The 57,671-nt window shown below is 36.5% G+C and carries 55 protein-coding genes and 4 pseudogenes (2 of these 59 cut by a window edge); 20 read left to right on the top strand and 39 right to left on the bottom strand.

The features are described 5' to 3' along the window. On the top strand, nucleotides 1-835 hold the 3' portion of the coding sequence (gene yfkAB / locus ACB089_RS10310; protein WP_374966317.1) for a radical SAM/CxCxxxxC motif protein YfkAB. The gene continues 278 nt to the left of window position 1, outside the view; the window shows 835 of its 1,113 coding nt (coding positions 279-1,113); its start codon lies off the left edge, out of view; it ends in the stop codon at nucleotides 833-835. Nucleotides 836-963: 128 nt separating this feature from the next. Here the strand turns inward: yfkAB and ACB089_RS10305 are convergent, their stop codons facing one another. From ACB089_RS10305 to ACB089_RS10290, 4 genes are all read right to left on the bottom strand, one after another. After that, a complete protein-coding gene (locus ACB089_RS10305) occupies nucleotides 964-1,305 on the bottom strand; it encodes a hypothetical protein (protein ID WP_374966316.1) in 342 nt (113 codons plus the stop codon). A gap of 191 nt (nucleotides 1,306-1,496) precedes the next feature. After that, nucleotides 1,497-2,648, bottom strand: coding sequence for an RNA-guided endonuclease InsQ/TnpB family protein (locus ACB089_RS10300; RefSeq protein ID WP_374966315.1), 1,152 nt, complete (start codon nucleotides 2,646-2,648; stop codon nucleotides 1,497-1,499). Nucleotides 2,649-2,920: 272 nt separating this feature from the next. Continuing rightward, a complete protein-coding gene (locus ACB089_RS10295) occupies nucleotides 2,921-3,913 on the bottom strand; it encodes an LLM class flavin-dependent oxidoreductase (protein WP_374966314.1) in 993 nt (330 codons plus the stop codon). A 74-nt stretch (nucleotides 3,914-3,987) separates the two neighbouring features. After that, nucleotides 3,988-4,413, bottom strand: coding sequence for a hypothetical protein (locus tag ACB089_RS10290; RefSeq protein ID WP_374966313.1), 426 nt, complete (start codon nucleotides 4,411-4,413; stop codon nucleotides 3,988-3,990). Between the two features lie 227 nt (nucleotides 4,414-4,640). Between ACB089_RS10290 and ACB089_RS10285 the strand changes: the two genes are divergently transcribed. The 5 genes from ACB089_RS10285 (at nucleotide 4,641) to ACB089_RS10265 (ending at nucleotide 9,823) form a co-directional block, all read left to right on the top strand. Further along, complete coding sequence (locus ACB089_RS10285) at nucleotides 4,641-5,408, top strand: TSUP family transporter (protein WP_374966312.1); 768 nt, start codon at nucleotides 4,641-4,643, stop codon at nucleotides 5,406-5,408. Between the two features lie 261 nt (nucleotides 5,409-5,669). After that, nucleotides 5,670-6,188, top strand: coding sequence for a sigma-70 family RNA polymerase sigma factor (locus ACB089_RS10280; RefSeq protein ID WP_068984625.1), 519 nt, complete (start codon nucleotides 5,670-5,672; stop codon nucleotides 6,186-6,188). Then, nucleotides 6,181-7,068, top strand: a complete 888-nt coding sequence (locus ACB089_RS10275; protein ID WP_374966311.1) for a DUF3298 domain-containing protein — start codon at nucleotides 6,181-6,183, stop codon at nucleotides 7,066-7,068. Before ACB089_RS10280 ends, ACB089_RS10275 begins: the two co-directional genes overlap by 8 nt. A gap of 170 nt (nucleotides 7,069-7,238) precedes the next feature. After that, on the top strand, nucleotides 7,239-8,363 hold the full coding sequence (locus ACB089_RS10270; protein ID WP_374966310.1) for an endospore germination permease: 1,125 nt from the start codon (nucleotides 7,239-7,241) through the stop codon (nucleotides 8,361-8,363). Then, a complete protein-coding gene (locus tag ACB089_RS10265; RefSeq protein WP_374966309.1) occupies nucleotides 8,363-9,823 on the top strand; it encodes a spore germination protein in 1,461 nt (486 codons plus the stop codon). Before ACB089_RS10270 ends, ACB089_RS10265 begins: the two co-directional genes overlap by 1 nt. A gap of 80 nt (nucleotides 9,824-9,903) precedes the next feature. On the opposite strand, the gene ACB089_RS10260 is transcribed toward ACB089_RS10265, so the two are convergent. Then, complete coding sequence (locus ACB089_RS10260) at nucleotides 9,904-11,661, bottom strand: ABC transporter ATP-binding protein (protein WP_374966308.1); 1,758 nt, start codon at nucleotides 11,659-11,661, stop codon at nucleotides 9,904-9,906. 421 nt (nucleotides 11,662-12,082) lie between these two features. Between ACB089_RS10260 and ACB089_RS10255 the strand changes: the two genes are divergently transcribed. From ACB089_RS10255 to ACB089_RS10245, 3 genes are all read left to right on the top strand, one after another. Continuing rightward, nucleotides 12,083-12,844 carry a TerC family protein gene (locus ACB089_RS10255; protein WP_374966307.1) on the top strand — a complete coding sequence of 254 codons (762 nt, stop codon included), beginning with the start codon at nucleotides 12,083-12,085 and terminating at the stop codon, nucleotides 12,842-12,844. Nucleotides 12,845-13,132: 288 nt separating this feature from the next. Continuing rightward, on the top strand, nucleotides 13,133-13,768 hold the full coding sequence (locus ACB089_RS10250) for a Bax inhibitor-1 family protein (protein ID WP_374966306.1): 636 nt from the start codon (nucleotides 13,133-13,135) through the stop codon (nucleotides 13,766-13,768). A 293-nt stretch (nucleotides 13,769-14,061) separates the two neighbouring features. After that, on the top strand, nucleotides 14,062-14,571 hold the full coding sequence (locus ACB089_RS10245; protein WP_374966305.1) for a ferritin: 510 nt from the start codon (nucleotides 14,062-14,064) through the stop codon (nucleotides 14,569-14,571). Nucleotides 14,572-14,624: 53 nt separating this feature from the next. On the opposite strand, the gene ACB089_RS10240 is transcribed toward ACB089_RS10245, so the two are convergent. From ACB089_RS10240 to ACB089_RS10155, 18 genes and pseudogenes are all read right to left on the bottom strand, one after another. Then, complete coding sequence (locus ACB089_RS10240) at nucleotides 14,625-15,932, bottom strand: DUF4179 domain-containing protein (RefSeq protein WP_374966304.1); 1,308 nt, start codon at nucleotides 15,930-15,932, stop codon at nucleotides 14,625-14,627. Next, nucleotides 15,933-16,364, bottom strand: a pseudogene (locus ACB089_RS10235) (sigma-70 family RNA polymerase sigma factor); the annotation flags it as partial. It abuts the gene before it with no gap. A gap of 238 nt (nucleotides 16,365-16,602) precedes the next feature. Then, nucleotides 16,603-17,823: an RtcB family protein gene (locus ACB089_RS10230; RefSeq protein WP_374966303.1), complete on the bottom strand. Its 1,221-nt coding sequence runs from the start codon at nucleotides 17,821-17,823 to the stop codon at nucleotides 16,603-16,605. A gap of 111 nt (nucleotides 17,824-17,934) precedes the next feature. Beyond that, nucleotides 17,935-19,785: a GTP-binding protein gene (locus ACB089_RS10225; protein WP_374966302.1), complete on the bottom strand. Its 1,851-nt coding sequence runs from the start codon at nucleotides 19,783-19,785 to the stop codon at nucleotides 17,935-17,937. A gap of 301 nt (nucleotides 19,786-20,086) precedes the next feature. Next, on the bottom strand, nucleotides 20,087-20,965 hold the full coding sequence (gene rbsK, locus ACB089_RS10220; RefSeq protein WP_374966301.1) for a ribokinase: 879 nt from the start codon (nucleotides 20,963-20,965) through the stop codon (nucleotides 20,087-20,089). 211 nt (nucleotides 20,966-21,176) lie between these two features. Further along, nucleotides 21,177-21,347 carry a hypothetical protein gene (locus ACB089_RS10215; RefSeq protein WP_374966300.1) on the bottom strand — a complete coding sequence of 57 codons (171 nt, stop codon included), beginning with the start codon at nucleotides 21,345-21,347 and terminating at the stop codon, nucleotides 21,177-21,179. Next, nucleotides 21,344-22,555 (bottom strand): MFS transporter, encoded by a 1,212-nt coding sequence (locus ACB089_RS10210; protein ID WP_374966299.1) that lies wholly within the window; start codon nucleotides 22,553-22,555, stop codon nucleotides 21,344-21,346. The genes ACB089_RS10215 and ACB089_RS10210 overlap by 4 nt, the downstream gene beginning before the upstream one ends. 500 nt (nucleotides 22,556-23,055) lie before the next feature. Next, nucleotides 23,056-23,646, bottom strand: coding sequence for a 3-isopropylmalate dehydratase small subunit (leuD, locus tag ACB089_RS10205; RefSeq protein WP_374966298.1), 591 nt, complete (start codon nucleotides 23,644-23,646; stop codon nucleotides 23,056-23,058). Nucleotides 23,647-23,930: 284 nt separating this feature from the next. Continuing rightward, on the bottom strand, nucleotides 23,931-25,340 hold the full coding sequence (gene leuC, locus ACB089_RS10200; protein ID WP_374967536.1) for a 3-isopropylmalate dehydratase large subunit: 1,410 nt from the start codon (nucleotides 25,338-25,340) through the stop codon (nucleotides 23,931-23,933). A gap of 237 nt (nucleotides 25,341-25,577) precedes the next feature. Continuing rightward, a pseudogene (locus tag ACB089_RS10195) lies at nucleotides 25,578-25,803 on the bottom strand (zinc ribbon domain-containing protein); the annotation flags it as partial. Nucleotides 25,804-26,466: 663 nt separating this feature from the next. After that, complete coding sequence (gene leuB, locus ACB089_RS10190; protein WP_374966297.1) at nucleotides 26,467-27,567, bottom strand: 3-isopropylmalate dehydrogenase; 1,101 nt, start codon at nucleotides 27,565-27,567, stop codon at nucleotides 26,467-26,469. A 302-nt stretch (nucleotides 27,568-27,869) separates the two neighbouring features. Beyond that, nucleotides 27,870-27,968: pseudogene (locus ACB089_RS10185) on the bottom strand (hypothetical protein); the annotation flags it as partial. Continuing rightward, nucleotides 27,964-28,998 (bottom strand): ketol-acid reductoisomerase, encoded by a 1,035-nt coding sequence (ilvC, locus tag ACB089_RS10180; protein ID WP_368636778.1) that lies wholly within the window; start codon nucleotides 28,996-28,998, stop codon nucleotides 27,964-27,966. The pseudogene ACB089_RS10185 and the gene ilvC, both read right to left, overlap by 5 nt. A gap of 97 nt (nucleotides 28,999-29,095) precedes the next feature. Then, complete coding sequence (gene ilvN, locus ACB089_RS10175) at nucleotides 29,096-29,611, bottom strand: acetolactate synthase small subunit (protein ID WP_368636777.1); 516 nt, start codon at nucleotides 29,609-29,611, stop codon at nucleotides 29,096-29,098. Next, nucleotides 29,608-31,374 (bottom strand): biosynthetic-type acetolactate synthase large subunit, encoded by a 1,767-nt coding sequence (gene ilvB / locus ACB089_RS10170; protein WP_374966296.1) that lies wholly within the window; start codon nucleotides 31,372-31,374, stop codon nucleotides 29,608-29,610. Before ilvB ends, ilvN begins: the two co-directional genes overlap by 4 nt. Nucleotides 31,375-31,832: 458 nt before the next feature. Continuing rightward, entirely contained in the window at nucleotides 31,833-33,503 is a 1,671-nt protein-coding gene (ilvD, locus tag ACB089_RS10165) for a dihydroxy-acid dehydratase (RefSeq protein ID WP_374966295.1), read from the bottom strand. A 345-nt stretch (nucleotides 33,504-33,848) separates the two neighbouring features. Further along, nucleotides 33,849-35,171, bottom strand: a complete 1,323-nt coding sequence (locus tag ACB089_RS10160; RefSeq protein ID WP_374966294.1) for a D-arabinono-1,4-lactone oxidase — start codon at nucleotides 35,169-35,171, stop codon at nucleotides 33,849-33,851. After that, a complete protein-coding gene (locus tag ACB089_RS10155; protein ID WP_374966293.1) occupies nucleotides 35,159-36,334 on the bottom strand; it encodes an amino acid deaminase/aldolase in 1,176 nt (391 codons plus the stop codon). Before ACB089_RS10155 ends, ACB089_RS10160 begins: the two co-directional genes overlap by 13 nt. Before the next feature lie 584 nt (nucleotides 36,335-36,918). On the opposite strand from ACB089_RS10155, the gene ACB089_RS10150 reads away from it, so the two are divergent. The 3 genes and pseudogenes from ACB089_RS10150 (at nucleotide 36,919) to ACB089_RS10140 (ending at nucleotide 37,910) form a co-directional block, all read left to right on the top strand. Beyond that, complete coding sequence (locus ACB089_RS10150; protein ID WP_374966292.1) at nucleotides 36,919-37,059, top strand: hypothetical protein; 141 nt, start codon at nucleotides 36,919-36,921, stop codon at nucleotides 37,057-37,059. Nucleotides 37,060-37,285: 226 nt separating this feature from the next. After that, nucleotides 37,286-37,536: pseudogene (locus ACB089_RS10145) on the top strand (cysteine hydrolase family protein); the annotation flags it as partial. A gap of 116 nt (nucleotides 37,537-37,652) precedes the next feature. Further along, on the top strand, nucleotides 37,653-37,910 hold the full coding sequence (locus tag ACB089_RS10140) for a GlsB/YeaQ/YmgE family stress response membrane protein (protein WP_068984652.1): 258 nt from the start codon (nucleotides 37,653-37,655) through the stop codon (nucleotides 37,908-37,910). Nucleotides 37,911-38,041: 131 nt separating this feature from the next. On the opposite strand, the gene ACB089_RS10135 is transcribed toward ACB089_RS10140, so the two are convergent. After that, nucleotides 38,042-38,740 carry a lytic transglycosylase domain-containing protein gene (locus ACB089_RS10135; RefSeq protein ID WP_374966291.1) on the bottom strand — a complete coding sequence of 233 codons (699 nt, stop codon included), beginning with the start codon at nucleotides 38,738-38,740 and terminating at the stop codon, nucleotides 38,042-38,044. 416 nt (nucleotides 38,741-39,156) lie between these two features. Between ACB089_RS10135 and mscL the strand changes: the two genes are divergently transcribed. From mscL to ACB089_RS10120, 3 genes are all read left to right on the top strand, one after another. Then, on the top strand, nucleotides 39,157-39,546 hold the full coding sequence (gene mscL, locus ACB089_RS10130; RefSeq protein ID WP_068984654.1) for a large conductance mechanosensitive channel protein MscL: 390 nt from the start codon (nucleotides 39,157-39,159) through the stop codon (nucleotides 39,544-39,546). Between the two features lie 382 nt (nucleotides 39,547-39,928). Continuing rightward, nucleotides 39,929-41,044 (top strand): methionine biosynthesis PLP-dependent protein, encoded by a 1,116-nt coding sequence (locus ACB089_RS10125; protein WP_374966290.1) that lies wholly within the window; start codon nucleotides 39,929-39,931, stop codon nucleotides 41,042-41,044. 2 nt (nucleotides 41,045-41,046) lie between these two features. Then, nucleotides 41,047-42,207, top strand: coding sequence for an aminotransferase class I/II-fold pyridoxal phosphate-dependent enzyme (locus ACB089_RS10120; protein WP_374966289.1), 1,161 nt, complete (start codon nucleotides 41,047-41,049; stop codon nucleotides 42,205-42,207). 81 nt (nucleotides 42,208-42,288) lie between these two features. Here the strand turns inward: ACB089_RS10120 and ACB089_RS10115 are convergent, their stop codons facing one another. Then, a complete protein-coding gene (locus tag ACB089_RS10115; protein ID WP_374966288.1) occupies nucleotides 42,289-42,717 on the bottom strand; it encodes an NUDIX domain-containing protein in 429 nt (142 codons plus the stop codon). A gap of 69 nt (nucleotides 42,718-42,786) precedes the next feature. Here ACB089_RS10115 and ACB089_RS10110 point away from each other — a divergent pair, with 69 nt between their 5' ends. Next, nucleotides 42,787-43,272: a GNAT family N-acetyltransferase gene (locus ACB089_RS10110; RefSeq protein ID WP_374966287.1), complete on the top strand. Its 486-nt coding sequence runs from the start codon at nucleotides 42,787-42,789 to the stop codon at nucleotides 43,270-43,272. A gap of 45 nt (nucleotides 43,273-43,317) precedes the next feature. On the opposite strand, the gene ACB089_RS10105 is transcribed toward ACB089_RS10110, so the two are convergent. From ACB089_RS10105 to ACB089_RS10065, 9 genes are all read right to left on the bottom strand, one after another. Next, nucleotides 43,318-43,656: a cupin domain-containing protein gene (locus tag ACB089_RS10105; protein WP_374966286.1), complete on the bottom strand. Its 339-nt coding sequence runs from the start codon at nucleotides 43,654-43,656 to the stop codon at nucleotides 43,318-43,320. Between the two features lie 39 nt (nucleotides 43,657-43,695). Then, nucleotides 43,696-44,217 carry a GNAT family N-acetyltransferase gene (locus tag ACB089_RS10100; protein ID WP_374966285.1) on the bottom strand — a complete coding sequence of 174 codons (522 nt, stop codon included), beginning with the start codon at nucleotides 44,215-44,217 and terminating at the stop codon, nucleotides 43,696-43,698. A 15-nt stretch (nucleotides 44,218-44,232) separates the two neighbouring features. Further along, nucleotides 44,233-45,111: a YwqG family protein gene (locus ACB089_RS10095; protein ID WP_374966284.1), complete on the bottom strand. Its 879-nt coding sequence runs from the start codon at nucleotides 45,109-45,111 to the stop codon at nucleotides 44,233-44,235. 141 nt (nucleotides 45,112-45,252) lie between these two features. After that, complete coding sequence (locus tag ACB089_RS10090) at nucleotides 45,253-45,405, bottom strand: YpzG family protein (protein ID WP_068984661.1); 153 nt, start codon at nucleotides 45,403-45,405, stop codon at nucleotides 45,253-45,255. Nucleotides 45,406-45,474: 69 nt separating this feature from the next. Continuing rightward, the gene (locus ACB089_RS10085) at nucleotides 45,475-46,242 is read right to left on the bottom strand and encodes a nucleotidyltransferase domain-containing protein (protein ID WP_374966283.1); all 768 of its coding nucleotides are present in this window, start codon (nucleotides 46,240-46,242) and stop codon (nucleotides 45,475-45,477) included. Between the two features lie 790 nt (nucleotides 46,243-47,032). Beyond that, a complete protein-coding gene (locus tag ACB089_RS10080) occupies nucleotides 47,033-47,887 on the bottom strand; it encodes a malate synthase (RefSeq protein WP_374966282.1) in 855 nt (284 codons plus the stop codon). A 969-nt stretch (nucleotides 47,888-48,856) separates the two neighbouring features. Beyond that, nucleotides 48,857-49,051: a hypothetical protein gene (locus ACB089_RS10075; RefSeq protein WP_374966281.1), complete on the bottom strand. Its 195-nt coding sequence runs from the start codon at nucleotides 49,049-49,051 to the stop codon at nucleotides 48,857-48,859. A gap of 14 nt (nucleotides 49,052-49,065) precedes the next feature. Continuing rightward, on the bottom strand, nucleotides 49,066-49,389 hold the full coding sequence (locus tag ACB089_RS10070) for a hypothetical protein (RefSeq protein ID WP_374966280.1): 324 nt from the start codon (nucleotides 49,387-49,389) through the stop codon (nucleotides 49,066-49,068). Nucleotides 49,390-49,480: 91 nt separating this feature from the next. Then, entirely contained in the window at nucleotides 49,481-49,660 is a 180-nt protein-coding gene (locus tag ACB089_RS10065; RefSeq protein ID WP_374966279.1) for a hypothetical protein, read from the bottom strand. A 326-nt stretch (nucleotides 49,661-49,986) separates the two neighbouring features. Here ACB089_RS10065 and ACB089_RS10060 point away from each other — a divergent pair, with 326 nt between their 5' ends. The 3 genes from ACB089_RS10060 to ACB089_RS10050 all read left to right on the top strand — a co-directional run bounded on the left by ACB089_RS10060 (nucleotide 49,987) and on the right by ACB089_RS10050 (nucleotide 50,859). Further along, nucleotides 49,987-50,202, top strand: coding sequence for a helix-turn-helix transcriptional regulator (locus tag ACB089_RS10060; RefSeq protein ID WP_374966278.1), 216 nt, complete (start codon nucleotides 49,987-49,989; stop codon nucleotides 50,200-50,202). Nucleotides 50,203-50,509: 307 nt separating this feature from the next. Beyond that, nucleotides 50,510-50,779 (top strand): hypothetical protein, encoded by a 270-nt coding sequence (locus tag ACB089_RS10055; protein WP_374967667.1) that lies wholly within the window; start codon nucleotides 50,510-50,512, stop codon nucleotides 50,777-50,779. After that, nucleotides 50,722-50,859 (top strand): hypothetical protein, encoded by a 138-nt coding sequence (locus ACB089_RS10050; protein ID WP_374966277.1) that lies wholly within the window; start codon nucleotides 50,722-50,724, stop codon nucleotides 50,857-50,859. Before ACB089_RS10055 ends, ACB089_RS10050 begins: the two co-directional genes overlap by 58 nt. A gap of 517 nt (nucleotides 50,860-51,376) precedes the next feature. Here the strand turns inward: ACB089_RS10050 and ACB089_RS10045 are convergent. The 3 genes from ACB089_RS10045 to ACB089_RS10035 all read right to left on the bottom strand — a co-directional run bounded on the left by ACB089_RS10045 (nucleotide 51,377) and on the right by ACB089_RS10035 (nucleotide 54,254). Next, nucleotides 51,377-52,705: a histidine--tRNA ligase gene (locus ACB089_RS10045; protein WP_374966276.1), complete on the bottom strand. Its 1,329-nt coding sequence runs from the start codon at nucleotides 52,703-52,705 to the stop codon at nucleotides 51,377-51,379. A 37-nt stretch (nucleotides 52,706-52,742) separates the two neighbouring features. Then, nucleotides 52,743-53,615, bottom strand: coding sequence for a DMT family transporter (locus ACB089_RS10040; protein ID WP_374966275.1), 873 nt, complete (start codon nucleotides 53,613-53,615; stop codon nucleotides 52,743-52,745). A 375-nt stretch (nucleotides 53,616-53,990) separates the two neighbouring features. Beyond that, nucleotides 53,991-54,254 (bottom strand): FtsX-like permease family protein, encoded by a 264-nt coding sequence (locus tag ACB089_RS10035; RefSeq protein WP_374966274.1) that lies wholly within the window; start codon nucleotides 54,252-54,254, stop codon nucleotides 53,991-53,993. 473 nt (nucleotides 54,255-54,727) lie between these two features. On the opposite strand from ACB089_RS10035, the gene ACB089_RS10030 reads away from it, so the two are divergent. Then, nucleotides 54,728-56,434, top strand: a complete 1,707-nt coding sequence (locus ACB089_RS10030) for a methyl-accepting chemotaxis protein (RefSeq protein WP_374966273.1) — start codon at nucleotides 54,728-54,730, stop codon at nucleotides 56,432-56,434. Between the two features lie 134 nt (nucleotides 56,435-56,568). Here ACB089_RS10030 and ACB089_RS10025 read toward each other — a convergent pair whose 3' ends face one another. After that, nucleotides 56,569-57,468 (bottom strand): hypothetical protein, encoded by a 900-nt coding sequence (locus tag ACB089_RS10025; RefSeq protein ID WP_374966272.1) that lies wholly within the window; start codon nucleotides 57,466-57,468, stop codon nucleotides 56,569-56,571. Nucleotides 57,469-57,525: 57 nt separating this feature from the next. Continuing rightward, on the bottom strand, nucleotides 57,526-57,671 hold the final stretch of the coding sequence (locus ACB089_RS10020; protein ID WP_374966271.1) for a sigma factor-like helix-turn-helix DNA-binding protein. The gene runs 352 nt beyond the window's last position; the window shows 146 of its 498 coding nt (coding positions 353-498); its start codon lies off the right edge, out of view; it ends in the stop codon at nucleotides 57,526-57,528.

Raw genomic sequence — 57,671 nt, 5'->3', positions numbered from 1 at the left:
AAACTATGTTTTACCTTTATTGAAATACGCGCATGAACGAGGCGTGCGAACACAAATCAACTCCAATCTAACAATAGAGCCCGAACGTTATTTAATGATTGCACCGTATTTAGATGTGCTACATATTTCACATAACTGGGGCACGGTTGATGAATTTGTTGAAACAGGCTTTGCCATGATGGAGCGAAAACCAACTTATGAACAGCGTGCTGCTTTATTCCAACGCATGATCGATAACTCAAAAATGCTTGCAGAACATGGTGTAATGGTATCGGCGGAAACAATGTTAAACAAAAAAACCTTACCATACTTAGAGCATATCCATAACCAAATCATTAACGATATGAAATGTGCACGCCATGAAGTGCATCCAATGTACCCTTCAGATTTTGCAAGCGCCCTTACGTCTTTATCACTTGAGGAAACACGTGAAGCTATTCATCAGCTACTTGATGTTCGAGATGAAAACACGTGGATGCTGTTTGGCACACTACCGTTCTATCCATGCAGCATGAATGAAGAAGATCAAAAGCTCTTAAAACGACTAAGAGAAGAAAAAAACGTGACAATGCGAAATGATCCAGATGGTCGCTCACGCTTAAATATCAATATCTTTACAGGTGATGTTATCGTGACAGACTTTGGCGACACACCTGCACTTGGAAATATCGTGAACGATGAACTACCTGCCATTTTTGATAAATGGATGGCAACAGATTTAGCGAAATCACTAAACTGTCATTGTCCAGCAGTAAAATGCTTGGGTCCAAACGTTCTTGTTAAAAATATGTATTATAAAGATGCACAGTTTGTTAGCGGCTCTGCTACTGTGTAAAAATGAAAAATGTCCAATGCAAAAGTCTATATGCATTGGACATTTTTTATACTATAGTATTGTTTAATAAATATTTCAGTTGCATTGAAAATGAAAAAGTGAATATATCCATACTTTAAATGTATTTCTTACAGTAAATCTAAGCTTTTTATTCTTTCAATTTCTTCTCTCGATAAGCCTAATAAATCCATTATTTCTTCAACCGTTTCATGACGTTTCAGCAATTTTTTCACTAACTCTATTTGCGCTTGTTTACGCCCTTGCTCTATTCCCTTTTCTAATCCTTGTTCTAATCCTTGCTCTATTCCCTTTTCTAATCCTTGTTCTAATCCTTGCTCTAACCCTTGTTCTCTCCCCTTATTGATTCCATCAATGTAGCGAGCTTCTTCATCTAATATATACTTTAAGCGAGACTGATAAGCAAGAATTGTTTCAGGGGCCTGACTGATTTCTTCCGATACGAAAAACATATACATTTCTTAAAAAATGTATACATCTCTACTGTGACACAACTTATATCTTTTGACTTTCGTTTTGTGTCTTCCTTATTCACCGAGTCTGGTTTCGCGAAAAGCTACTGCCATTTTGTATGACTCTCCAAAGGCTTAAATTCCGCAGTATCGTTGCGTACACATCTAAGGCTTAGTTTCAGTTAAGCTCCTTAGATTGAATAATTTGCTAAATTAATGCTTGCGTTCAAATCTCTATCCATCTTTAATCCGCAAGAGCAGATAAATAATCTGTCTTTCAGTCTCAAATCGGATTTGATTTGTCCACAAGAAGAACAAGTTTTTGATGATGGAAACCATCGGTCGGCTTCAACAAATTCAATTCCATATTTTTCACATTTGTATTGAATTTGCCGTTTGAATTCATATAGCTTTTGCCCGGCTACCGCCTTCGCCAGATGTTTATTTTTCATCATACCTTTTACATTTAAATGTTCCATTACAATACGAGATGGCTTGGTTTTCACGATCTCATTAGAACACTGATGTAAATGATTTGTTCGGATGTCGTTAAGTCGCTTATATAAAATACGGATTTCAGCGTTTTGTTTTTGAATATTTTTCCTATTCTTTAAAGGTATTTTATAGATTGGCTTTCGGTTTTTAGTATACTCTTTCGTGTTGGCTTCAAGCTTACGAGCTAGTTGTCGTTGTTCTCGCTTCAACTTTCGCTCTAATCGTTTGACTTCTTTGGTTTTGTTGATGTTCTCTTTGAACTCTCCATCAGAACAAACTGCCAATTTTTCGATTCCTACATCAATCCCTAAACTCTCGCCCGTCAAATCATATGGCTCAAATTCTTGCTCATATCCAATGGATAAGAACCAATTTCGTCCGTCAAACGAAATGCGTGGATTCGAATATTTATGACCTTTTTTAAGCTTAGGAAGTGCATTGCAAGTTTTTACAATGCCAATCTTTTCACCTCTAAAACCTTCATTTGTTCGTTTTAAACTTTCGTAATTTACATAAAAACTAACTTTACTTCTTCGTCTGCTTTTGAACCTTGGCTTTTCAACAATGCCTTCGAACCAACGCTTTCTAGCAATATCAGCATCTTTCACCGCCTGTTTCATCACATTGCTTCCGACTTCCTTTAGCCATTTATGCGTTGTTGGTTTCAGTTCATTATTGATTTTCTTAAGAATTTCGCTCTCTTTGACTGTACGGTTCTCGTCGTTATAAATACGTGCGCTTTCAGCCAAGAAATAATTGTAAGCCCATCTCGCAGTCCCCGCAGACCTCCAAAACAAAACCTCTTGTTCTTTAGTTGGTTTTAGTCTGATCTTTGTCGCTAGGATCATTGTTTTTTACCTCGTCAATCAATTGTTTAGTTTTCTTCGACCGTTGACCGTATCGAAGAAGATGATAAAGTTTAGTATAAAAAAGGAGCCATGTTCATTTACTGAAAACATAGCTCTTTTTTCGTTATTTTCCATAACACTTCTTATTTTTCTGCTACTACCAAAGGAACGGATTTTTGTACCCTTATATATTACTTGCTACCATACTTATGATTCTATATTTTGAACTGTAAAGTTTAATATATATACTTACATCTGTAACTACATTATTTTTACAATAATGCCTTTGCAAGTAGCTTATAGGAATTCATGCGACTTTTTAGTGCATATTGATTGCAGTTAAGCATCACTTCGTCAAATCCATACTGCTCTTGCTCTGCAACTAAAAATTCAGCGATTTCTTTAGGAGTTCCGACAAGATTGGCTTTACGATTATCCGCAATTGTCATTTTATCCAACTCCGTAAGTGGGTAATCCTGTGCTTCCTCAGGTGACATTACCTGAATGATTTGTCCTTTCATAAGCTGAAGTCGAGTAATATCAACAGGCCTAGCCAAATATTCCGCTTCCTCTAATGTATCTGCAACTGTCGCCGCATAGGTAACGATTATTTGTGGTTTCTCCATGTAATAGGAAGGTGTAAAGTAAGTTTTATACGCATCAAAAATATCCTTTGATATATTTCCAGTGAAAAACTGCGCATATGAATAACCCACACCTAGTCGTCCTGCCTGCATAGCGCTTTGACCACTAGAACCAAGTAACCAAGCCTCTGGTAATTGAATATTTACTGGTGCCGCTATCACTTGGTCATAAACATTTTCGCCCGTTTTTTGATTGTTCATCAATTTTAAAATGATTTCAAGCTTATCATATTGCTCTGTAAATCGTTCTCTTCGGCCTTCTGCTAGTGCATAAATAGAGGCATGGTCGCCACCAGGGGCTCTGCCTACACCAAAGTCAATTCGATTCGGTGCCAAGCCACATAATGTTTTAAAGACCTCTGCCAGTTTATACGGTGAATAGTGCATCATCATCACGCCACCTGTACCGATGCGAAGACGCTTTGTTTTCGCAGCTAAAAAAGCAGCTGTCACCTCGGGCGCTGAACTTGCCAACGAATGACTATTATGGTGCTCCGCTAGCCACATACGATGATAGCCAAGCTCTTCACCTAAAAGCGCTATTTGTTCTGTGCGCTGAAAGGCTTCCTCCGCAGTATGGCCTTTTGGTACAGGCATTTGATCTAAAATACTTAATCTCATTGAACACACCTCTTTGTCTCTATGTCCTCCTCTTCACTCTAATATAGGAAGGTCTTTTTACAAAGCAAAAGACCTTACTCATAAGCAATCTGCTCCATATGCCATGTTTCATAAACCATGCCAATAAGCAATCGTTTTTGTTCCGCACTCAATACTTCATCATTAAACTTCGTTGCATAAACAGTAAATTGCTGGGTTTGTTCATCTACTACAAACTGTAAAATCGCATGCCCCTTTTCACCTTGAAATGTAATATCACCTGATAATTCGACAACATGCTCACCAGTTTTAGCCTGATAATATCGCCAATATGGTTCAAAAAATGCATAATTAAATGCATTACGAACAGCTACATCTGAAAAATTTTCCAAATATCCTTCTTTCACTATATCGATATACTCATGATCTGTAATATCTTTTTTAGCATTATAAACATATCCGACAAGTAGCCCCATAAGGACAACACAAATAAATACTCTTACATGATTTGCTAGACTCAAATGTCATCACGTCCCCTTTACGTAAAAAACACTATCACCTACATAATACATTAAAAAACGTACTTAAAATAGAATATTTTTGATTTTTGTAGAATTCCAAAGTATTAAATAAAAATCTAATACTACTCTATTTAAAAAAATAATAGAAAAATACTATTAAAGCTATTTACAGTCATTTTTCATTTCGCTAATATCAAATTATTATCATAGAAAAGAGATGACCTATTGTGCCTTTCGATTTAGATGTAAACATTTTACTCATTCTTATCTTTTTTGGCTTTCTTGCTGCATTTATCGATTCTGTTGTAGGAGGAGGCGGGCTTATTTCATTACCAGCGCTTATGTTTGTTGGTCTTCCACCATCTGCGGCCGTGGCAACCAATAAATTAGCAGGTACAATGGGGTCACTAACAAGCACTTTGACTTTTTATCGCTCTGGACAATTAGATATTAAATCCGTTTATAAATTGTTCCCATTTGCTTTTATAGGTTCAATGATTGGTGCATGGATTGTCCATCTGATGGATCCTAGCGTTCTCAAACCACTAATGCTTGTAATGCTAGCAGTCGTAGCTATTTACACTATTTTCAAAAAAGACTGGGGTAGCATTTCTACCCATAAAAAAATGACTCCTAAACGTTACGCATTTTTTGTGGTGATCATTACCTTAATCGGGTTCTATGACGGCTTTTTAGGGCCAGGAGCAGGCTCATTTCTACTATTTGCCTTTTTAATGGTTGGCTTTGACTTTTTAAAATCAGCAGGCAATGCCAAATTTTTGAATTTCGCAAGTAATATTGCCGCCCTTCTTATGTTTATATACTTAGGGCAAATAAATTATGCCTATGGTTTACCAATGGGACTTGCACAAATTGCTGGAGCCATTGTTGGTTCTAAATTTGCCATTAAACGTGGTAGTGGGTATGTGCGTAAATTATTTATCGTAGTGACAATTCTATTACTATTGAAAAATACATATGACTATTTTTCATAATTGGTTCGATGGGAGAATTCTGTACCTGTCGCTACGCTTTCGCTACAAAAATTATCTGCTGAAAGAAATACAATTTTTTTCAGCACAACACTTAAATGGTTGTGTATGATCGCTTTTGTTTTTGTATGGTACTACTTTAGAATGATAAAACTTATCTCATAGTAGGGGTAAGTTTTTTTATTGCTATCAACTTTTTCTCCCCTTTTGCACGTCTAGTAGTTGTATATACAATTTGAAAATTAAAAAGGAGCTTCTTTGGACATGAAAACAAGAAATGCATTTCAACATGAAGAAATATTTGTCCAGCTTATTCGTGAACAGAAAGAACGGTTTTATTTGCTCGCGTATAACTATACAAAAAATGAACAGGACGCACTTGATGTTGTACAAGACAGTATTCAAAAAGCAATGCTTTCACTTGATCGACTAGAAAATGTCGAGTATATGAAAAGCTGGTTTTATAAAATCGTCGTACGTACTGCTATTGATTTTTTACGTAAGCATAAACGCTTACAGGTGACAGACGATGATACATTGCAATATTTAACACCTGCACAAGAGGATGTCTACGAAAACGTTGACTTAGAGCATGCGTTAGAGGACTTACCTCAAATGTATCGTGAAGTTGTCATTTTACACTATTTTGAAGATTTAAAGCTCGCTGATGTAGCAGATATCCTTAATATTAAGTTGAGCACAGCCAAATCTCGCCTTTATAAAGCGTTAAAACTGTTAAAAATCCAAATGCAAGATGTGAAGGGAGAAACAGCACATGGATGAGAAATTAAAACAATTAGAAAAACAATATAGTGAAATACCTATTCCAAAGGAACTTGATTTTGTAGTTGAGAAAGCACTAAAGCAAGGCAAAAAGAAGAGAAAAAACCGAGCACCACAATGGTTACTTGGATCTGCAGCGGCTGCAGTACTTTTTACAGCTAGTTTAAATGTTAGTCCAGCAATGGCACGAACACTTTCAGAAATTCCTGTTGTTGGTAGTATCGTAAAAGTTTTAACATGGACTGAATATGAGGTAAAAGAAGAAACATTTGATGCTAACATTAAAGTACCTTCTATTGAAAACTTAGAAAATAAAGATCTTGCCAATACTTTAAATGAAAAATACCGTTCAGAAGGTAAGGCTCTTTATGATGACTTTGTTTCTGAAGTGGATTATATAAAGGAAATTGGAGGCGGTCATGCAGGGATAGATAGCGGTTATGAAATTAAAACAGATACTGACCAAATCTTATCGATTGGCCGTTATACCGTCAATACAGTTGGATCATCTTCTACAGTTATGCAGTACGATACAGTTGATAAACAAAATGAAATATTAATTACATTACCAATGCTATTTAAAGATGATAATTATATTAAAACGATCAGTGAAAACATTATTGAACAAATGCGTGAGCAAGCTGCATCCGACTCAGATAAAACGTTCTGGGTAAAAGGTGGAGGCATCCCTGACGAAGAGCTTTTTGACGAATTTAAAGCTATTAAAGCGGATCAACAATTCTATATTTCTGATAAAGGTAAGCTTGTTATCTCCTTCGATAAATACGAAGTAGCACCTGGCTATATGGGTATAATAGAATTTGAAATCCCAACAGATGTCCTGAAAAAGGATCTTGTAAGTTCTGAGTATATTCATTAATCATTTTGAAATAAATATCGTTCCAAAACACGAGGTATTTGACTTTAAATTGTCAAATACCTCGCTTTTTTATGTATCAAACACTCTTTTAAGAGGAGCCTGCCATGCTTATAATCCTCTCACTTTTTGTCAAAGCTAAAGTGTATCAATTAACGTTAGAGGGTTTTCATATGAAAGGTGTAGGATCAATTAGTATTTTACATGTTATTTTTTTATCCATGACTGTCATTGGCTTAAAAAATCACGTGACAATTATTCCCCCACTACTTGATGTTGCAGGAAGGGACGGATGGATCTCTGTACTAATGTCCTCAGCTATTATATTCTTTTGGCTATTTCTTTTAGTTTATATTCAAAAAAAGACAAATCAGGAGCCAATTAGGGACTGGTTAGATGGAAAAATTGGAAAAACAGGCTCAACAATTATTATTTATAGTATCGCTATATTTTTATTCATCCTCAGTGCTTTTACGATGGTTGAAACATTGCAATGGGTAAACACAACGTTTTTACCTCAAACTCCAGTCATTATGTTATTACTCATATATACAATTCTTTGTATTTTACTTGTTACAACAAGTTTACAAACCATTGCTATTTTAAATGTCTTTGTATTATTCGGTGTAGTAGTCTTTGGATTTTTTGTCGCATTTACAAATCTACAGGTAAAAGAATACGAGTTATTACGCCCATTTTTTGAGCACGGATTCACCCCTGTTATGAAAGGGATGATTTATCCAGCTTCAGGATTTATTGAACTATTAATGCTTTTATTTTTACAACATCAATTTAAAGAGCGTATTCGTTGGTATCATTTTGGCATCATGCTTTTCATATTAATGGGGCTTACTTTAGGTCCGCTGATCGGTGCAATTACAGAATTTGGTCCAACTGAAGCGGCAAAGCAAAGATATCCTGCTTACGAGGAATGGGGATTAGTATCGATTGGTCGTTATATTGAGCATCTTGACTTTTTCTCTATTTATCAATGGCTTACTGGAACATTTATACGAGTTGGCTTCTTTTTATATATAATAGCGGATTTACTGAAAATGACTGGGGATCCAAAACGAATATGGAAAATGCTAGCTCCCCCCTTCTTTCTATTTTGTTTGCCGTTAATTATTTTAAATGAAAACATATTTTTGAAAGTGAAAGGGAACTATATATTAACTGCTACTTTTGTTTTCTTTTTTCTTTTATCCATTTTTTTCGTACTAGTAGCTTTCTTTTCAAATAAATCTTCTAAAAAAGGGAAACCTGAAAAACAAGAAATGGAAAGTGGTGAGTTATAATGCCTCAGCAGGAGAAGGCTATAGACCTAAACACCTTAAAAAAACTATTTCAAAAATCAGCAGATATTCAATTTCAGGAATATACATTTAATCAACAAAAGGTTCAATTCATAACTTGTGATGCAATGATCGACCAACACCTGCTCAATGAAGTCATTATTAGGCGTATCCAATTTCTTTATGATCATTTAGCTGATACATCCTTTGAAGAAAATATTACAAATCAACTTCATATCCCGACTCTTCAAAAAGTCAAAGATAAAGAAGAAGCTATTACTTTTGTATATACAGGTTTCTTATTACTTTATTTTGAGGAAGAAGAACTTTTATATGCTAGTAATATCGCTAAAAAGCCTAATCGAAATCCGGAAGAGACGAGAATGGAAGTTCTTGTTAAGGGACCTAGAGATAATTTTATTGAAGATATTCGCGTCAACATTGCACTATTGCGCAAACGTTTACCAACGAATTCGTTTTGTGTAGAAAAAATGGAGGTAGGTAAACGTTCAAAAACAACCGTGGCCATTCTTTATTTCGATGATATTGTCGATATGGATATTTTACATGGAATAAAAAAACAACTGGCATCTGTAGATACAGATATTGTCTTTAGCGGGGATATATTAATGGAGCGGATTAACAAAAACTCCAAGCTTTTCCCAAAATTTGATTATACCGGTCGGCCTGATTATGCTATTCAGTCTCTAATTAGAGGACGCTTTCTCATTCTCGTTGATGGTGTAGCATATGCCGTCGTCACACCCGTAAATTTATTTTTATTGTTGAAATCTGCAGAGGATAATGAATATCCTGTCATTTTCAGTTCTATTGAACGACTTTTGAGGATTTTAGGGATTTTAATTGGTTTACTGTTACCCGCATTTTGGCTCTCGCTAACGACTTATCACCAAAATCAACTACCATTTCAGCTCTTAGCAACAGTTGTCCAAGCAAAAACAGGGCTACCTCTCCCCTCCTCCCTCGAAATGTTACTAATGCTATTAATGTTTGAATTGTTTCGTGAAGCTGGCTTACGTCTGCCTTCTGTTATTGGAGGTACGATAAGCGTTGTTGGCGGTTTAATTATTGGTGATGCAGCCATTCGCGCAGGTGTGACAAGTCCAGAAATGATTGTAGTTATTGCGATCTCTACCATTGCATCATTTACACTTGTTAACCAATCTCTTGTCACAACCATCAGTATATTACGTATTGCTTTCATTCTTGCCAGTGCATTTTTTGGTTTATTTGGATTTTTTATATCCCTCTACCTTACACTTCTTTACTTATGTAATATCCGAATCTATGGTTACTCTTACATGAATCTCGCCACAGATTTAAATTGGTCAACTATAAAAAAATCGATCTTCCGTTTATCCGCAAAAAGTTACACTGAGCGTAATAAAGCACTTGCACCTCAAGATTACACCCGTACCGCTGAAAACAAGGAGAAGCAATGAAGAAAATAAGACAATAAGAAATATCCCCTCAAATGAGCATAACTATTTGAGAGGATATTTCAATTTAAATGATGCCATTTTTAGTTTAGTTCAACATACTCCTGCATGGATAGTTCCCCTTGTCCTTTACGAAACTGAATATGATGAAGTTTAGCGAAAATGCCATTTTGTGCAACAAGCTCATCATAAGTTCCATCTTCTTCAATTCCATTTGGTGTCACTACTAGGACTCGATCAGCATTGCGGATGGTTGCCAGTCGATGGGCAATAACTAGGGTTGTTCGATTTTCAGCAAGCTCTGTTAATGACTGTTGGATAATCATCTCTGTTTCTGTATCCAAAGCAGAGGTTGCTTCGTCTAATATTAAAATCGGTGGGTTTTTTAGGAACATTCGAGCAATGGCAATTCGTTGCTTTTGTCCACCGGAAAGCTTTAAGCCACGCTCCCCGATTTGTGTCTCATAGCCATTTGGAAGCTCTGCGATAAATGCCTCTAAATGTGCCTTTTTAGCCGCCTCACGAATTTCTTCCTCACTAGCACCTAATTTTCCATAGGCAATATTTTCTCGAATAGTACCTGTAAATAAAAAGACATCCTGCTGTACGATACCAATTTGCGAACGTAATGAAGACTGTGTCATATTTCGCACATCAATCCCATCAATCGTAATGGCACCGCTACTTACTTCATAGAACCTTGGGATTAAAGAACAAATCGTTGTTTTACCCGCTCCGGATGGACCAACAAATGCAATCGTTTGTCCAGCAAGTACGTCAAAGGAAATATCCGTTAACACCGTTTTGGATGTGTCATAATTAAAATGAACATTGTTAAATGAAATATCTCCGTAAAGATGTTGAACTGCCTTTGCTCCTTCACGATCCTGGATTTCTGGTTCCTTTTCTATTAATTCACGGAAGCGTTTAAAGCCTGCCATCCCCTTTGGATAAAGCTCTAGCAATGCACTAATTTTATCGATGGGTTTAATTAGAACATTTGTATATAAAACAAAGCTAACTAGCTCACCGTAAGATAGTTTGCCACTAAAGCTTAGCCATGACCCAACAACAAGCACAACTAACGTTAACAAACGTGTCATCATATAAATACTGGAGTGTGTTCCTGCCATAATTTTATAAGCATACAATTTGGCAGAGCGGAAAAAGCCGTTTTGCTCCTTAAAGCGTTCAATTTCAAACGCTTCATTTGTAAAGGATTTGACGACGCGTACGCCAGATACACTATCCTCTACACGACCATTCACATCAGCGATTTTCCCATACATTGTTTTCCATGCACTGTTCATTTTAATATTGCTAAATGTAACAAGCCATGTTAAAAACGGCACCATTATTGCGGCAATTAACGCTAATGTTGGATTAACATTAAACATAATAGCAAAGGCCCCGATAAATGTCATAATCGCAATAAATAAATCCTCCGGTCCATGATGGGCAAACTCGCCAATATCAAATAAATCATTTGTAATACGGCTCATAATATGACCTGTTTTCGTATTATCAAAAAAACGGAATGATTGACGCTGAACATGTGTAAATAACTCTTGTCGCATATCTGTCTCGATGTTAATACCTAGTTTATGTCCTAAATAGTTGACAATAAAGTTAAGGACTGTGCTAATTACATAAACAAGTAATAATAACACACTTACTTTGACAATCATGCCCCAGTCACCTGTAGGTAATAACTCGTCAATAAACCACTGAACAGCTAGAGGAAATGCGAGTTCTAAAATTGCTACAATGATCGCACTCGAAAAATCGATCACAAATAATCGTTTATGAGGTTTGTAATATGAAAAAAACTTTCTATACATGTATGTCTCCTCTCTATGTTGCTAAATTTTTTTGCATCTCTCCAATAGTACCACTTGTTTAAACTGTTCGGTAAAGGATTTTTTCACTTTATTTTCAATTTTTATTTGCAATGGATTAGAAACATGTTATAATCCATGTATAAAGAATTGAATAGCTTTTGACAATTTTGTCAAAGGGGAGTAGCTAGCAGATGTAAATAAAACATCTGATTTCACATTCGTCATTACATGGTCATATGCCATCGGGTGTGAAGGCATTTTTTGTCGTACATGATATTTTTCTGTGCAACTAACAGTTAATTGCTTAGCAAGACCTTTGCCTATTTTTTAGGCAGAGGTCTTTTTATTTTGCCTAAAATGCAAAGAATACGTTAAAAGCAGTACATTCATTTCTGTTCGAAGTATAAAGGAGGAAACAAATTTGGAGGCAATTTTATTAGAATACGCATGGGTACTCATCGTATTAATTGTACTAGAAGGTTTATTAGCTGCTGATAATGCAGTTGTTATGGCCGTTATGGTAAAACATTTACCTAAGGAACAACAGCAAAAAGCACTATTATATGGTTTAATAGGAGCATTTATTTTCCGCTTTGCTGCACTATTCCTTATTACAACGCTTGTTAATTTCTGGCAAATTCAAGCTCTTGGTGCTGCATACTTATTATTCATGTCAGGTAAGCATATTTATGATTCACGGAAGGCTGCACAAACCCCCGAAGAAACTCAAGAGCCTAAAAAACAATCTGGCTTCTGGATGACTGTTATGAAAGTTGAGCTTGCCGACATCGCCTTTGCGGTAGATTCAATTTTAGCAGCGGTCGCTATTGCAGTAACGCTACCACATGTCGGAGATTTTGATATTGGCGGCATTAATGTTGGTCAATTCTCAGTGATGTTCTTAGGTGGTATTATCGGTGTTATCATGATGCGTTTTGCGGCTCGTTGGTTCGTGCAAGTTCTTGATAAATTCCCATCACTTGAAACAGCTGCCTTCCTAATCGTAGGCTGGGTTGGTGTAAAGCTGGCTGTTCTAGCATTAGCACACGAAAAACTAGCTATCATTCCACATGATTTTCCACACTCAACAACGTGGAAGCTTATTTTCTGGACTGTATTAATTGGTATTGCTCTTGGTGGATATTTAGTTGGCGTGAAAAACCAAAAGAAAAATGCAAAATAATTAATCAAAAATTCGCCTAGACATTCCATCATGGCGAATTTTTGATTTTATACAATTTCTCAGAGGATTCCCTATCCCCCTGCCAAAAAACTGGCTAGTCCAGATCCGTCATGATAGTTTCCACAAACCGAAGAAGCTTGGCAATCAATCGTCAGAACGGAGGAGCATTTTGTGGATGCTTCACTCCTTCATTTAATAAAGAACCATTTTTTTATAAATTTGAATCTTTTTAGAAAATGGTTCGTATAATTATAGATACTTATTTTACAAAAGAAAGGATTTTTCAACATGGCATATGCTAACCGCAATCATAACTTGAACAAAATTTTGAAACACTTTGCCTTTATGTGGGTGTTAACAGTAATCGGGATGTACATCGCAACATTTTTACCCCCTGCTATTATCATGCCGATATCCATTATTACAATTGTGCTTCTTATCATTGCCTGCTTTGTGCGAAGTCTGAAACTCGCTAATTCCATTATGTATACGATCCCCTTCTTAATGGGAATTACACTATTTTGGACAACACAATTTTTCATTGCAGAGCTAGGACAACAGCTTGTGTTACTTGTTTTCGTAGCGACCGTAGCCATCTTCATTGTGCTAGCACTTGTTGGTATGATGATGAATAAAGACATTTCCAATTGGGGAAGCTATTTATTCACCGTATTAATCGTCGTACTCGTATTTTCTCTAGTTTTTATGTTTATCCCTGTAAGCAATATAGTTGGACTGATTATAGCGGGAGTAACTGTACTACTATTTAGTCTCTATACAGTTTATGACTTTAACCGAATCAGACATAATCACGTTTCAGATGATGAAGTCGTTGGTATGGCCTTAAATCTTTACTTAGATTTTATTAATTTATTTACTAATCTATTAGAAGTAATTTGGCGATTAAAAGAGGAATTTGAATAAAATTAAAGCTTTCTTCAGTGGGGTTGGGGTTCGCTTCATCCCCCATTGGATAGAAGGACACAAGCTAAAACCTTCATTTCCTATGAAAATGCTTGTGTGACCGACATCCTGTTGCCCCTCACCAATCGGGCTTTTACAAGCAGTTAACTTCCCATCTTACTCCTTAATTTTGAGGTAGGAATCTTACTGCAGGATTTTTTAATTGAGAATAAATATCATTTGTATAACACCCTACCTTCGTTGTATACTATAAGACATCAACAGGTATTTACTACTAAGGGAGGAAAACTTTTATGTTATCTGAAAAACTACACACAGCACTAAACGAACAAATGAATTTTGAATTTTACTCAGCGCACGCCTATATGGCAATGGCGGCATACTGTACAGATCAAGATTATGATGGCTTTGCCAACTTCTTTTTAGTACAGGCCGAAGAAGAGCGCTTCCATGCTATGAAATTTTATAATTTTCTAAGTGATATGGGCTACCGCGCAACAATCCACGGCTATGATAGCCCTGAAAATAATTTTGATTCGATTCTACATGCTTTTAAATCTGCTCTTTCACACGAAAAAGAAGTGACTCGCCGCATTTACAATTTATCCGATATCGCTTTAGATGAACGTGAGCATGCGACAATGGCTTTCTTAAAATGGTTCATAGACGAGCAAGTAGAAGAAGAATCAACATTCGATACGTTAATTCGTAAAATTGAACGCATTCAAAGTGATTCCAACGCAATCTTTATGCTTGATGCTGAATTAGCAAGTCGTAAATTTACACCTGATGCTGAAGCATAAAATTTAAAATTAATTAATAAAGAATCTGCCGTATGAGCAGATTCTTTTTTTGACTATTTCAATGGAATATCAACCGTTTGAGTTCCATCTAAAAAGTTCTCATAATGGGTGAAATAAATGCGGACTGGATTGACAACTTCCTTTATGTCATATGTTTCTGTTTGTTCGATTACGTATTCACCAGGTCTATAGTAACTTCCTGAATTACTGTAAACAGTTTCGCCATTTGCATCAATTGCTGTACCAAGTAAACCGATATTTTTATCTTTATAAGAAGTTGGAACATTTATTGTTACCATTCGCTTATTAACTTGAACCTTTAAGCCTGGGAGTGGTGGTTTGGATAGTACTTTCTTTTGCATAAAATCTACTTCTATAAAATCCTGACCTTTTGGCAATGCTTTTACTTTACCAATGGATAAGGTCAACTTTTTGGGCTCTCTAAAATAATTACTTTGCATAAAAACTGTTTCTTCTTCATCTATTAGATTACCCGTAGCTGTTAAACCATTATTGATTGTCGACCACTCCTCCCCTATTTCATCCAATAGACGTATATCATCAAATCCTAAAATACGCATTTCATTATTTGGGTCAAGAGCGATTGTAATACCTGTACGAAGTGGTGAAATTGAAACGGACTTGACGATGATATGCTGTTCTTCAAAGCTCATTTTTTCATTCAATTCATAGATCTTCGTTTTCGCAATGGGCTTTTTAAGTAAAAATGGAATCGTAAATTCTGTTTGTTTTTCATCATCAAATTGTATATATAATTCAAATTCGGCATTGTCATAACTAATAGGATCCTTAAATGTAGCCTCAAGTTTTTCTTCAATCAAAAATGTTTCCTTTTCGTCATAAAAGCTGTAACTCATTCCTGCAGGTAATACCCTACCATTTTGGCGGAGCTCTATTTCCTTGATTTTTAAATGACGAACATCAAACGGTGCGGAAAATGTATAAGGTAAAATCATACCTGTTTCATCAGCAATAACCCCTCGTAGTGTAAAAGTTAAACCATTTTTCGTTTGTGACAATCCTAGTTCCTCATAATAGTTATTACGGAGTATATCTTCGACCCCTTTATCGTACGTGATCATCTGAACTAGTGGAGCAAAGCCTGGGATTTTTGCGATGGCACTAGCAACAGCTGGAGATATACGAATGGACGTTACAAATAGCAATAGTAATGCACAAGTAACAACGATGCCCTGCCATTTACGTTGTCGATTACGCTTCTCTTTTTGAAAGCGTATGATACTTTTTATGTACGACGCTTCTAATTGTTCATGCGGAATGTCAATTTGTTCCAACTCTTTGACGAAAGTATCATAATCATGCTTTTTTACCTGTTTCATCTACAGCTCTCCCTTCTCCATAAAATAGAGTTTTAACTTTTTCAATGCCCCATGCAACCTCGATTTCACTGTTCCTTCTGGAATATTTTGAAGTGCAGCAATATCTTGATTTTTATAGTCTTGAAAATATTTCAAAAAAATTAGCTCCTGTTGCTCTTTTGGTAGCTTTGTAATGATATCTGTCATTTCAAAACGCTCATGATTCGATGCAGTGTTACCGATATCTATGTTCTCCTGTAAATCTAGACGCTTACTTTTTTCCCGCATATCATGACAAATATTGAGTAAAATTCGGACAAGCCACGTACCAAAATAAGCTGGTTCTTTTACAGTATGTATCTTTTTTAAGCTACGGTATGTTGCTTCTTGCACTGCTTCAATGGCATCATGTTCATTTTTTAAATAGGCGAATGCCATACGGTACATTGTCCTTTCATATTGATTAAGTCATTGTAAAAATGCTAGTTCGTCTCCAGCCATCGCACGCTTTACCAATGCTTGTTCATCCATCACATTCACTCCCTTCTATTTATTAGACAAACGAGCTGACACTTTCGTTCATTTTATTTTCTTTTAATGCAAATAAAAATGCGAAGTTCTTCTCAAAAAGAAAACATATCCCAAAAAACACGGATATGCTTCATCAACAAGTTTTTTATTCATTCACAGTTTACTTTCGTCGCTCATATGGCTTTGCTGCTTCGCTAGCTTTAAAATTATAAAAGGGTGTAATCACTTTTAATATATCAGCCGTTTCCTCGAGAACAGATGTAATTTCTGACATCGGCTTATAAGCCATTGGCGCTTCATCCAACGTTTCTTCGTTTACAGATGTTGTCCAGATACCTCGCATCGTTTCTTTAAAATCTTCCATGTTTAGTGCTTCCTTTGCAGCACGTCGAGAATACATACGCCCCGCTCCATGTGGTGCCGAGTAATTCCATTCTGCATTCCCTTTCCCTATACAAATAAGTGAGCCATCTCGCATATTCATAGGAATAACAAGCTTCTCTCCTTTATTTGCTCGAACGGCTCCTTTTCTTAACGTCATTGTTTCCGTATCAATATAGTTATGGATCGTATCAAACGTTTCGTTAAAGTGCCAGTTCATATGCTTCGCAATTGTTTCGGCAATTGTCCAGCGATTCATCCGAGCATATTGCTGAGCAATTTTCATATCGTGAATATAATCATGGAAATACTCACCCTCTAAATAGGCCAAATCTTTTGGTACAATAGGATTTTGCTCTTTATAAGCTTGAATCATCGCTTGAATTTCTTTTTCCCGCCCCTGATTTTTCAGTTCGCCTATTTTTTCTTTTAAATCTTCTCGCTGCAATGTTTCATAGGCTCTTTTTTGATGCCAATTTGCTACCTTAGCTCCGACATAACGCGAGCCAGTATGGATAAGTAAATAATGTGTGCCTGCTTCGTCTTTTGCAAGCTCTATAAAATGATTGCCTCCCCCAAGTGTACCTAGTGATAAATTCGTATAGTCATCCTTTAAGCCACTCGTTACAAACTGTTTCCCTTCGAATTCTACAAAATGGCGGGCAGGCGATACTTCCTGATGGATATCCTGTCCGCTTGGTATATGTGCTCGAATTGTAGCATCAAGTTTAGAAAAATCTATATCCGTCTCATTTAACTCAGCTACAAATACACCGCAACCTACATCAACGCCTACAAGGTTAGGCACTACACGATTCTGAAGCTGAATCGTTGTGCCAATAACACAGCCCTTCCCTGCATGATAATCTGGCATAATCCGTACTTTTGTTCCTTCCATAAAAGCTTGATTTGCCAATTCTTTAATTTGATCGATAGCCGATTGTAATGCTGTATTAGAATAAATTTTCACTTCCGTAAAACGTCCGTTAATTTGAATCATTTCAATCCCTCCTGCTATTTATACGGTGAAATACCATATTTTGTTTCATCCCTCATCATAAAAAAATGCCCTAAAAGTTTAAATTACTTTTAGGACATTTCCTTTTACAGTCTATTCTTCATATTGAATATCTAATTTTTTCGGAATTTCTGGTATATCGTTTGATTTTACATCTGCTTCTACTAAAGCTAACGTATGTAACGGATATTTTTGCTGAGCTTCAAAAGGAATTGCAGTACTTTCCATTTTCTTGTTCATTTGACTACGTGCAAGTAAACCACTATTTGTTAAGTCAATGCTCACTATACTGTTTATTGTTTCTTTTAGCATTTCAATATCCTTTGCTCTAAGAGGCATTTGCTCGTCCATTAAAAAGGGTTGAATCTTTTCTTTCATATAGCCCTGTGCCTCAATCAAACAAGAAAATTCATTTAATTTGTTAGCGTATAATTGTAATTGGTGCTTTTCTCTTGAACGTTGTTGGTTAAGCTCTTGCACTTTTTGCTCAATACGTGCCAAACGTTTTCTCGATAAATCCATTAGATGACTTTGTATGGATTGAATGGACTGAAGAATCAATGTCTCCGTTTCGTGCACTTTTTCAAAATGTGCAATACATAGTTCTTGCTGCTCATTTAACTTGTCGACACGTTCCTTGAAAAAGTCATTTTGTGTATGCTGACCAAAAATAGCCTTGATCAGACCTTTTCCATGAATTTTTTTATGTTGTGCGTCCAATCGATCATATTCACGCATATATTCGCTCTGCATATTGCGATATTCCCGTACCTTTAGTTGATAATAAATAGCCTTTTCTGTAAAGCTTTCCACAAGTTCATCTTGTAAATAATCATTTTGTGAAATGGTTTGTAAAAGCTGGTATAATGTTTGAACATTTTTAAATACATTGGCAACCTGTTCGTATTCTTGCTCATATTCAGTCACAATCGTTAAATCACGTTGATAGCGTGAAAATTCATATTGTGTATCGCCTGCGTACTTTTCAATGTTCTCAACAGCAGATTGGAATGGATCTCTTTGTGGAATAACAGTTAATTCGAAGCGGAATCGTTCAAGCCATTGTAAGAAGCGAATTATAATGGCATACGTTTTCTTATCACTATTTTCTGCAACTCGTTGCATTTCTGTAATTAAATGCTCGTACTGGCTTTTTTGCCAAAGTTCATCACTGTTAGTCTGTTTAGCTTCAAGTGCTTCTGTTGCAGAGATAGCAACAAAATTACTTGTTAAATGGCCAAACCGCTCTCTCTCTGAATTGATAAACATCTCCGTATTTTCATTTGAATCAATACCATTGATGACACAAAGAGGCTCAACACCTTTGTTTTTTAAGGCCTCCATCAATAATATTTCTGGATAAATAGCCATTGAACCTGAGCGTAATACCCAAAAGATTTCGTCAACACGGTTCATCAACGATTCTGGGAAATAGGCCATTTCTCCTCCACCTGCCTCCAATGAAACAGAATCTATGATTGTAACTGATTTTAATAAATCATTTTTCAAATATACTTCTAGGTAATCTAAATGCTCGCGTAGTATTTCAGATGCAAAAGTATCGCCAGTAGTCAATAATTCTAGCTTACTCATATCGAATATGGCTACAACGCCATCTAAAAAATACGCCTTTATTTCTTCATTTTCACCGTAACGCAAGAATGTATTTACACCTGTAGAATGTTGATCATTAACAGACAAAACTTGACGTCCTAGCAGTCCATTCACTAGTGTTGTTTTTCCAACACGCTCTTTCCCAACAATAAGAATCATTGTTTCGTTGTTAGCATCTTGAATGATACGGTTTAAGTGTTTAGCTGTATCTTTCACATATGTATTTTGTACAATAATGCCATGTAATTGGCGTAAATGATCCACAAACTGTGGCAAAATATTATTCGCTGAGGTTGTATTTTCAATTGGCACATTGTCAATGTTCGTCATCCTCATAACCTCTTTTCGTATGTATATATATTCATTATAAATGAAACTATCCCTTCTCTAATACATAGTACTTAGAATTAATAATAAAAAAGGATAATTTACTTACTTTCAGTTGTCACAAATAGGAATTCATACTTATATTATAAAACCTATAATCTCAAATATTAATCCCCACTAAGACTAAAAGAAATATTATATATATAACTTTTATAAATTAAATAGGAGAGTTAGTCTTTCAGTACTTACTCTCCTGCTCTATATTATTAAAGTGACTTTTATACTATTAATCTGTCATTGTACTTTATTCTTCTCCAGCCATACGTGCGTAAACGGCTTCAAGTGTTGGCATCCCGCTTTGGGCACCGTATTTCTCTACAGATAAAGAAGCGGCAAGATTTGCGAAGTACACGGCCTGATCCAAAGATTGTCCTTCTACTAATGCATAAGCGAGTGCACCGTTAAACGTATCCCCTGCGCCAGTCGTATCTACTGCATTTGTCATAAAACCTGGAACATGTATTGGATATTCGCCATCAAAATAGCGTGCTCCATCACTACCTAACGTAATAATCATTTTATTAGGATATTTTTCTAATAGTTGATCAAAATGATCGCCAAACAATTGCTTACACTCCGTTTCATTTGGTGTGATATAAGTGATATCTTCCATCCACTGCGCATCAAAATTAGCCGCTGGTGCTGGGTTTAATAAAACAGGTACATTAGCTTCTTTACATAGTTTTATTGCATACGCCGTCGTTTCCATTGGGATTTCTAGCTGCATAATGACCATCTGACTTTTTTGAATGATTTCTTTCGCTGCCTCTATATGGTCAGGCTTTAATTCATAATTAGCGCCAGGTACGACAATGATGCGGTTATCATTATTGTAGATTAGAATATTAGCTATTCCAGTAGGTACTGACGTGCTTGCAATCGCTTCTGTTTGAATGTGCTCTTGCTGTAAAACAGTGCGCAAAGTTTCACCAAAACTATCAGAGCCCACACACCCTATCATTGCGATTTCACTTCCAAGACGTGCAACAGCAACTGCCTGATTAGCCCCTTTTCCGCCTGGCATTGTTTGAAAGTCTTTACCAAGAATTGTTTCACCCTGCTTTGGAAAAGCTTCCATTTGTACAACTAAATCCATATTTAAGCTACCTATAACTGTAATCATCTGTTGACCTACTTTCTTTTTATTTTTCCATTCTAACCGAGAAAAAAGTAGAAAGACAGGATCATTTACATTTGATTATTATGCATGAAGTATTTAGCTTCTCACCTGATATTCTCCAGCTTTATTAATTGGTTTTACCTATAAAATAGTAAGCTTTAAAAAAGTCTACAATAATAATGAAGTTAATTATTTCATTACACCTATTTTCAATTTATAGTTTTCCCAATAAACCTTTCCTTGCCTCTAATTCAATTCTTCGATCACAATCTTCACAGGAAAATTTCCCTTGCATATTTTGTTTATACAGTCTATATTTCTTTGATCCTTCTACCACTTCAAATGCTTTCTTACAAAAAATACAATGAAGCGAATAACTAATCATAATGTTTCCTCCTTTAAACCTATGTGGATTTTTTTGGAATATAGCACAAAGCATAATGAAACCGAAAATATAATACTTATACTACCTAAAATATTTGCAGTCATTTGAAGCGTAAATAATTCTGCAAACAGACCTAATAGAAACGTAAAGGTAATTTGTAAAATGTTTTGAAATATATTTGAAATACTCCCGAATCTCCCCATCATTTCTGGCGGTACATTTTGCTGATAAAATGTTTCATAACCTGTATTACTAAATGCCATAAAAAAGCCTAGAAAAATAAAACTTACACATGCCAATATACTTGATGTCGAAGCATAAAAGGCTGTATAAAACAGCATTGTCAAGAACAAGCCAAAAGCCATATATGAACGGGTGGACCATTTTTTCGCAAAACTTGCAGCAACCAATCCACCTAAAATTGCTCCTGCTCCTGCAATACTCACAAAAGCTCCATATATGCTATCGGATAAAGCTAAATCTTGTTTTATAAATGTCGCTTCTTGAGAATCAAGCGCAAATGCAATCATTAACGCACTTTGGAACAATAAATAAATCGTAATAAATAATGGATTTTGTCGGATGAAAGCCACTACAGTTACATAATCACTTTTTAATATTTGCCAAGTAATACGTTGCCTCGAAGTTTCCTTCACATCATCTACATCCGGTAATAAGTAAATAATTATTGCACATACAAAAAATGTAAAGCTATTGAACCAAATTGTTACTGTTGTATTAAAAAGCATGATGAGAAGCCCTGCTAGTGCTGGACCTACTAAAAACGAACCTGAATTGAACGTGCCAAGTATTGCGTTGAATCGTTGTCTATCTTCTGAGGGAATAAATTTTGTAATATAATATGTACTACTAGGTCCAAAGAAACTACTCGCCATATTTGCTAAAAACAACAGCGCATAGATGAGCCAAATAGATTCCATAAACGGCATACAAAAAACGATAACACCCCGTATCATATCAGTTGTAATCATCAACTTGCGTTTATTCATACGATCAATGAAAGAACCTGCGACCAAGTTGGTTAAAACTCTAGCGATAGGACCGACAATAAAAATCCCGGCCATCGCTGCAGGTGATTGTGTTAAATGCCATACAAATAAATTAAGCGCAACGAGGTAAATCCAGTTCCCTAAATTTGAAAAACCTAAGCCCCCAATTAACAGACTGTATTTTCGAATGATATTCATGATAGTTCCCCCTTTCAAAATAACTAGCCTCATCATCATCCGAATCGTTTCACTGCCCCCTAATAAACAATCCATTTATTTCCTTATAAATATATTATCAAAATATTACATTAATTTGTTGTGTATTTTTACAAAACATTAACTTATCAATTATACCTCGACATAATTGCGTCCAGAGGCATTGGGCCAACAGCTGTTTTTTGTGCGAAAGCGTAGTGCTAACGTAGCGACAGCAACATGTTTTTTCTGTGCGAAAGCGTAGCGGCAGCAACAACAACACGATGTTAGCAGGTATATTGATTGACCATGTTTATCCATCCTAATAATTAGAAGGCTCCGTATTAATGAGCTTTGATCATTCAGTGTTCGGGTGTGCTTTGAACGATATCCCCCTTCACATTCCTTGAAGTAGGAGTCTTCTGTCGGGAAATAAAAAAACGATAAAAAGACTGAAGACATCATCAAGTATGTCTTCAGTCTAAAGGAAATCGCATCAACGATTAATAGGCAATACGTTGTGCTTCGTAAGCAGCGATTTGTTCTTCGTATTTAAAGGTTAGGGCAATTTCATCCAAACCATTTAACAGTGTATCTTTATAGTAAGGATCGATGCTAAAATGATACACTACCCCATCTTCACACGTTACTGTTTGTGCCTCAAGATTGACTTCCACCATGTACGGTTTTTCTAAGCCCTTAGCTAATATTTCATCACACTCTGCTTCTGTTAACTTAATTGGTAAAATCCCATTTTTGAAACAGTTATTATGAAAAATATCTGCAAATGATGGTGCAATCACTACATTGTAGCCATAATCTAAGATTGCCCACGGTGCATGTTCACGAGATGAACCACAGCCGAAGTTATCTTGTGCTACTAAAATTTTGGAGTCTTTAAATTCAAGTTTGTTTAATACAAAGTCCGTTATTTCATTACCCTCTGCATCAAAGCGCCAATGGTAAAATAAATACTGACCAAAACCTGTACGCTCAATACGCTTTAAAAACTCTTTCGAAATAATTTGATCTGTATCGACATTTTTACGATCAAGTGGTGTTATCACACTATTTACGATATTAATTGGTTCCATTTTCAATCATCCTTTCCGTGCTAATCAATTACGCCTTGGCGTAATTGCGTCCTGGATTTTGAATTGTGCTTAGGCCTGCACGAGGCAGGTCAGTTAGCCGTTTTCGTAGGATGCGAAGGTTTAGGCTAACATCCTTATTTTGGCTCCTTTCAAAATCCGTGACATCTGCCAGAGGCTTTATCTTCATTCAGTCTTTATTTTGTATTTGGTAACCTACTGAATAGAAATTACAATCGAAATAATCTCACCACAAATATGGGGTGCCATCTGAATGAAGATAAAAATTACACAGTTTCCTTTACGAATTCACGAACATCCACAAAGTGACCAGCAATTGCTGCTGCTGCTGCCATTGGCGGTGATACTAAGTGTGTACGAGAACCAGCTCCCTGGCGTCCTTCAAAGTTACGATTTGATGTTGATGCACAGCGCTCGCCAGCAGGCACTATATCATCATTCATCGCTAGACACATGGAGCAGCCCGTCTCACGCCATTCAAAGCCAGCATCTGTAAAGATTTTATCTAATCCTTCTACTTCTGCTTGTTTTTTCGTCGAATGTGAACCTGGTACAACGATCGCTGTTACACTTTCATGCACCTTACGCCCTTTGATGATATTTGCTGCTGCACGTAAATCACTGATGCGTGAGTTAGTGCAAGAACCGATAAATACGTGTTGGATATCGATTGAAGTTAATGGTTGACCTTCTTCTAAGCCCATGTAGGCAAGTGCTTTACGAAGAGCAGCTTTATCTGACTCATCCACATAATCTGCCTGTGTGGGAACATTACTTGAAACACCCGAACCCATTGACGGATTCGTTCCCCAAGTGATGATTGGTTCAATTTCTTCTGCTTGAATGATTCGAACTGTATCATATGTTGCGTCTTCATCGGATGCTAAACTCAACCAATACTCCGCTGCTTCCTCAAACTTTTCTCCTTGTGGTGCATGTTTACGTCCACGGATATAGTCAACAGTCGTTTGGTCAGGGGAAATTAGCCCTGCCTTTGCACCTGCTTCAATCGACATGTTACAAATTGTCATCCGTTCTTCCATAGACAGCTTGTGGATAGCCTCTCCAGTGAATTCCACAATATGTCCTGTGCCGACACCAATACCGAATTTAGAAATAATCGCTAAAATAATATCTTTGGCAGCTACCCCTACAGAAAGCTCACCTTCTACACGAATTTCCATTGTTTTTGGCTTGTTCTGCCATAACGTTTGCGTTGACAATACATGTTCTACCTCGGAAGTACCAATACCGAAGGCAATCGCTCCAAAAGCACCGTGTGTAGAAGTATGGGAGTCACCACAGACAATCGTTTTACCAGGTTGAGTTAAACCTAGCTCTGGACCAATTACGTGAACGATTCCTTGGTCAGGATGCCCCATCCCTGCAAGCTCAACGCCAAACTCTTCAGCGTTTTTTGCCAACGTTTCGATTTGGTTTCGTGCAATTGGATCATGGATTGTTGGTAGATTTTTTGTAGGTACGTTATGATCCATTGTTGCAAAGCTTAAATCTGGGCGACGTACTTGACGTCCGTTTAACCTTAGACCTTCAAAAGCTTGCGGAGAAGTTACTTCATGAATTAAATGGAGATCAATATATAACAGGTCCGGTTTGCCCTCTTCCTGATAAACGACATGTTTATCCCAAATCTTTTCAATTATATTTTTACCGATACGAAAAACATATACATTTCTTAAAAAATGTAGACATCTCTACTGTGACACAACTTATATCTTTTGACATTCGTTTTGTGTCTTCCTTATTCACCGAGCCTGGTTTCGCCGAAGCTACTGCCATTTGGTATGACTCTCCAAAGGCTTAAATTCCGCAGTATCGTTGCGTACACATCTAAGGCTTAGTTTCAGTTAAGCACCTTAGATTGAATAATTTGCCAAATTAATACCTGAGCTCAAATCGGATTTGATTTGTCCACAACTAGAACAAGTTTTTGATGATGGAAACCATCTGTCGGTTTCAACAAATTCAATTCCGTATTTTTTACATTGCCTTCGCCAGATGTTTATTTTTCATCATACCTTTTACATTTAAATGTTCCATTACAATACGAGATGGCTTGGTTTTCACAATCTCATTAGAACACTGGTGTAAATGATTTGTTCGAATGTCGTTAAGCCGCTAATAAAAATTACGGATTTCAGCGTTTAGCAAATTTTCCAATGGACATTAATTCCATGTGCACCACCTCTCTTTCACTAAGATAAAATACTTTACCCTATTTAGAGAGGTTGTTAACATTTTTATAGTTGTATCTATTTTTCTTGTTCACACGAAGGCGCAACCCTTCATGCAGTCTTTCTCTCACGAGTAGACCTCTTATGCTTTCACATAAGCGCAGACTATATCTTCATCTTATCTTCTGATAAGAGCCACATTTTTCTTCCGCCATTCGCTTGCGGTTTTACTCTCCCTCAAGGAGATAGTCGTTGAACGTCTTCCTTGTCTCATTAGAGATTTAGGAGTTCGCTGCTAAACATCCATTGCCAAAGCACTTAGCGCTACCGTTTTCCGTTGTCACGATGATCCTTTACGGACACTGAGTAATTTTTTTCAGCTTATGCCATCCTTGTTGTTTTTTCTGCTTTCGCACCGTTACGTCTGCCGTTTCCAGCTCCGCGTTGGTCACAAGGCTTTAGGAGTTAAAAGCAATTAACGTGGAGTTCGCACCAATCGCTTGATACGAAGGGTATTCTGTTATAAATCTATGCTTCTATACAGATTTGTATAGCTTTGTCTAAATTTGTCGTAACAGTTTAGTTACCCATCATCTTCACCTATTTCCTAAATGTATGTTGTCATAATGCTTTCCGAAACAAAGCTAGTATCAATCTCATTCATTACTTTATCTGTCCATTCGTTAGTAGATAGTATACGATCACCATCACGCGCAAGATCTGCAGTGAAATAGCCATCATCAAATACTGCACTGACAGCACGTTCAATTTCTGCTGCCTCTTCTTTTAAGCCAAATGAATATTGTAGCATCATGGCAACTGAAAGAATGGTTGCTGCTGGATTCGCTACACCTTGGCCAGCAATTTCTGGTGCGGAGCCATGTACTGGTTCATATAGACCAAAACTATCACCACGAATAGATGCAGATGGTAATACACCTAAAGAACCTGTAATGACCGATGCTTCATCACTTAAAATATCCCCAAACATATTTTCAGTAACTACCACATCATAGTGGCTAGGGTTTGTAATTAATTTCATCGCAACAGAGTCTACTAAATTGTGCTCCACCTGTACATCTGGATAATCTCTTTTCTTCGCTTCTACAACTTCGCGCCATAAACGACTTGTTTCAAGTACATTTGCTTTATCAACAGAGCATAATTTGCCTCCACGTAAACGTGCTAATTCAAAGGCATTTTCAACGATACGCTCAACTTCTGCAGTTGAGTAAACCGTTGTATCAATCGCGCCATTCTCAGTACGCATACGTGGTTCCCCGAAGTACACGCCGCCTGTTAGTTCACGTACAATCATTAAATCGACGTTTTCGGCTACTTCACGTTTTAATGGTGAAGCATCTAGTAAACTCGGGAACGCCTTTACTGGACGTAGATTTGCGAATAAGTCAAAGTGCTTGCGAATACGTAATAATCCTTTTTCTGGACGTAATTCAGGTGGGTTATGATCCCATTTCGGCCCACCAACAGCTCCAAGTAAAATAGCGTCACTATTTTCACACATCTCGATTGTTTCATCTGGCAGTGGATTATTGTGTTGGTCGATGGCAGCGCCCCCGATTGTTGCATAACCTAAATGGAATGTATGGTTGAATCGCTTACCAATCACTTGTAATACACGAACAGCAGAAGCAACAACCTCTGGTCCTATTCCGTCACCAGGAAGTACTGTAATTTTTTTCTCCATCGTCAAAACACCTTTCTTTGTATAGCGTTGAATCCGCTATTTTAGTAAAGACTCTCACCTATATTTATAGATGAGAGTCATCAACTACGTCTTTGCGTAATTGGAATGCTTAAAATACACAACGGCCTAATTGCGTCTGGAATGTGAAGTAGGCTAATACCATTCACTTCCATCTAAATCTGTGACATTTACCAGTTGCCTACTAATCAATTAACTCTCAGGCTGTGCACGAAGGCTTGCTTGAATTAAATGACGGTTAATAGCATTTAAATACGCTTTTACTGATGCGTCTAATACATCTGGCGCCCCAGTTGCTTGGCGATCTCAATTTTCTCTGCTGTGTTTAGGTTCATACCAGCAGATTGTTCGCCGTCGCGAAGTGTTGTATCGAAAAGATCAATTTTTCACACTTGTAGCTACTTCTCTCACAACTTTTTCCTTACCTTCGTTGATGAATGGCATCATAGCACGTAATTTTGCACCAACTTCTTCGATTTGATGATTTGCACCAGCTTCTTTGAATTTTGTATATTCTGGACGACCGTTTTCGTTTTCTTGAATCCAACGGCGAGCGAATGTACCATCTTGGATATCTGTTAATACATCTTTCATTCGAGCTTTTACAGAGTCATCGATGATACGTGGTCCCGCAACATAGTCACCCCACTCAGCTGTATCTGATACTGAGTAACGCATTGTTGCCATACCACCTTCAAACATTAGATCAACGATTAATTTTAATTCGTGAAGTGTTTCAAAGTATGCTAACTCTGGTTGGTAACCTGCTTCTACTAATGTTTCGAAACCTGCTTTTACTAATTGTGTAGCACCACCACAAAGTACTGCTTGCTCACCGAATAGATCAGTTTCCGTTTCTTCTTTGAACGTTGTTTCAAGTAATCCACCACGCGCAGCACCGATTCCTTTACCGTATGCAAGAGCTATATCTTTTGCTTGACCAGTTGCATCTTGGTGAATTGCGAATAAGCCTGGTACACCAGCACCTTCTTGGAACTGACGACGCACTAAGTGTCCTGGACCTTTCGGTGCAACTAAGAATACGTCAACATCTGCAGGTGGTGTAATTTGACCGAAGTGAATGTTGAAGCCATGTGCAAACATAAGTGCTTTACCTGCTTCAAGATGAGGGGCGATTTCAGCCTCATATACAGCTTTTTGACGCTCATCAGGAAGTAAAATTTGGATCACATCTGCTTCTTGTGCTGCTTCAGCAACAGTTTTTACATCTAATCCATCCGCTTTTGCTGCATCGAAAGATCCGCCTGGACGAACTCCTACTACTACATCGAATCCTGATTCTTTAAGGTTTAATGCATGTGCATGACCTTGTGAGCCATAACCGATGATTGCGATTTTTTTTCCTTTTAATACTTCCTCGTTGATGTTTTGATCATAGTACATTGTAGCCATAGTTTGTTTCCTCCTAAATTTGGGTTAATTTTTTTAACTCTAGATGCACGGTACCAAAAAGTGCTATGCATCTAAAGCTATCCATTTTATATGCCAACTATTTTAAAATAGAGAGCTGCGTATTTGAGATTTTTTGTGTTTCACGTACTGATGCAGTAGCTCCTGTACGCGTTAATTCTTTAATACCATAAGGTCGAATTAGTTCAATAAAGGCATCAATTTTTTCGGGATGTCCTACTACTTGATATGTGACAACGTTTTTCGCTGTATCAATAATTTGTGGACGGAATGGTTCGACAATTGAATTCATTTCCAGTCGTAAGTTTGGTGGTGAAATTACTTTCACAAGTGCTAACTCGCGTAATACGATCGATTTATCTGTAATGTCATTGACCTTCAGCACATCAATTTGCTTTGATAATTGCTTCACTAGCTGTTCAATTTTACACTCATCCTCTACGTGTACAACAAAAGTCATTTTCGAAAAGTTTGGCTGTTCAGTATGACCAACTGTGATGGATTCAATATTGAATTGACGCTTCATAAGTAAACCTGTTACACGGTTTAACACACCGCTCTGGTTAATCACTGTTACTGTAATTACTCGTTTCACTTCTTTTTCACCCCAATCATTTCATGTAAGCCTTTGCCTGGTGCTACCATTGGGTAAACACATTCCAGCTGTTTCACACGACAATCAATTAACACTGGCTCATCAGAAAGTAGTGCTTCACGGAAAATACTTTCCGCCTCGTCGATTGTGTCAATTCGATAGCCTTTAATGCCATATGCATCAGCTAATTTAACAAAATCTGGTTGAATCGGCATTAGCGATGATGAATAACGCTCCTCATAGAACGTCTCTTGCCATTGGCGTACCATTCCAAGACAGCTATTATTTAAAATCACCACTTTTACTGGTAAGTTGAATTCTTGTAGCAGTGAAAGTTCTTGTGCAGTCATTTGGAATCCTGCATCCCCTACAATGGATACAACTTTTTTGTCTGGCTTCGCAAACTGGGCGCCAATTGCAGCTGGGAAACCGAAGCCCATCGTACCAAGTCCACCAGACGTTACCCATCCATGATCATTGTTTAAGCGATAATATTGTGCAGCCCACATTTGATGCTGCCCAACATCTGTAGTGACAATCGCGTCACCTTCTGTAATTTTATGCACAAGCTCTAATGCTTCCTGCGGTAAAACTTCTCTATCGCCCGGCTTCTTGCTATACCATAATGGATATTCGTTTGCATGATTATTTAAGAATGCTAGCCAATCTGTTGTATCCGGACCCTTGAAGTCTTTTTTCAATAATGCTTTTAATGCTTCTTTGGCATCTGCAACAATTGGAATATCGGTCGGAACATTTTTTCCAATTTCCGCTGGATCAATATCAATGTGTACGATCGTTGCATTCGGAGCAAATGTTGCTAAATCACCAGTTAAACGGTCATCAAAACGCGCACCGATATTCAACAATAAATCTGATTTTGTAATAGCTGTATTCGCTGTTACAGTTCCATGCATTCCAGCCATTCCGATGAATAATTCATGTTCTCCATGAATTGAACCAAGCCCTAATAAAGTGTTCGTTACTGGGATACGATATTTCTCAGCCAATGCTGTTAGTTCCTCACGTGCATCTGCAAAGAGTACACCAGCTCCAGCTAAAATTAGTGGATTTTTAGCCAATGAAATTGCTTGAATAGCCTTTTGAATTTGTAAATAGTTCGGTTTGTAAGTTGGCTGATAACCTGGTAAATATATTTCTTCAGGTGCTTGAGGTGGATTCTCCACATCAAATAACATTTGGGAAACGTTTTTCGGGAAATCCACAACAACAGGGCCCTTTCGACCAGTGCTTGCAATATGGAAAGCTTCTTTTACAATACGTGGGATATCATTGACATCCTGCACCTGATAGTTGTGCTTTGTGATTGGTGTTGTAATTCCCATAATGTCTGCTTCTTGGAAAGCATCTGTACCAATTACGGACGTTGCTACTTGGCCTGTGAAAATAACTAATGGGATGGAATCAATCATCGCATCAGCAATACCAGTTACTAGGTTTGTTGCCCCCGGACCACTCGTTGCAATTACAACACCAGGTTTATTGGAAACACGTGCATATCCTTCCGCTGCATGGATTGCACCTTGTTCATGTCTAGTTAAAATATGACGAACCGGATTTTTATACATTGCATCATAGATTGGTAGTACCGCTCCACCTGGGTAACCAAAAACAATTTCAACGCCTTGTTCATGCAATGCTTGCACTAATACGTCCGCACCATCTTTCGCTTGATAGGTTTGTTCAGCTTTTGCTGTTGTTGCTAATTCTTCTTTTTCATTGATAGAAACATTCGCACTCATCAAATCTGCCTCCTTCTTATCATTCAATTTCACATTAGCGATGCGCATCATTGAAGTGTCACTAGCTGGATGTCTCCTTGAAAAGGGACTCTTGCTAACATCGTCAAAAATAATAAAAAGCCTTTTTCTCCACACGCAAAGAACTACCTTACGTAGGGATGAAAAAGACTTTCCATGGTACCACCCTTTTTTATAGCAAATAATTGCTACCTCGTGAATAAATGTAAGCATTTATGCACCAATACGAGAAAATTCGCATTCAATACCGTGTCATAAATCATTTATTCATTAATAACGAGCACTTCGATTATGCCCGGAGCTATCTAATGGCGAAAACGCGTTTAATAGCTCGCTCCGAGGGGATGTCAGATCTAGTTGTATCGCCGGCTTCCAGCACGACCGGCTCTCTGGTAAATACAAGGCTCTAGAACCTTTAACCTCATCAACGCTTTAACTTATTAAATTTTCATAACGCCACCTGTAGAAGCGTTTGTTACTAATTTTGAATATCTTGCTAGCCAACCGCGTTTAATTTTCGGTTCAAATACCGGTAGTTTTGCACGACGTTCAGCTAATACTTCATCTGAAACTTCTAAATTGATTGTACGATTTGGTAGATCAATTGTGATCGTATCACCATTTTCTACTAAAGCGATTGGACCGCCTTCTGCTGCTTCTGGCGAAATATGACCGATTGATATACCGCGAGATGCACCTGAGAAACGACCGTCAGTAATTAATGCAACTTTTGTTCCGAGACCACGTCCTTGAATTGCAGAAGTTGGTGCAAGCATTTCAGGCATCCCTGGGCCACCTTTAGGTCCTTCGTAGCGAATGACGACTACATGGCCCTCTTTAACTGTCCCATTATCGATATTTTCCTGTGCTGCTTCCTGCGAATCAAAGACAATTGCTTCGCCTCTGAATACTTTAATAGAAGGGTCTACAGCTCCTACTTTAATAACAGATCCTTGCGGAGCGATATTGCCAAATAACACTGATAAACCACCAACTGGGCTATAAGGATTGTCTTTCGTACGAATAACTTGATCATTTGTAATATGATAATCCTTTACAAGCTCAGCCATTGTCACTCCTGCAACTGTTGGACGATCAGGATGAATAGCACCTGGAATAGATGTCAATTCATTAATGATGGCACTAACGCCACCTGCTTTATTAATATCATCCATTGAAACATCTGAAGCAGGCATAATTTTTGCTAGATATGGAACACGCTCTGCAACTTTATTAATATCTTCAATGTTATAATCGATTTCAGCTTCATTGGCGATTGCTAATGTATGGAGGACTGTGTTTGTCGAACCACCCATCGCCATATCGAGTGCAAATGCATCATCAATTGCTTCTTTTGTAATAATGTCACGTGGCTTGATGTCCTCTTTAATCATACGGACTAATTGTTTAGCAGCTTCTTTAATAAGCTGATGACGTTCTTCAGAAGTAGCAACGATTGTACCATTACCTGGTAATGCTACTCCTAGCATCTCCATTAAGCAGTTCATAGAGTTTGCTGTAAACATTCCTGAACATGAACCACATGTAGGGCATGCATTGTTTTCAATATCCAACAGCTCTTCAGCTGACATTTTTCCTGATTTAAGAGCCCCTACACCTTCAAAAACCGAAGTTAATGAAAGTTGCTTGCCTGTAGCAGAAGTACCAGCCTCCATTGGACCACCAGAAACGAAGATTGATGGTACGTTAGTACGAACTGCTGCCATTAACATTCCAGGTGTAATCTTGTCACAGTTTGGAATATAGAATACACCATCAAACCAGTGTGCATTAATAACTGTCTCTGCAGAGTCTGCGATAATTTCACGACTTGGTAATGAATAACGCATACCTATATGACCCATTGCTATACCATCATCTACACCGATTGTATTAAATTCGAATGGAATACCACCCGCTTCAATAATGGCTTCTTTGACAACATCAGCAAATGTCCGTAAATGAACGTGACCTGGAATAATGTCGATATAAGAATTACAAACCCCAATAAATGGCTTGCCTAAATCTTTTGCTTTTACTTTGCCTGTTGCATATAAAAGACTTCGATGTGGCGCACGATCTACGCCTACTTTAATCATGTCACTTCTCATTTTAAACGCCCCTCATTTATTGCTATGTTCGTTGCTTTATACAAAATGTTCTGTCTATTTTGTTTTTGTGTATATGTTAATTGCCTTAAAGACAACTAACTGCTGTAACGAACGTGTTAAATTGTTGTAATCATAGTACGAAAAAAAGGTCTCGTCAACACTATTTTTCGAATTATTTAAACAATTCAAACAATCCGATAAATTTTGAAATCGTTTTCATGCTGACTAAGCATCACTTTTATCTCGATTTGATAAATATTTTGACATTTCGTTCAAATTTAAATTTTTTCAATAATCTTTTAAATTATTCGAAAACACTTGGTTAGCTAGATAATAAGATTACACTTACATTGTGAATAATTTTCTTAAGTAGCCTGTAAAAAACACATGATCAGGATCATATTGACTGCGAATCGCTAAAAATTTTTCGATATCTGGATATAACTCATACACATAGTTAGCCGTTAAATGATTTTGTTTGCCCCAATGTGGTCTTCCCTTATATTTTTTCATCATCGTGTGAACCCATTCAAAATAGGGCTCTTCCGGCATTCCTTTATACATGTGAAAGGCAATAAATGCTGATTCTTCACCTTGGGTAGGACTTAAATAACCTGCTTCGCCTGCCGATGTCCGACATTCTAACGGAAAATGTACATTAAAAATCCCCTTTTTAAAGGTTGCGTGTATCTCTTCCATGCATGCCTCAAATTGCACTAATGGAATAGCATATTCACTTTCTTGGAACTTTACGCTACGTGGAGACGGGTAAATTTCATAACTGATCCCGGTTTTCTCACCTTCAACAACATTGGCTGCTGCTAATTTACTCATAGCGCCACTTAGCGAAGGTCTCCATTTACAAAGCTCTGAAATAGCATAAAAAGCACCGTTCTCTACTATTTGAAGTTTCAATGTTTCCATTCTCTTACTCCAATTACTCTGATAAACAGGTGCTACAGCATTCATGCGCTTCACTTGAATGGTTTCACTCCCAGGGAAATAAAACCACTCAACATGTCGATGCTGTCGAATATCTTCAGCAAATATCGCCAGCCCACTTTCTAAAGTATCTCTTGTGCCTACATAATGTAAGCTGTACAGCGGTATCACCTTGATTGTTACTTGCACAAGCACACCTAGCATGCCAAGTGAAACATGTAAAGCTTCCGATAAATCATCCATTCCTCTAGTATGCTCTCTATAAGTACCTGTACCATCTACAAAACCCCATTTTGTCACAGTTGACGATAACGAACCTAGTGTTACACCTGTTCCATGGGTGCCTGTTGATACCGCTCCTGCAATCGTTTGCTCCTGAATATCCCCCATATTTATAAGAGCAAAGCCATACTGTGCAAGTAATGGTCCTATTTCATATAAATACGTGCCAGCCCAAAGTGTCGCTTCTTGCTTCTCCTTATTCACAGCTATGAGCCCACGCATATTATGTAAAGAAAGTGCTATATGCTCAGGCATTGCAACAGCGCTAAAGGAATGAGCTGCACCTGTTACACGAATCGTTTTTCCTAATTCACGTGCATGCTTCACGATTTTTGTAACTTCTTCAATGGATTGAGGTAAGTACATCTCGGACGGATATGAGATGACATTATTAGCCCAGTTCGTCCACTTCTCTCCATTTTTCCACTTATCTATAGAAAACATTGTCCATCCCCCCTATAGGTTGTATAAGTTCCTATATACTTGTCCCCTCTAATTCCATGTAACACTTGAAATCTTTCACACAATTCACCAGCCTTCGCATGTCGAAAATACAGCGTGTCGCCCACATTAACTTTTTTACGATTAACTTTCACGGGTGTCTGAACTTCTCCTACTCCTTCTAAACTAAGATACGAAAAAAAGGTTGGTTCATAGAATACAGGTAATCGATCAGTACTGATTGCACCCGACGCTGTATAACCTCCACCATGACAAACCACAATATTTTTTTCTGGTTTCCTTGTTACCCTTAAAGCAAATCCAGCTGCTTTTTCAAGCTGTAAATGCGCAAATTGGTCAAATAAAGCTGGTGCATAAAACACGGAACCCACCGTAATTTCTGTTACCTCCTTCTGTTGTGCCGTGTAGGCCATACTTCCTGAGCCACCACCATTTACAAAACGTAAGTTTGGAAAATACGCTTTTACATGAGCAATTGCTAATCTACGAAACTGGGTAACTTGCTTTTTTGCTTGCAATTGCATGACTTCTATAATTCTTCCTTTAACTGTATTTGCTGGACGATTACCGACCCCTGCAATTTGAGCCTCGTAGCCCATCGCACCCACTACTTCAATAAATGGTTGATTTTTAATATATTCGAGAAATGGTGTTAGTAGCTCGAGTGAATGAAGTGAAGAGCGTTTTGTACCAAAATAAAGGACCTTAAAATCATTGGATACATTAATATCAATGCATACACGCGCACGAACGCCTAGCTCTTGCCCTAGCTCAGCCAAAAATTCGACATGCTCCTGCTTATCCACCATAAAAGTGACGGTTTTCCCTTCTTTTACAAAGTGCAATAACTGTCGAACAGCAGCTTCTTCCATCACTGGGTATCCTAGTAGTAAATCATCAAAATGCTGTTGAATTAGAAATATTGTTTCTGCCGCAGTAAACGTCATAAATCCTGTCACATTTGGGAGGTTTTTTTGTAAATAGCGTAATATTTCTACAGAACGAACTGACTTCGTAGCAAGGCGAATATTTTTCTCCCCACAAGCGTTGTGTACAGTTGCAATGTTGTTATCTAGTGCATCAAAGTCCAACCAAGCAAATGGACGCTCTAGTTCACGGAACACGCCATCAAATCTAGTTGTCATCCTATCACTCCTCTTTTTGTACTATATATCTGATATTCGTTAGAGACATTCCTTTTATTAGGTGCTATTTAGTGTCCTCTATGCAAATTCTGGTTCATCATCATAACATGTGGTTTATTTCCGTTCCGACTGGGGGCGTCCAACCTCCACTCCAATTAACTTATATACAAGGTATATGTCTTAACAAATGTCATCCATAATTTTGGGTGATGAGTACAAATTCTCTCAAGACAATAAAAAACAACCGTGGACATAATCTAATTTGTCTTCACGGTTGTTTTAGAATTGGACAAGCATTTAACTCACCTTTCTATTTTATTTAAGAGATTACGAGGCTAATAAAAAATCTGCTGCTATATTTAACATCACTAACAAATGTAAGCCTGCAATAAGAAATCCTTGTCGATTTAAACGTTTCATAGCTGTCATATTCATATAAAACACTCTCCTTTTTTCACATTATACTCTCAGAAAAATCAATTTTCAAACTATTCTTAATATTAAATTAGAATCATTTTTCTGACAAACAGGCCCAAATATGGCATGAAAAAAGTGAAATTATACCTATTAGGAGAGTGAAAAAGTTGAAAAAGGCTCTATTAGTTGTTGATTATACGTATGATTTTGTAGCTACTGATGGAAAACTAACATGTAGTGAGCCCGGTCAAGCATTAAATCAATTTCGCCTTGGCGTATTGCCGCTGTCGCGCCAAAAACATTTGTAGCTGACGCTTCGCTTTCGCTACAGAAAAACAATACGGCCGGATTTTGAATTGTGCCCAGGCCTGCACGAGGGCCGACACGATGTCGGTCATTTCGGTAATGCCACAGAACGTAGCGCTCTTAGACTGAGTTCCTCTATTTCAGTAAGTTTTTGGACACCACTGAAAAAAGGAACCACATTCGCATTCATCTCACACCTTTAGAGGCGGGAGTTTTATGCTGAATGAAGATAAAACGCGTTATAGCGCATTTGCCGGAATCAATTTATCGATTTTATTAAATGAAAGAGGTATCAAAGAAATTCATTTATTTGGCGTTTGTACTAATATTTGTATTTTACATACAGCAGTTGATGCTTATAATTTGGGCATTTCAACGGTTGTTTATGCAGATGATGTTGCAAGTTTTGATGCTGCAGGCATGAATGGGCATTTCGTCATTTTGAGCATACGTTAGGCGCAACAGTTGTTAAGTCATAAAAACCATTTCGCGAAATTGTAATGATTACCAAAGAAGCTGGACGCGTTTAATCTGTTCCTTTCAGGGCATAACTAAGCAATCGCCATTATATCTTAATTTTAAGGAGATGAAAAAAATGATTAGCTTCATTTGGTATTTAATCATTGGCGGGCTTTTAGGTTGGTTAGCAGGCGTCATTATAGGTAAAGATGTACCTGGCGGCATCGTTGGAAATATTGTTGCAGGGATTGTCGGTTCTTGGATTGGTAGTATGGTTCTTGGGAACTGGGGTTGGCAAGTTAGTGATTTTTACGTATTCCCAGCATTAATTGGTGCTATCGTGCTGATCTTCATTGTAAGCATTATTTTAAAAAGTATGCACAAAGCAACCTAAATATGAATAAAGAGCCATCTTTTTTGATGGCTCTTTATTTGTTTTTGAAAAACCCGATTTAAGGAAATGATGAGAATAATTAACTCACTTTCTTATGGGTGTCGAGTCCTGAAATGGAACGTTATGCATCTTTACTTTTCTTTATTTAAAGCGACTGCTTCCTTTAGCTCATCATGATAATCATTATATAAATTGAAATAATATAACACATTTTCAACATATTCATCACTGTGATTGTACTGAAAAACGGCTTGTTTCACATCCCCATCTGCCGCACCATTTTTCGATAAATAATTCGCTGCACTAAATATAGCGTCCTCAATATCATAAGGATCCGCAATGCCATCCCCGTTAGCATCTACACCAAATCCACCATATTTTTTTATCGTTCCTGGATTCATTAATTCAGCCTTCGATATGTCCCCTTTACCTAATCCTGAGCAGGAAGGATGTTGCCAACCTACAAATGTACAAGGCATAAATTGCATATGTCCTTCTGCCCCGGCTGGTGATACAAGTGATTTCATTGAGGAGAACCGTGTTTCAACACGATGATGTGCGGCTAGTAATGTCCAAGGTACACCGTATTTCTCTTCTGCCGCTACATAAACGGGAATATATTGCTCAGGAATTTCCATATCGAAATTTTGTTGAATTTCTTCTATTGCCTTTTCTTGCTCTAGTTTTTCAAATATCGGTAATGTTTGTAGCTCCTTCCATGCAAAAAAAGCGAATACATAAACAGTTATCGCTATTGGTATTAATAATGCTATCATTCCCAATTGGGCGGAAGGCGATAGCATCGGTTTTTTCTTCTTTTTTTTCGTCATATGTCACACCTAATCTTGTATTCTATCAGGCGTGTTGATTAGGAAAAAACAAGTTTATTATTGAGCAATATAAAAGATTTTTTTGTTGCTATTTTGCTAATATATGCGCATTTTAACTGATTGTAGCGTAGGGCTACTCGAGTGCTCCTGCCGCTTCGCTTTCGTCGCAGAGCGAAGCGGCAGCAACAAAGCGAGTAGCCCGTAGCGGAAATCAGCCTCTTCTAATTAATTCAAATGTATAAAAATGGTTAATCAACACAACTGATAATCTATTTCTATATTACCAAAATTTCCGTTTTATGTAGTAGATTTTTTAGTATATAATTACCACTTTAATAATAGTTGAAAAGAAAGGGAAAAATATAGTAAAATATAATTCAATTATTTTATAAGGATAAAAATAGGAGGAATTTGTTTTGTGGAAAGACTTTAAAGAATTTGCTATGAAAGGCAATATTGTCGATCTAGCAGTGGCAGTTGTAATTGGTGGTGCTTTCGGTAAAATTGTTACCTCCTTAGTTGAAAATATCATTATGCCGTTAGTCGGTGTTTTAACTGGTGGTATTGATTTAACAAAGAGCTTTGTTTATGGTTCAGGCGAAGCGAAAATTCAATTAGGTGTATTTTTACAGTCAATCATTGACTTTTTAATAATTGCCTTTGCTATCTTCATGGCATTACGAATTATGACAAAGTTAACTCGTAAAAAAGAAGAGGTTGTTGTAGAGGAACCAGCACCAGAATTGGATGCTAAAGAAGAGCTTCTAAAAGAAATTCGAGATTTATTAAAAAAAGAGCAAGCTTAAATTATATTAAAAAGAATCTGTCTAGATGCCTCGGATAAGTTGAGGAATTAGACAGATTCTTTTTATTTAAGATATATATCCCTCTAAGGACGCAAATTCCATGGTTCAAAAACGCTGATGTTAAAGCCATAAAGAAACATCCTTTAGCATTCCTGTTCCCCCAATTACAAGCCAATTCTTTATTTAACTCTCCTCCTTTTTACATTTCCTACTATTCCTAGGTGATTTCCTAAGAATAATATCACCAATTTTCTGAAATTATCTTGTTCTTCTTTAGTATACATGTTAAATTGATAACAATTATTTAGAATATGGGAAATGAGTTCTAGTCTATCAGTATATTTTGACTTCCCGTTATTATGATGAAGAAAAGAGTGACGACATGACAAACAACAGAAGCATTGAAACAAAACTTGTACAACTTGGTAATTTAAGTGATCCGCGAACAGGCGCTGTCAGCCCACCGATTCATTTATCGACAGCATATAAACATACAGGAATCGGTGAATCCACTGGTTTTGATTATGCACGTACCAAAAATCCAACTCGTGCCCTATTAGAAACTGGTATTGCTGATTTAGAGGGCGGAGACATGGGCTTTGCCTGTAGCTCTGGTATGGCAGCCATTCAACTAGTTCTATCATTATTTAAGCCTGGTGATGAATTAGTGGTACCTGATGATTTATATGGAGGTACATATCGACTTTTTAATTTCTTCGAAGAGACATATAATATCAAGCCTGTTTACTCAAAATTTGAATCAGTTGAGCAGGTAGAAGCTTTAATCACTGACAATACACGTGCCCTTTTCATCGAAACGCCAACAAACCCACTTATGCAGGAATTTGATTTAGAAGTGTATGCTGAATTAGCTCATAAGCATGACGCATGGTTAATTGTAGATAACACGTTCTATACACCTTATTTCCAACGCCCTATCGAGTTAGGTGCAGATATTGTCCTTCATTCAGCTACTAAATATATCGGCGGACATAATGATGTATTAGCTGGTTTAGTTGTTGCAAAAGGAGCAGAATTAGCTGAACGTATTGGCTTTATTCACAACGGTAGCGGTATGGTATTAGGTGCGATGGATTCCTGGTTGCTGATTCGTGGCTTAAAAACGATGCATCTTCGATTAAAGCAGCACGATGCAAACGCGAAAGCAATTGCTGCCTATTTAGAGGAAGAAGAACTTGTGACAGACGTGCTGTATACAGGAAAAGGTGGCATGCTATCATTCCGCTTGAAACAAGCTGAGTGGATTGACCCATTCCTTCGTAACTTGAAGCTAATTACTTTTGCCGAAAGCCTTGGTGGTGTTGAAAGCTTTATTACATATCCTGCTACTCAAACACATGCAGATATGCCTTACGAGGAGCGGATTGAACGTGGTGTATGTGACAGATTACTGCGCTTCTCAGTTGGAATAGAAGAGGTTGAAGATTTAATTGCTGACTTAAAACAAGTATTCGATATCCTTAGAAAAGAGGCATAAAGATGAAGCAACATATTGAAACAAGCCTCATTCACGCTGGGGTTCGTGACGGCTATGAAAATAAAAAGGGTGCAGTTAATGTGCCTATGTATTTATCATCTACTTTTCATCAAGAGAGTATCGATGAATTTGGTGAATATGATTATGCGCGATCTGGAAACCCTACACGTGATGCACTAGAAAAAGCAATCGCAGAGCTTGAAGGTGGTGTACGTGCACATGCATTCTCTTCTGGGATTGCTGCAGTTTCAGCGTCATTAATGCTACTTTCTCAAGGTGATCATATTGTGATTACTGAGGATGTTTATGGTGGAACGTACCGCTTTGTTTCCAAAGTTTTACCACGTTTCGGTATTTCCCATACTTTCGTTGATTTCACAGATTTAGCAGCGGTTGAAGCAGCCATTACTCCAGCAACAAAGCTACTCTATATGGAAACACCGTCGAATCCAACACTTGGCATCACAGATATTCGCGGAATTGTTGCTCTAGCCAAACAGCATCATTGTTTAACGTTTTTAGATAATACTTTTATGACACCTTTACACCAACGTCCACTTGAGTTAGGCGTCGATGTTGTTATTCATAGTGCTACAAAGTTTTTATCTGGGCACTCCGATATTATCGCAGGATTGACAGTAACCGCTGACGAAAAGCTTGGTCAGGAGCTGTACTTTATCCAAAATTCATTCGGCAATATATTAGGTGTACAGGACTGCTTTACTCTATTGCAAAATATTAAAACAACAGATGTGCGTTTTAGTCGTTCTGCTGAATCAGCACAAAAGATTGCGGAGTTTTTAGCTGAAAATTCCCTTGTCGAGCAAGTATACTATCCAGGACTTGCATCTCATCCTGGTTATGAGATTCATCATCGTCAAGCCACGAGTGCAGGTGCAGTACTATCCTTCCGTCTACCAAGCTATGAAGCTGCAAAAGTACTTGTAGAAGCGATGACAATTCCCGTTTTCGCTGTCTCTCTTGGTGGTGTTGAATCAATTTTATCCTACCCTGCTAAAATGAGCCATGCAGCCATGGAACCCGAAGAACGAGCAAAACGCGGTATTACGGATGGACTATTACGTTTCTCAGTAGGACTAGAGCATGTTGATGATCTGATTGCAGATTTCGCTCAAGCATTAGATGTTGCCGCAAAAGCTTAGAAAATGACAAAACAACCGCGTCTCTTTTATTTAGAGACGCGGTTTTGTTCAATTAAATGTAGCTTTTATATAGATGACAAATCAATTTTTCACACGAGCCAATACTCGATGCAAATAATCTCCATGTCCTTGTGCTAGTGTCACTTCCTGCTCGCTTGAGATCCAGTAAAATGAAAACACAAAACCTGACTCGTTTACACCTGTAGGACAATGTTGCCATGTATCTCGTTTTTCATTCGTAGTTAAATGATAAAAATAACGTTTTTGCAGAACCCCTGAATGATGATTAAAATAATCTTGAGCAATTAACCCCTTAACGGTTAAATGGGATAAACCTGTCTCCTCAAACATCTCTCGGGTTACAGCCTCTAACGGTGTTTCCCCTTTCTCTACCGTGCCTTTAGGAATTTGAATTCCTGCTCCTTCTGTATTTTGCTCAAATACTAGCACCTGTAACCGACTCTCATGCTCTCTCGTAATATAGCCAAACGCTTTTTCAACAACTTGCATGAAGTCATCCCCCTTCGAGTAATTTAATGTTACAATAAATAGAAAATTTAGAATTGCGGGTGAAAAGTGTTGACATTAATTATACGACAGATGGTAGAGAATGACATCATTTTTGTGCAAGAAATTGCCAAGAAAAGCTGGCATACAACATACGAAGGCATTATTCCACGTGACATCCAAGATCGATTTTTACAAGCTGCTTATAATAACGATCGATTGAAAGTACGTCTAGAAAATAGTCCATTTTTAGTTGCAATATATGAAGAATCGATCGTTGGCTTTGCAAATTTTTCAAATGTTACTAATGGTGTGGCTGAACTATTAGCGATCTATTTACTTCCTGATATACAGGGCAAAGGTATTGGTACGGCGCTACTTCAGGAAGGCATTAAAATACTTCACGATTTAAAGTCACTTATAGTTTGTGTAGAAAAAGAAAATACAATTGGCCTGGACTTTTATCAAGCAAAGGGCTTTATAAAAATGGAGGAGTTTGATGACGTTTTCGATGGGCATATATTTAAAACAGTTAAACTCTGCTTATCAATAGTGTAACGGAGCTATAATCTACTCCGTTACTTTTTATGGTAAATATGTAATTTATGCAAGATTAATATGCTCGGATTGGATGACTAATGCTGTTAACCCTGTACTACTCCCAGATTCATGTGCCTCTCCAGTTTGCCAAAGAACACCGTCTCCAGTCTTTATACTTACTTTCTCTCTATCTTCACCACAAATCCATCCTTCACCCTGAATAACAATAAATAATTGTGGGACGGGCGCCTCATGCATTCCAACAATACCACCTGTCTCTATATAAATGAAGCCAATATTGGCAGGCTCCACCGTTTTCATGATTTTCGTATAAAAAGCATCTATCGATTGATAATTGTTAATTTGATTGGCCAACTCTTGTGTGAAATTATATATTTTCATGTGATTTGCATGCTCCTTTCTATGTAAAAGCCAAAATTATTATTTATGAACCATTTTATACATTAAAACATCATCTATATATTCATTGTCATGTAGCTTAATTTCATTGATTTTTCTTCCTTCTTCAACAAATCCCATCTTTTTATAGAGAGCAATGGCCCTTTCATTTGTTGAAAATACGCCAAGACTAATCTTTTGGATATAGGGGTTATGCTCTGCCCACGTTATTATCTTCTCCAGCAAAAGTTTTCCAATTCCTAGACCACGATATTCTTTTAGCACCATCATGCCAAAGGTACCTGTATGTGCTAATCGCTTTCGATGTGGTGATTGAAACATAAGCCAGCCAACCATTTTTTCTTCATATTGTGCAATAAAGATTGTTTCCCGTTCATTTGCTAATTTTGCTTGTATCCATTCTTTTTGCCCATCAATCGTTTGCTGAAATTCTTCGACTGTAGTTATTAAAAAATCTTCTTCTGCTAACACTTCTTTCTGTATTTCTAGCATAGTTGCTGCATCTTCTTCGACAGCGACGCGAACTTTAATTTGTTGTTCCATTTCTCCCCACCTCCTTTAAAAACACTGTAAAACAACCCATGCTTTATCAAATTGCTTATTTTTACAATCTTCCTCACGTATCCAGAAGTACAATCTGCCACTATCGCCCCACATTAACCCTAGATCATCCTCGGAATCAAATTGCAGCAGTAATCGCCAATCAGTTGCTCCAGCTTCTAATTCTTTTCGCAAAGGGTCGCTATACCCTGTTGAGTCGCCGCAATATAAGCCATTTGTCACCAGTTGACATTCCAAATACATGTCGCCTTGAATCGCATCTGGATAACCGTCAATGCGATGAGTAGACCTAGACAAATCATCTACTTCCATCCACTCGTATTCAAACTCTCTATAGCTATCCGTCTCCTCTTCATTTAAAATTTCTTGTAATTCCATCGAGTATGGCGAGTCCCATGATGGAAGTGTCAATTCATTTCGAAATTGTAGTGCCGCGCTGTCAAGGTTGCCATGCTCGTGTAATGAAGCAGGAATTTCTATTCTATTCAGGCTACTAGTCTCTTGAGGGAAATAGAAAACTTTAAAGCCATCATGGTCTTTCGGATCGTATCCCCAAGGTTGCTCGATAGCATCATAGAAAAAAGACAGTATACCTTCTGCAGGTAATAATCTATTTGTATCGTAAGACTTGATTTCTTTTAGATTTAGTTGGCAAAGAAAATACAACGGTCTATTGTCGGTTGTATAGGGCCATGAAAAATCTGATGGTACATCCGGGCAGCCACCAATTTTTGAGCTACCAATTTGAATTTTTTCTTCAGGTATTTGGTTTACCATCATTCGAATGGATTCCTTTGCGAGAGGTAATAATTCCTCCGCTTTATGGTCTAAGCCAAATTCCTTTAATCCCTTTTTCAGTTTTTCAGCGTTGCTCATTTACTTTCCCCTCCTAAAATTCTATTTATTTCTTCATATATTCATTTTATCAGAGCAAGAATAATAATCCCATAAATTAACAATAAATAAAAAAACCCAGAATAAATTCTGGGCATGATGACACTTACTTTTCTAGCATGATTAAAACTGACGGGCTTTTGCTTCACTTCTCAAGATACGGTTATGAAGGGTAATCTCCGTTTCCCCGTTAACTTGAGATTTTGAGTGCTTAATCCTTGACCAGTTGCGGTGGATTTTTTGAGATTTTGGGTCTAAATGTTCAAACCTACTCATTTGCCATCCTCCTCATCATTATAGATTTCATAAGTGAAATCTGTATTAGTATGAGCTTGCAAGTAAAAATTATTCAGTTTTTCCCCACACTTCTTGCAATGTACTTCTAAATAACGCATCTAATTTTTGTGTTGGATCATCAACTTTGATATTTAAATTTTTACAGTACGTCTCAATATGCTTTATTTCTTTATCTAAATACTCATTAATACTGTCAATTTTCGGCTCCATATTCAGTTCTTCCCCGGCTATTTTTCTCTTTAAAAGTTGCTGAATCTCCGTTTTTAAAGAGCCTTCAGGAATGATTTCATTTAATAATTCTTGAAAATCAATTGGTGGCACCGTTTGGTTATTTTCAATCCATTTACATGCCAAAACCGGTCTTAGTACATAAAAATATTTTTTTATTTTAACTTCTGAACTTTGCAAATATTCCCGATAGTTGTTTTTAGCCATGTTTAAATAGTGATATAAGCTTGCGTTTGGATAAAATACTTCTTTTTCCAATAATCGTACATTGTCAATGAATGAATATTGCTGATCATAAACAATATTGCTTCGTAACCATTCTAAAAGCGGTGGATTACTTTTACGAAATAGCCTTAATGCTTTTGTTATTTCCCAGCCACTAATATCCAACAAATCATTAATAGGCACTTCAATAACATCTCTCTTAGCACCAATTCCTTGTGGATCTATTGAAAGGTACCACTGTGGTTGATGAATATATATGAAACGAACATCATAATCACTGTCCTTGGAAGGAAATCCCCAAGCGCGACTACCCGATTCTACTGCATATAATGTGGAATGAATGCATGTAATATCTAAAAACATCTATAAACATTGATATATCAATACATCTATGATTTTTGTGTAATTTAACAATACGCAAAATAAAGCATAAAAACGATTTGTTTTGGGGCTAAGTGGGGCAAGATTGAGGCTAATAAAAAATCGGCGAGCGTGTGTACAGGAATGGGTGAGTATGAAAGATTGGAGCAAACATTGGCTTCAATCTTTTTTTGTTATGTAAATAGACCATTTAAGGCTCTTCAGGAGTTATTTGCTTTTTCCTATAAAGAATCGGGCCAATAATTGAACGAATTACTTACAACAACAACATGAATTTAATATTCTTCCATACAAGTTAAAAATAAAAGCCATATCTCAATTGAGAAATGGCTAAAATAATGTTAGTGTCTTTCCTATTATAAATCCTAATTTACTACATCTGCAAGATGAATATTTTGATCAATCTTTATCTGTTATTAAGGTTTTATATAACGCTTCCATAAAAGTGTAAATTTACAACATCTAAAAAGGATGACTGTTCCCGTATTACCTTCTGGTTAATCTAGGTACTTTAATCTTTGGTAATGTCCTACCTCAAGTGGACAACCCATTTTACACCCTCAGAATAATTTGTATTATATGGCCACCCCATAAACATGGCTACAATTGAATCTAAGTTTGATAAAATTGGTGCCTTTGAAACAACAGCATACCTTATATTTTAATTCCAAATCAGGTTAGCTATGACACGAACAATCCCAGCAGTTACAATCAAACATACTGCTAAAAAGAAAGTAGGTGTTAGTCATTCTTATAATCTTTGGGCTAACGTCTAAATACGCATTAATGCACCATTAGGCTTCGGTAACTCTTGAGCTGTTATCAGATTCATTTTACAAAAATGTTTAAAAAATTGTTGTGCCAGCTCTCGTTCATTTGGGTCACTTTTCAACGAAACTATATCAAGCAAAATTTGAGCCATCCATAAATTTTCAAAATAACGATATTTACCTGTCTTCCATGTCATTTTTTCAGGGAATTTTTCATTTATATAATATTGCCAGAAAAGCAGCTGATCCGACTCCTGTTCTGTAAGTTGAATTCTGTATTTTGAATGAGCAGGAATATATCCATCTTCACAAAGCTTACCGAAAAAATCTTCATTCACCATATAGACACCTAAGATACGTCTGTCTTTTTCAGGCATGCCGGAATCTATTGCTGTTAATAGGACAGCGCTATTTTGGTGCAAGCGGCTCGGCTTGTTTGGCTTTCCTTTGTTATTACCACTTTTTAATACGCCTGAAAAAACTTTCCGCTCTGAAAAAGAACTATTCTGTTCTTCTGTGTCACACCAAAAAACCATTTGTGATTCGGGATGAAGTTTATGGTTTTTCATAAGTTTTTCGTGTTCCAAGCGAAGTACCAGTTTTTTTCGTTGTAGTTTTTTTTCCTCTTCCTTCTTCCATTCTTCCTCTTTTCGTTCGATTTCCTTTTTTTGCAAAATTTCTTCAAGTGACTTAGCATCACTTTTATCATGTAGTTTTAGGTGCTTACCAAATACATCAGGGAAAACAAACTTTTTATTTTCCGATGCGAAATGTATTTCAATACTAGAATCATTATGTTTAACTATACTACCCATGCCAAAACGCTTGTGTGTAACTTTCTTATTGATTAGATTCATTATTCTAGTCCTCCTTATGAAATAAAAAACCGGTTACTATTAGATAGTAAATTAATAATTTTATTCAACTAACTTCCTTTAAAGCTCACATAATTGTTTTAATTTTTTCTTCAGCTTAAAAAGGATATTAAAAAAAACGTATCCAAATTCTATCTGCAAAAAGGACAGCAGAATTCAAAATACGATTTTTAAAAAAATAATTGTAAGACTATTATAACATTTTTTTATAAATTTACAAATTTATTATTGACAACATAATTTATCATGAAGTAAAATGAATATTTATTCTCTAAATCCCCTTGAAATAGCTATGAAATAAAGCCCTCCAAAAAGTCGCGAAACTTCTGGAAAGCGCCCCTATAAATTAACCACTTGATTACCGGTGATAAGCATAGGAGGGCTTCATGATATAAAACCAATACAAGTAATTCCTTTCCTAGAAAAGAAATGAATGGATTAATCCGTGTACTAATCATAAATGCTGAATACGCGATATTTTCCAATTATGTTCCATATAAAAAGACCCCAATTTCGCAAAGGTTATTTGCAAGAAAATCAGGGTCGGGATTGAATTTTCAGTTAGAGAAGGTCCCATTTTGTGTAAACGAGCTCTATCATCTGCACCAAAATCATTTTCCGTTAAAGGTAAATTATTCGAATCTATTTCTTTTTAAATTGCATATCTTAATTTTTCCTTATTCATATTATCGCCTCCTGATTCTATAATAAGTAATAGGATGGAAATTATGTAATATATAAATGATACAAAAAAGACTTACATTGTACTTTAAGGCTCTTTTAATTGGCATATACTAAATCTATATGATAAACTATTTCTGCACTTCAAAGGGCATGAATCAATGAGCTGTAGCGTCTGCAAACGCTGCAGCTTTTTCTTTTGCCACAAAACTGAAACCAATAACTTTCCCTATGATTCTTACCTGGTGTTCTCGCACCACCTGGATACGTTCACCCAGCAACATAATTCGATTCCCGAAGCGGCCGGGGAGCACTAATAAAATGCTCCCCGGCCGCTTCAAATACTGCTAAACCCTTTCCGTTGCTTCGAGGCTGTTCAATTGTAGAAACTAGCACCTCGTCACCTTCTAATAGCCCCAACGCCATACAATCGTTCATTACTTCTAATTTAAATTCTAATCCCATCTTAAAAACCTCCCTTAGTTATCTTTTAAAGCTTTCTTAACTGTAAATAACAAATCTTTTAATAATGCTTCAGCATGATAAACGTTGTCGCTTACTATTCTGTTGAAAACTCCATAACGATGGTAATCATGAACAATGCCGATTTGCACATCATGCTCATCAACGTTGCATCGACCGAAAAATTTTTCTTCGACTAGCTGCTGAACGTAATGTGAGTTTTCTAAGATCTCTCGAATGTCCTCTAGTGCATCTACTGTATCTATTAAACTGAATTTTTTTCTGCTACTTTTTCCATGTTTATTTTCTCCTAACTGCTGTGTATTTTGTTTTGGTAACAAACGAGTGAAAGACAACCTAAATAGGTATTAATCTAATTTGCTGGTTGTTAGTTGCTTAAAACGCTCAGTGGCATTCCTACACTTTTATTCTTTAAATACAATCGGTAATTACAGTAATACGCTGATCATACAAATAAACCTCAATCGCATTGATAGCCGCTACTAACGCATTCAACTCTGTCAGCAACTCACTATCCTTCGTTTCCTTCCATTCGGCTCCAGCTGCACAGAATTGTTCTTTGAGATAATCCAGTGTGTTTTGTAAACGCATATCTCTTCTCCTCTTCTCTGAGTCACTTTCTAATTTGCTGTGTGAGCAACTTCATATAGCCTTTTAGTATGGCTCGTGTTATTTTCTGGCGTTCTTGTGATGATAGTACCTTCATACATTCACCTACCTTTGTTGCATGTCGGCTATTTCTAGTCCATTCACCGACTGACTGTCGATAGCCAACTTGTAAAAGTTTATATTTCCACTGTAAATCATAAGATTGTCTAAATCAAGTATTTTGTAAAAATAAATATTGTCAACGACAATTTTTCAGTTGTCAAAAGCAATATAATACATGGTATAATAACATTGTAGGAGGTGTTAGAATGTCTTTAACGATGGGAGAAAAAATTAAAGTTCTTTTGAATCGAAAAGATATGTCTGTTCAAGATTTAGCCGAACTACTGGGGCAATCAAGACAGAATATTAATACGAAATTGAAGAAGGATAATTTCAGCGAACAAGACTTACGAAAAATTGCTAACGTGTTAGAGGTTGAATTTGAAGGCTTTTTCTTCTTAAAAAATGGAGACAAAATCTAATAGCAACACAAAAAGCATCTACTCTTCTGGAGCGGATGCTTTTTGTGATTATGGGGGCTATTATTTGTCACGTACTATAGAAATAATCAATAGTAGTGGTATTTCAACGCCAGTCTTTGAGACAGGAAATCAACCAGTGCCAATCTGGTACCTACTCTATATAGATACCTCAACGTCCCCAATATGACGATAATTGTCAGATTGATTACTACTAGGCAAGGATTAAAAATGGACATTAGTATTAGGTAACGCCAAAGTTGGCGACACTTGGCATTTCTCCACTTGTGGGGAAAAAGGGGGTGTCCTTTTGGATATGTCTGGTGAGGGTTGTCGAACTTTTAAAAAAATGTCTGAAATTTCATGGACGGATTTATTTCGGCTTTTTGTGACTGATTATGCTTTTTCGGTAAATATTACGAGAATGGATTTGGCGGTTGATAATTTTGAGGGATACTCTAAAATTCCAACCTTGATAGTAACAGTATTATTATTAAAACTGGTGAGGAAATCGGTCATACTTTGTATTTCGGTTCTTGGCAGAACGATATACAAATTCGATTTTATGAGAAAAATATAGAGCAGATTATGAAAGGGAATGAAATCCCTAAGTTCAAGAAAACAGATATTCAAATTTGTTTAAATATAATAAAGTTCTAAACTGAATAATAAAGTTGTAAACTGAATAATTAAGTTCTGAACTGAATAATAAAGTTGTATACTATTGAGGATATTTGTTTATAATAGTAACCTTAAATACGATTTTTTTATTTTTTGTAGCTTTGTAAAAAAGATTGATCGTTTATAATAAAGATTGATAATTTGTAATAAAGTTTGATAAAAATCATCTCTTTAGTTGTTATTCTTTGAGATGATTTTTTTTATTGGACATTTATGTACAACCCAAATAACAACGGCGGTGAAAATTCCCCCTGTGCTTGCTATTCTGTATGCATTAACACTCAAAGTGTCATTCAAATAAGATTTCTTGTCGTATAATAGAATAGAGCATTTCTCCAATCTGTTAATTTGTGTGTAGTAACACTCATTATACAGGATTTGGGGAGGTGCTCTATTTTCTTGTCATTTTAAGCTTAGAGCGGTATGGCCTCAAAATTATGAAATTAACTCACTCAATAATATGAAAATAAATTATTCATCGAGAATTAATTAATCGTTATATAAAATCCGAATTATTTAAAATATCTGTTACTTCCAACTTGAATGTCTCATTCTCTATTACAGAGTGAATTAATGGACGGTCCCCAATAAGTTCTATAATAATTTGATGCTTATTTTCCTGAGCAAAATGGATTATTTCATCAAATTGAGTGTGATTATAATAAATGTCAACATCATAGTATTTTCTTAATTCACGAGCTATAAGAAAAATCTTAGGATGGAACTCTACGTTAGCATCAGCTAATAATATTTTATGAGGCAGTAATTTATCTTTGTTAATATAATCTAGGCTTTTCAAAACTGATAATAATCTTTCTAAACCAAAGGCTAAGCCAACTCCTGGTTCATTTAAATTGCCGACAGCAGAAACTAAATTATTGTATCGTCCACCACCTAAAATTGCTCCGATTTCAGAGTCAATAACCAAACCCTCTAATATATAACCTGTATAATAATCTGCTCCTCTTGCTAATGTTAAATCAATTTTGATGTTGGATTGAACATTTTTTGGTAAATAAGAGAGTATAAATTTCAAATCGGCTGTCGCCTTTGTAGAAGAGAGACAGTAATTAAAGAACTTTTCAATTTGACTTATTTGATTTTGTAAATCCTCATATTGAGCTAAAAGGGTAGAAAAACACTCAATTTCAATCAGTATTTGATTAGCAATATCTAATGGAATTTTATTTTCTATTAGTTTATTTTTTATACCTTGTAATCCGTCTTTTGAAACTTTATCTGCATAATCTAAGGCTCTTTGCAATCCGAGGTGTTCTTCTTTGGTACTCAAACCAACTTTAAGTGCTAAGGCTTGAATAAGTAGTCTATGATTTATTTTCAAAACAAAGTTTTTTATTCCTAATTTATTAATCAATTCATGTGCCATTATTGTAATATCGATTTCAGCTAATAAACTGTCTGAGCCAATAATATCAGCGTCGCATTGTGTAAATTCTCTAAAATGACTTTTTCCAGGTTCGTCATCTCTAAAAGAGGGACCAATTTGAAATCTTTTATAAGGTCTCGGTATATTTGGATACATACTTACTACTCTAGCCAGCGGTACAGTTAGATCATAGCGAGGAATAAGATATTTGTCATTTTTATCTTTTATATGAAAAAATAACTTTTCTCCTTCCCCGTGGTGTCCGTTAAATGTGTCTAAGTATTCTAAAATAGGTGTTTTATGTGGATTGAAACCATAGTTTTCATAAACGCCTTTAATTATATTGATTATATGTTCTCGATATCTCATGTCAATTCCTAAAACATCTTCGGTTCCCTCAGGAATTGATAAAGTCTTTTCGTTTAGGTTTAAAATCATCTTTGAATCTTCCTTTCGTTGAGTACTTTGAATCGTATTAATTTTTATTTTGAAAATAGATCAAGAAAGTTAATCCTATTAAGATGAAAATGCCTCCCAATAGTTGAAGCGGTTCCAATACTTCCTGCAAAAATAGTAAGCCAAAAATAGAGGTGAATATAGGTTCTACCATACTTATCATAGAAACATTTGTTGAATTAAGAATCTGTAGTGATTTAAATAAAGTTATTTCACCTATAATCGTTGAAATAAGAACAATGCCGAATATATATATCCATGCATTTGAATCAAAATTCCAATGTAGTTCATTGGTTATTAGGCCTATGAAAATTACACCCAATGCAGCAAATGAGGTAACAAATGTACTTGTTACGACGGGGGAATTATTGTCGGTGACTTTTTTTCCAAGAATCATATATAGTGCATATACAATAGCTGCTAATATCGCTAAAAATACGCCTTTCATATTTACACCTTGAAAAGAAACGCCTAATAAAAAAATCATACTAATAAAGGTGAAAAATAAAGCTATGATTGATTTTATCTTTAACTTTTCTTTGTAGATTAAAAAGGAAAAGATTGAAACAAATATAGGAAATGAAAATAATAATAAAACGGCCATAGAAGATGATAGATATTTTAATGATTCAAAATGTAGTACAGATAACAGTGTAAATAAAACACCACCCAATAGAAAAAGTAATTTTAAATCCATTTTACCTATTTTTAAAGGTGTTTTTTTCCATAAAAGAAACAAAAAAAATAGTAAAGAACTTATTGAAAATCTTAAAACCAGTAATGTATAAACTGAAATCCCATAGCTATAAGCTTTTTTTGCGAAAATAGGCATAATACCAAAACAAATAGCTGAAATTATTGCATAAATAGTGCCCTTTTTTAAATCTCTCACACTAACCTTCCTTCACAAATTTATGGAAAGATGAAAAAAATAATAGTAAACCGAATTCTTCACTCTTCGCTAAATTCCGTATATCTGATAAATATAAGTTGCTACAGCAATTGATGCACCCTCGAGTTAATTTAATCCTAACATTACAAATACTTACATTTCAATGGTGTATTTACGACATTTTTGTGTCGGACACCGCCACTTCTAGACCAATGAGAGAGGGTTTTTCCAAAGTTTATCAATGAAGAGTAATCATTTGCATAAATGATCTCTAGCATAAGGATACGCATGTCGTATTTCCAAAATAAAAAACGGCGGTTCTGATCTATTCAAAACCGCCGTTTAGGTATATAGGATATACGCTACAATTTAAAATTAATTCATATCATCACGAAGTGCATCGACGATATTTTCTTTTTTAATCATGCTAAGTGCGTACATTGTTGTAATAAATATCACAAGGAACACACCAAGTACGCTAATGCCAATACTGCTCCAAGGGAATGTGAATTCGACTTCAGCTCCGCCCATGAACGTACCTTTATATATTAGCCAAGCTAAAATACCTGAGATAGGGAGTCCAAATAGTAATGTTTGGAACCCATAAAGGGCACATTCAAAACCCGTTTTTTCACTCATCCCCTACTGTTCATAGCGATTTACCATTCCAGCCAATTTTCTAACGATGGTTCACACTGCACTATTGATTGTGGAAGACTATCACGTTCATTTAACCAATTGTAGAAAGGCACTGGACGTTCTCTATACGCTTTGTCCTCCATAAATGATGATTTAGTCGACTTATTCCATAAACGCTCAACAAGGGGGTGCCTACGTTTTGTGGGTACTTTAAGATATTCTTTGTATAGGTGTTTTGTATAGTTTTTCATTAATTTCAATTAAGGATTTTTTTCGTCAGTAAACTCGATTGCAATAAGCTGTAACCTTTTATTTTTCAGAAAAGCCCCATAATTCTCTCTTCTCTTATCAAAGACTTGGATGTGGTATATTATTACCGAATCTAAATTACTCAATATATCCAAAGTTATTAGTAATTACCATTTTTCTTACAATAGCTTTTGAAGAAAGTTGAGCCAATGGGGGAAATATTTTTGAAAAACTTATCAATTAGAAAGAAAATTCTAACTCTCATTACGTCCGCTGTTATTTTTTTGCTAATTATTTCAGGTGGTGGTTTTTATAACATTAACGATATGGCAAAAAGATCTAGTGAAATGTACGACGAATCACTTTTGCCAATTCAATATATCGGTCAAACTCGAACTGATATTCGTGCGATGGATTCTTTCGTTTTAGAACTCATGATTACTACGGATGCAAATCGTAATGCCGACTTACAAACAAACATCTCAGAGAGAGCTGAAAGTATTAAAGACTCAATCGTGAAATTCGAAGCCTCTTACAATGGAAATGAACATGAACAAAAACTGTTAGAATCTCTTAAATCCAATGTCGATGGTTATTTGAGCGCCATGGCAGATGTTATTGATTTGGCTGGTCAGAACCAAAACGACGAAGCCTATTCTATGTACACCACAACTTTAGCTGATTTTGGTGAGAATATGGCAAGTGATGCACGCAATCTTATGACTCTATGTTCTGAAGATGCCGATAAGCTGAATGAAGAAAATAAACAAAGTCTATTCACTACTATGATTATTTCTGCCATTCTCTCTGTTGTGGCCATTATTTTCTTCATTGCATTGGCAACTTGGATTGGAAGTTTAATTGTGAATCCAGTTAAAGAGTTACAGGCTAATATGTTAAAGGCAGGCGACGGTGATTTAACTGTGCAAGGTACCTATTCATCCAAGGACGAAATCGGTCAATTATCCCAATCATTTAATTCGATGATTAATAATATTCATAATACAGTAACAAAAGTCACTGAATCTGCTAATCATGTAGCAGCAGCATCTGAAGAATTGAATGTTAATGCAGCAGAAACTACAAAAGCAACAGAGATGGTTGCAAGTACGATGGAAACTATCGCTCATGGATCAGTAGAGCAACTAAACAATGTCTCTAACACCGTCAATACTGTCAATGAGCTTTCAACAGGTGTGCAACAAGTAGCCGGAAATGCTCAAGCTGTAACCGAACTTTCAGGGGATTCTTTATCTCTGGTGACAAATGGTATAAATGCCGCGAATCAAATGAATCAACAAATGATGGACATCACTGAACGAGTAAACGACTTATCTGAAGTTGTCAACTTGTTAGGAAAACGTTCTAATGACATTGGTCAAATTATTGATTCGATTACAGCAATTGCTGAACAAACAAATCTTCTTGCCCTGAACGCCGCAATTGAAGCCGCACGTGCTGGCGAGCAAGGGAAAGGCTTTGCCGTCGTTGCAGATGAGGTTAGAAAATTAGCAGAACAGTCTGCTGTTTCTTCAAACCAAATTGAAGTGTTGATTTCAGAGACACAGAAAGATACTCAAAAAGCTGTTGAATCAATGAAGTTAGTAACAGTGGGAGTTAATGAAGGGATTAAAACAACTGAAAATACACGTACAACTTTCGCTTCCATTCAAGGTGCTATTCAAAGTGTTACTATGCAAGTAGAAGAAGTATCTGCAGCAGTTGAGCAAATGGCAGCAGGGACTGAAGAAATTGTTGGTAGTATGAATACAATCCACTCCATAACTAAATCTACTACAGCCAGTACAGAGAGTATTTCTGCTACAACTGAAGAACAAACAGCATCAATGGAGGAAATTTCATCATCTGCTTATGCGCTCGCAAACTTGGCAGAAGAGTTAAGAGACTTAGCAGCTCAATTCAGAGTTTAATATGATTATCACGAGCAATACCACTTTTAATATTTAATTGTGACTATACACATTTTCCAAGGAACAACAACATCATTCATAAAAAAAAGAAGCGGCTAGATCATTTTTTGATCTAAACCGCTTTTTTTCCTCGTTTATAACCCCCACTGTTCCTTAAGTTTAGTCAAAAGCTTCATCTTACTACCATCATCCCCTGATACATCTGGATGGAATTTCTTTGATGCCAACCTGTATATTTCATGTAATACTTTCTTTTCATCATCTGTGTAGTTACTTTGTAAAGCGGCAAAGTAACTACTACCACCATACGAATTGTAGTTACGCTTATTGCTTTCCTCGTAACTACGCCTTGTGTATTCTTCCTGCACCTTTTTCTTAACCTTTAGCTCCTCTAAGTAAGCTTGATTACGCAAAGTTCCAAATACGTCATAACAACAACTGTATTCACCTTGTCCATATTCCTTTTCAAATGCTGACTCGGCTGCTCTATGGGCTTCAAGAATTGCTCTTTGCTTTATCTTCACTTTATATTCTTTCGTCTGTTGAAACTCGAATTCAATTTGTTCGATGAGTGGTTCCAGCTTAGCTTTAATCATTTTATGAAAGGTATCTTCATCAATTCCCATCTCTTTTAGCTTCTTTTCTAATTCCCTATCAATATAATGATCACCATACCAGGAGTCTATCAAATCATAGTAACCCATTGTACAGATAACCCATTGTTTCTTTTTCATTTTACCGTTTTCTCGGTAACTGTGATGAATGCTAATCTTATAGGCATCTAATATTGGCCTTTCAAAACGTTCATTGCTGTATGTGTATCCGTATGATATTTTAGGCTCTTCACCAACAAATCCAAATTTTGTTTCGGTTACAATGATTTCTTTGTGTGTACCATATGGATTTGGCTTCTTCTTTTGTATTTTTTGAACGACACAAAACATGTCTACAGCTCCTTGTTGTGTAGTTACTTGCAGAACAAACAAAGTACCTACAATATTAAAGAAAGGATAACCTATATTAGCGTTATCCAAGTTTTGAGGACCTTCGAAAATCCATACTTTTTTACTACTGATGCTCTCACACATTATTTATACATTAAGCTTTACCACTTTCTTTTGCGCAGCTTCGATATGCTTTTGAACTGTACTTTTTGTAACCCCTAGTTCTTTACCAATAGCCTCATAGGTTTGTATATATCCGTAGTGCAGCATGTAACAGTTGCGTTGCATCGGTG

The organism is Lysinibacillus sp. RS10, assembly GCF_041956855.1.
GTDB classification, from domain to species: domain Bacteria; phylum Bacillota; class Bacilli; order Bacillales_A; family Planococcaceae; genus Lysinibacillus; species Lysinibacillus xylanilyticus_A.
This window is presented reverse-complemented; position numbering and strand designations above follow the sequence as displayed.

Excerpts from the sequence above, each read along its gene's own strand:
- ACB089_RS10115 (WP_374966288.1), bottom strand. The coding sequence starts at position 42,717 with ATGCAAGTTGTTGAAAAAGCGTTTGGCTATATTACGAGAGAGCATGAG.
- ACB089_RS10230 (WP_374966303.1), bottom strand. The coding sequence starts at position 17,823 with ATGATTCAAATTAACGGACGTTTTACGGAAGTGAAAATTTATTCTAAT.
- ACB089_RS10045 (WP_374966276.1), bottom strand. The coding sequence starts at position 52,705 with ATGATTTTAAACCTAAACGAAAAGACTTTATCAATTCCTGAGGGAACC.
- ACB089_RS10100 (WP_374966285.1), bottom strand. The coding sequence starts at position 44,217 with ATGGAACAACAAATTAAAGTTCGCGTCGCTGTCGAAGAAGATGCAGCA.
- ACB089_RS10240 (WP_374966304.1), bottom strand. The coding sequence starts at position 15,932 with ATGAAACAGGTAAAAAAGCATGATTATGATACTTTCGTCAAAGAGTTG.
- ACB089_RS10155 (WP_374966293.1), bottom strand. The coding sequence starts at position 36,334 with ATGACAACTAGATTTGATGGCGTGTTCCGTGAACTAGAGCGTCCATTT.
- ACB089_RS10090 (WP_068984661.1), bottom strand. The coding sequence starts at position 45,405 with ATGAGTAGGTTTGAACATTTAGACCCAAAATCTCAAAAAATCCACCGC.
- ACB089_RS10035 (WP_374966274.1), bottom strand. The coding sequence starts at position 54,254 with ATGAGTGAAAAAACGGGTTTTGAATGTGCCCTTTATGGGTTCCAAACA.
- ACB089_RS10295 (WP_374966314.1), bottom strand. The coding sequence starts at position 3,913 with ATGAGATTAAGTATTTTAGATCAAATGCCTGTACCAAAAGGCCATACT.
- rbsK (WP_374966301.1), bottom strand. The coding sequence starts at position 20,965 with ATGATTACAGTTATAGGTAGCTTAAATATGGATTTAGTTGTACAAATG.
- leuB (WP_374966297.1), bottom strand. The coding sequence starts at position 27,567 with ATGGAGAAAAAAATTACAGTACTTCCTGGTGACGGAATAGGACCAGAG.
- ilvC (WP_368636778.1), bottom strand. The coding sequence starts at position 28,998 with ATGGCTACAATGTACTATGATCAAAACATCAACGAGGAAGTATTAAAA.
- ACB089_RS10135 (WP_374966291.1), bottom strand. The coding sequence starts at position 38,740 with ATGACGAAAAAAAAGAAGAAAAAACCGATGCTATCGCCTTCCGCCCAA.
- ACB089_RS10280 (WP_068984625.1), top strand. The coding sequence starts at position 5,670 with ATGAAAACAAGAAATGCATTTCAACATGAAGAAATATTTGTCCAGCTT.
- ACB089_RS10210 (WP_374966299.1), bottom strand. The coding sequence starts at position 22,555 with ATGAATATCATTCGAAAATACAGTCTGTTAATTGGGGGCTTAGGTTTT.
- ACB089_RS10065 (WP_374966279.1), bottom strand. The coding sequence starts at position 49,660 with ATGCGTTTACAAAACACACTGGATTATCTCAAAGAACAATTCTGTGCA.
- ACB089_RS10120 (WP_374966289.1), top strand. The coding sequence starts at position 41,047 with ATGAAGCAACATATTGAAACAAGCCTCATTCACGCTGGGGTTCGTGAC.
- ACB089_RS10265 (WP_374966309.1), top strand. The coding sequence starts at position 8,363 with ATGCCTCAGCAGGAGAAGGCTATAGACCTAAACACCTTAAAAAAACTA.
- ACB089_RS10300 (WP_374966315.1), bottom strand. The coding sequence starts at position 2,648 with ATGATCCTAGCGACAAAGATCAGACTAAAACCAACTAAAGAACAAGAG.
- ACB089_RS10105 (WP_374966286.1), bottom strand. The coding sequence starts at position 43,656 with ATGAAAATATATAATTTCACACAAGAGTTGGCCAATCAAATTAACAAT.
- ACB089_RS10215 (WP_374966300.1), bottom strand. The coding sequence starts at position 21,347 with ATGATTAGTTATTCGCTTCATTGTATTTTTTGTAAGAAAGCATTTGAA.
- ACB089_RS10080 (WP_374966282.1), bottom strand. The coding sequence starts at position 47,887 with ATGAATCTAATCAATAAGAAAGTTACACACAAGCGTTTTGGCATGGGT.
- ACB089_RS10095 (WP_374966284.1), bottom strand. The coding sequence starts at position 45,111 with ATGAGCAACGCTGAAAAACTGAAAAAGGGATTAAAGGAATTTGGCTTA.
- ACB089_RS10250 (WP_374966306.1), top strand. The coding sequence starts at position 13,133 with ATGGCATATGCTAACCGCAATCATAACTTGAACAAAATTTTGAAACAC.
- ACB089_RS10125 (WP_374966290.1), top strand. The coding sequence starts at position 39,929 with ATGACAAACAACAGAAGCATTGAAACAAAACTTGTACAACTTGGTAAT.
- ACB089_RS10245 (WP_374966305.1), top strand. The coding sequence starts at position 14,062 with ATGTTATCTGAAAAACTACACACAGCACTAAACGAACAAATGAATTTT.
- ACB089_RS10085 (WP_374966283.1), bottom strand. The coding sequence starts at position 46,242 with ATGTTTTTAGATATTACATGCATTCATTCCACATTATATGCAGTAGAA.
- ACB089_RS10305 (WP_374966316.1), bottom strand. The coding sequence starts at position 1,305 with ATGTTTTTCGTATCGGAAGAAATCAGTCAGGCCCCTGAAACAATTCTT.
- ACB089_RS10270 (WP_374966310.1), top strand. The coding sequence starts at position 7,239 with ATGAAAGGTGTAGGATCAATTAGTATTTTACATGTTATTTTTTTATCC.
- ilvD (WP_374966295.1), bottom strand. The coding sequence starts at position 33,503 with ATGAGAAGTGACATGATTAAAGTAGGCGTAGATCGTGCGCCACATCGA.
- ACB089_RS10140 (WP_068984652.1), top strand. The coding sequence starts at position 37,653 with ATGATTAGCTTCATTTGGTATTTAATCATTGGCGGGCTTTTAGGTTGG.
- ACB089_RS10160 (WP_374966294.1), bottom strand. The coding sequence starts at position 35,171 with ATGTTTTCTATAGATAAGTGGAAAAATGGAGAGAAGTGGACGAACTGG.
- ACB089_RS10075 (WP_374966281.1), bottom strand. The coding sequence starts at position 49,051 with ATGGGATTAGAATTTAAATTAGAAGTAATGAACGATTGTATGGCGTTG.
- ilvB (WP_374966296.1), bottom strand. The coding sequence starts at position 31,374 with ATGAGTGCGAATGTTTCTATCAATGAAAAAGAAGAATTAGCAACAACA.
- ACB089_RS10225 (WP_374966302.1), bottom strand. The coding sequence starts at position 19,785 with ATGACGAACATTGACAATGTGCCAATTGAAAATACAACCTCAGCGAAT.
- ACB089_RS10260 (WP_374966308.1), bottom strand. The coding sequence starts at position 11,661 with ATGTATAGAAAGTTTTTTTCATATTACAAACCTCATAAACGATTATTT.
- ACB089_RS10060 (WP_374966278.1), top strand. The coding sequence starts at position 49,987 with ATGTCTTTAACGATGGGAGAAAAAATTAAAGTTCTTTTGAATCGAAAA.
- leuD (WP_374966298.1), bottom strand. The coding sequence starts at position 23,646 with ATGGAACCAATTAATATCGTAAATAGTGTGATAACACCACTTGATCGT.
- ACB089_RS10275 (WP_374966311.1), top strand. The coding sequence starts at position 6,181 with ATGGATGAGAAATTAAAACAATTAGAAAAACAATATAGTGAAATACCT.